General features: G+C 55.5%; 56 protein-coding genes and 1 pseudogene (1 of these 57 running past the window's edge). 29 read left to right on the top strand and 28 right to left on the bottom strand.

What is annotated here, in order from left to right:
• Positions 1-1,484 carry the 3' portion of a DUF4238 domain-containing protein gene (locus JHC09_RS15880; protein ID WP_199532786.1) on the top strand. Its footprint begins 979 nt before the window's first position, so only the last 1,484 of its 2,463 coding nucleotides appear in the window; its start codon lies off the left edge, out of view; it ends in the stop codon at positions 1,482-1,484.
• A gap of 491 nt (positions 1,485-1,975) precedes the next feature.
• On the opposite strand, the gene JHC09_RS15875 is transcribed toward JHC09_RS15880, so the two are convergent.
• A complete protein-coding gene (locus JHC09_RS15875) occupies positions 1,976-2,845 on the bottom strand; it encodes a ferric reductase-like transmembrane domain-containing protein (protein ID WP_199532785.1) in 870 nt (289 codons plus the stop codon).
• 183 nt (positions 2,846-3,028) lie between these two features.
• Between JHC09_RS15875 and JHC09_RS15870 the strand changes: the two genes are divergently transcribed.
• The 3 genes from JHC09_RS15870 to irrA all read left to right on the top strand — a co-directional run bounded on the left by JHC09_RS15870 (position 3,029) and on the right by irrA (position 4,833).
• Entirely contained in the window at positions 3,029-3,712 is a 684-nt protein-coding gene (locus JHC09_RS15870; protein ID WP_199532784.1) for a HupE/UreJ family protein, read from the top strand.
• Positions 3,709-4,302, top strand: a complete 594-nt coding sequence (locus tag JHC09_RS15865; RefSeq protein WP_199532783.1) for a hypothetical protein — start codon at positions 3,709-3,711, stop codon at positions 4,300-4,302. Before JHC09_RS15870 ends, JHC09_RS15865 begins: the two co-directional genes overlap by 4 nt.
• A 78-nt stretch (positions 4,303-4,380) precedes the next feature.
• Positions 4,381-4,833 (top strand): iron response transcriptional regulator IrrA, encoded by a 453-nt coding sequence (gene irrA, locus JHC09_RS15860; protein ID WP_282567704.1) that lies wholly within the window; start codon positions 4,381-4,383, stop codon positions 4,831-4,833.
• Between the two features lie 19 nt (positions 4,834-4,852).
• On the opposite strand, the gene JHC09_RS15855 is transcribed toward irrA, so the two are convergent.
• Complete coding sequence (locus tag JHC09_RS15855) at positions 4,853-6,715, bottom strand: hypothetical protein (RefSeq protein WP_199532782.1); 1,863 nt, start codon at positions 6,713-6,715, stop codon at positions 4,853-4,855.
• A 168-nt stretch (positions 6,716-6,883) separates the two neighbouring features.
• On the opposite strand from JHC09_RS15855, the gene JHC09_RS15850 reads away from it, so the two are divergent.
• From JHC09_RS15850 to JHC09_RS15780, 15 genes are all read left to right on the top strand, one after another.
• Positions 6,884-7,384 carry a hypothetical protein gene (locus tag JHC09_RS15850; RefSeq protein WP_199532781.1) on the top strand — a complete coding sequence of 167 codons (501 nt, stop codon included), beginning with the start codon at positions 6,884-6,886 and terminating at the stop codon, positions 7,382-7,384.
• A 22-nt stretch (positions 7,385-7,406) separates the two neighbouring features.
• Positions 7,407-8,447, top strand: coding sequence for a hypothetical protein (locus JHC09_RS15845; protein WP_199368542.1), 1,041 nt, complete (start codon positions 7,407-7,409; stop codon positions 8,445-8,447).
• Between the two features lie 92 nt (positions 8,448-8,539).
• Positions 8,540-10,003, top strand: a complete 1,464-nt coding sequence (locus JHC09_RS15840; protein WP_199532780.1) for an aldehyde dehydrogenase family protein — start codon at positions 8,540-8,542, stop codon at positions 10,001-10,003.
• Positions 10,004-10,023: 20 nt separating this feature from the next.
• Positions 10,024-11,076, top strand: a complete 1,053-nt coding sequence (locus JHC09_RS15835) for a maleylacetate reductase (protein ID WP_199532779.1) — start codon at positions 10,024-10,026, stop codon at positions 11,074-11,076.
• 9 nt (positions 11,077-11,085) lie between these two features.
• Positions 11,086-11,391 (top strand): YciI family protein, encoded by a 306-nt coding sequence (locus JHC09_RS15830; RefSeq protein ID WP_199532778.1) that lies wholly within the window; start codon positions 11,086-11,088, stop codon positions 11,389-11,391.
• Positions 11,384-11,794: a Rieske 2Fe-2S domain-containing protein gene (locus JHC09_RS15825; RefSeq protein ID WP_199532777.1), complete on the top strand. Its 411-nt coding sequence runs from the start codon at positions 11,384-11,386 to the stop codon at positions 11,792-11,794. Before JHC09_RS15830 ends, JHC09_RS15825 begins: the two co-directional genes overlap by 8 nt.
• The gene (locus JHC09_RS15820; RefSeq protein ID WP_199532776.1) at positions 11,791-12,777 is read left to right on the top strand and encodes an AAA family ATPase; all 987 of its coding nucleotides are present in this window, start codon (positions 11,791-11,793) and stop codon (positions 12,775-12,777) included. The genes JHC09_RS15825 and JHC09_RS15820 overlap by 4 nt, the downstream gene beginning before the upstream one ends.
• Positions 12,778-13,535: 758 nt before the next feature.
• Positions 13,536-14,399 carry an AraC family transcriptional regulator gene (locus JHC09_RS15815; protein ID WP_199532775.1) on the top strand — a complete coding sequence of 288 codons (864 nt, stop codon included), beginning with the start codon at positions 13,536-13,538 and terminating at the stop codon, positions 14,397-14,399.
• A 148-nt stretch (positions 14,400-14,547) separates the two neighbouring features.
• Complete coding sequence (locus JHC09_RS15810) at positions 14,548-15,855, top strand: ABC transporter substrate-binding protein (RefSeq protein ID WP_199532774.1); 1,308 nt, start codon at positions 14,548-14,550, stop codon at positions 15,853-15,855.
• Positions 15,856-15,860: 5 nt separating this feature from the next.
• A complete protein-coding gene (locus JHC09_RS15805) occupies positions 15,861-16,589 on the top strand; it encodes an ABC transporter ATP-binding protein (protein WP_182395264.1) in 729 nt (242 codons plus the stop codon).
• Complete coding sequence (locus tag JHC09_RS15800) at positions 16,586-17,287, top strand: ABC transporter ATP-binding protein (RefSeq protein WP_182395266.1); 702 nt, start codon at positions 16,586-16,588, stop codon at positions 17,285-17,287. Before JHC09_RS15805 ends, JHC09_RS15800 begins: the two co-directional genes overlap by 4 nt.
• A gap of 2 nt (positions 17,288-17,289) precedes the next feature.
• Positions 17,290-18,147 (top strand): branched-chain amino acid ABC transporter permease, encoded by an 858-nt coding sequence (locus JHC09_RS15795; RefSeq protein WP_182395268.1) that lies wholly within the window; start codon positions 17,290-17,292, stop codon positions 18,145-18,147.
• 94 nt (positions 18,148-18,241) lie between these two features.
• Entirely contained in the window at positions 18,242-19,252 is a 1,011-nt protein-coding gene (locus tag JHC09_RS15790; RefSeq protein ID WP_199532788.1) for a branched-chain amino acid ABC transporter permease, read from the top strand.
• Positions 19,249-20,109 carry an intradiol ring-cleavage dioxygenase gene (locus tag JHC09_RS15785; protein WP_199532773.1) on the top strand — a complete coding sequence of 287 codons (861 nt, stop codon included), beginning with the start codon at positions 19,249-19,251 and terminating at the stop codon, positions 20,107-20,109. The genes JHC09_RS15790 and JHC09_RS15785 overlap by 4 nt, the downstream gene beginning before the upstream one ends.
• A gap of 7 nt (positions 20,110-20,116) precedes the next feature.
• Complete coding sequence (locus JHC09_RS15780) at positions 20,117-20,881, top strand: SDR family oxidoreductase (RefSeq protein ID WP_349236566.1); 765 nt, start codon at positions 20,117-20,119, stop codon at positions 20,879-20,881.
• Between the two features lie 234 nt (positions 20,882-21,115).
• Here JHC09_RS15780 and JHC09_RS15775 read toward each other — a convergent pair whose 3' ends face one another.
• From JHC09_RS15775 to JHC09_RS15705, 16 genes are all read right to left on the bottom strand, one after another.
• Entirely contained in the window at positions 21,116-22,879 is a 1,764-nt protein-coding gene (locus JHC09_RS15775; RefSeq protein ID WP_248309049.1) for a cation-translocating P-type ATPase, read from the bottom strand.
• A gap of 104 nt (positions 22,880-22,983) precedes the next feature.
• Positions 22,984-23,244, bottom strand: a complete 261-nt coding sequence (locus JHC09_RS17005) for a hypothetical protein (protein ID WP_248309048.1) — start codon at positions 23,242-23,244, stop codon at positions 22,984-22,986.
• A gap of 121 nt (positions 23,245-23,365) precedes the next feature.
• Positions 23,366-23,845, bottom strand: coding sequence for a cytochrome c (locus tag JHC09_RS15770; protein ID WP_199532770.1), 480 nt, complete (start codon positions 23,843-23,845; stop codon positions 23,366-23,368).
• Between the two features lie 94 nt (positions 23,846-23,939).
• On the bottom strand, positions 23,940-24,431 hold the full coding sequence (locus tag JHC09_RS15765) for an Rrf2 family transcriptional regulator (RefSeq protein WP_199532769.1): 492 nt from the start codon (positions 24,429-24,431) through the stop codon (positions 23,940-23,942).
• Positions 24,432-24,454: 23 nt separating this feature from the next.
• Entirely contained in the window at positions 24,455-25,090 is a 636-nt protein-coding gene (locus tag JHC09_RS15760; protein WP_199532768.1) for a HupE/UreJ family protein, read from the bottom strand.
• Between the two features lie 100 nt (positions 25,091-25,190).
• Complete coding sequence (locus JHC09_RS15755; protein WP_199532767.1) at positions 25,191-26,069, bottom strand: energy transducer TonB; 879 nt, start codon at positions 26,067-26,069, stop codon at positions 25,191-25,193.
• Positions 26,066-26,503 carry a TonB system transport protein ExbD gene (gene exbD / locus JHC09_RS15750; protein WP_199532766.1) on the bottom strand — a complete coding sequence of 146 codons (438 nt, stop codon included), beginning with the start codon at positions 26,501-26,503 and terminating at the stop codon, positions 26,066-26,068. Before exbD ends, JHC09_RS15755 begins: the two co-directional genes overlap by 4 nt.
• On the bottom strand, positions 26,504-27,277 hold the full coding sequence (exbB, locus tag JHC09_RS15745; protein ID WP_199532765.1) for a tonB-system energizer ExbB: 774 nt from the start codon (positions 27,275-27,277) through the stop codon (positions 26,504-26,506).
• Between the two features lie 36 nt (positions 27,278-27,313).
• The gene (locus tag JHC09_RS15740) at positions 27,314-29,227 is read right to left on the bottom strand and encodes a TonB-dependent receptor (protein WP_199532764.1); all 1,914 of its coding nucleotides are present in this window, start codon (positions 29,225-29,227) and stop codon (positions 27,314-27,316) included.
• A gap of 11 nt (positions 29,228-29,238) precedes the next feature.
• Positions 29,239-30,066, bottom strand: a complete 828-nt coding sequence (locus JHC09_RS15735) for a (2Fe-2S)-binding protein (RefSeq protein ID WP_199532763.1) — start codon at positions 30,064-30,066, stop codon at positions 29,239-29,241.
• Positions 30,066-30,659, bottom strand: coding sequence for a hypothetical protein (locus tag JHC09_RS15730; protein ID WP_199532762.1), 594 nt, complete (start codon positions 30,657-30,659; stop codon positions 30,066-30,068). Before JHC09_RS15730 ends, JHC09_RS15735 begins: the two co-directional genes overlap by 1 nt.
• 2 nt (positions 30,660-30,661) lie before the next feature.
• Positions 30,662-31,639 (bottom strand): hypothetical protein, encoded by a 978-nt coding sequence (locus tag JHC09_RS15725; protein WP_199532761.1) that lies wholly within the window; start codon positions 31,637-31,639, stop codon positions 30,662-30,664.
• Positions 31,636-32,838, bottom strand: a complete 1,203-nt coding sequence (locus tag JHC09_RS15720; RefSeq protein WP_199532760.1) for an ABC transporter substrate-binding protein — start codon at positions 32,836-32,838, stop codon at positions 31,636-31,638. The genes JHC09_RS15725 and JHC09_RS15720 overlap by 4 nt, the downstream gene beginning before the upstream one ends.
• The gene (locus JHC09_RS15715; RefSeq protein ID WP_199532759.1) at positions 32,835-33,890 is read right to left on the bottom strand and encodes an ABC transporter ATP-binding protein; all 1,056 of its coding nucleotides are present in this window, start codon (positions 33,888-33,890) and stop codon (positions 32,835-32,837) included. The genes JHC09_RS15720 and JHC09_RS15715 overlap by 4 nt, the downstream gene beginning before the upstream one ends.
• Positions 33,890-34,987, bottom strand: coding sequence for an iron ABC transporter permease (locus JHC09_RS15710; RefSeq protein WP_199532758.1), 1,098 nt, complete (start codon positions 34,985-34,987; stop codon positions 33,890-33,892). The genes JHC09_RS15715 and JHC09_RS15710 overlap by 1 nt, the downstream gene beginning before the upstream one ends.
• 269 nt (positions 34,988-35,256) lie before the next feature.
• Positions 35,257-36,813 carry a carboxylesterase family protein gene (locus tag JHC09_RS15705; RefSeq protein ID WP_199532757.1) on the bottom strand — a complete coding sequence of 519 codons (1,557 nt, stop codon included), beginning with the start codon at positions 36,811-36,813 and terminating at the stop codon, positions 35,257-35,259.
• Positions 36,814-37,025: 212 nt separating this feature from the next.
• Here JHC09_RS15705 and JHC09_RS15700 point away from each other — a divergent pair, with 212 nt between their 5' ends.
• From JHC09_RS15700 to JHC09_RS15660, 9 genes are all read left to right on the top strand, one after another.
• Positions 37,026-37,961, top strand: a complete 936-nt coding sequence (locus JHC09_RS15700; protein WP_199532756.1) for a hypothetical protein — start codon at positions 37,026-37,028, stop codon at positions 37,959-37,961.
• A gap of 42 nt (positions 37,962-38,003) precedes the next feature.
• On the top strand, positions 38,004-38,408 hold the full coding sequence (locus JHC09_RS15695) for a DUF6152 family protein (protein WP_199532755.1): 405 nt from the start codon (positions 38,004-38,006) through the stop codon (positions 38,406-38,408).
• A 56-nt stretch (positions 38,409-38,464) separates the two neighbouring features.
• A complete protein-coding gene (locus tag JHC09_RS15690) occupies positions 38,465-38,947 on the top strand; it encodes a DUF6644 family protein (protein WP_182395296.1) in 483 nt (160 codons plus the stop codon).
• 14 nt (positions 38,948-38,961) lie between these two features.
• Positions 38,962-39,471 carry a DUF6644 family protein gene (locus JHC09_RS15685; protein WP_182395298.1) on the top strand — a complete coding sequence of 170 codons (510 nt, stop codon included), beginning with the start codon at positions 38,962-38,964 and terminating at the stop codon, positions 39,469-39,471.
• Positions 39,472-39,594: 123 nt separating this feature from the next.
• A complete protein-coding gene (locus JHC09_RS15680) occupies positions 39,595-40,392 on the top strand; it encodes an AraC family transcriptional regulator (protein WP_199532754.1) in 798 nt (265 codons plus the stop codon).
• Positions 40,393-40,757: 365 nt separating this feature from the next.
• Positions 40,758-41,789, top strand: a complete 1,032-nt coding sequence (locus tag JHC09_RS15675; RefSeq protein ID WP_182395302.1) for a hypothetical protein — start codon at positions 40,758-40,760, stop codon at positions 41,787-41,789.
• A gap of 18 nt (positions 41,790-41,807) precedes the next feature.
• Positions 41,808-42,287 (top strand): DUF6152 family protein, encoded by a 480-nt coding sequence (locus JHC09_RS15670; protein WP_182395304.1) that lies wholly within the window; start codon positions 41,808-41,810, stop codon positions 42,285-42,287.
• A gap of 65 nt (positions 42,288-42,352) precedes the next feature.
• On the top strand, positions 42,353-42,856 hold the full coding sequence (locus JHC09_RS15665) for a DUF6644 family protein (RefSeq protein WP_199532753.1): 504 nt from the start codon (positions 42,353-42,355) through the stop codon (positions 42,854-42,856).
• 11 nt (positions 42,857-42,867) lie between these two features.
• Positions 42,868-43,389 (top strand): DUF6644 family protein, encoded by a 522-nt coding sequence (locus JHC09_RS15660; RefSeq protein WP_199532752.1) that lies wholly within the window; start codon positions 42,868-42,870, stop codon positions 43,387-43,389.
• A gap of 192 nt (positions 43,390-43,581) precedes the next feature.
• Here the strand turns inward: JHC09_RS15660 and JHC09_RS15655 are convergent, their stop codons facing one another.
• Genes JHC09_RS15655 through JHC09_RS15645 form a run of 3 tightly spaced genes read right to left on the bottom strand, consistent with a single transcriptional unit; the run spans position 43,582 to position 46,157 of the window.
• Positions 43,582-43,971: a cytochrome c gene (locus tag JHC09_RS15655; RefSeq protein WP_199532751.1), complete on the bottom strand. Its 390-nt coding sequence runs from the start codon at positions 43,969-43,971 to the stop codon at positions 43,582-43,584.
• Between the two features lie 2 nt (positions 43,972-43,973).
• Entirely contained in the window at positions 43,974-45,581 is a 1,608-nt protein-coding gene (locus JHC09_RS15650) for an FAD-binding oxidoreductase (protein ID WP_182395310.1), read from the bottom strand.
• Positions 45,582-45,602: 21 nt separating this feature from the next.
• Complete coding sequence (locus JHC09_RS15645) at positions 45,603-46,157, bottom strand: hypothetical protein (RefSeq protein WP_182395311.1); 555 nt, start codon at positions 46,155-46,157, stop codon at positions 45,603-45,605.
• Positions 46,158-46,582: 425 nt separating this feature from the next.
• On the opposite strand from JHC09_RS15645, the pseudogene JHC09_RS15640 reads away from it, so the two are divergent.
• Positions 46,583-47,836, top strand: a pseudogene (locus JHC09_RS15640) (IS3 family transposase); the annotation flags it as partial.
• Between the two features lie 355 nt (positions 47,837-48,191).
• Here JHC09_RS15640 and JHC09_RS15635 read toward each other — a convergent pair.
• From JHC09_RS15635 to JHC09_RS15605, 7 genes are all read right to left on the bottom strand, one after another.
• The gene (locus JHC09_RS15635) at positions 48,192-49,121 is read right to left on the bottom strand and encodes a recombinase zinc beta ribbon domain-containing protein (protein ID WP_199532750.1); all 930 of its coding nucleotides are present in this window, start codon (positions 49,119-49,121) and stop codon (positions 48,192-48,194) included.
• Positions 49,122-49,218: 97 nt separating this feature from the next.
• On the bottom strand, positions 49,219-49,695 hold the full coding sequence (locus JHC09_RS15630) for a recombinase family protein (protein WP_199532749.1): 477 nt from the start codon (positions 49,693-49,695) through the stop codon (positions 49,219-49,221).
• 85 nt (positions 49,696-49,780) lie between these two features.
• A complete protein-coding gene (locus tag JHC09_RS15625) occupies positions 49,781-50,068 on the bottom strand; it encodes a hypothetical protein (RefSeq protein ID WP_199532748.1) in 288 nt (95 codons plus the stop codon).
• 815 nt (positions 50,069-50,883) lie between these two features.
• Complete coding sequence (locus tag JHC09_RS15620) at positions 50,884-53,475, bottom strand: DEAD/DEAH box helicase family protein (RefSeq protein ID WP_199532747.1); 2,592 nt, start codon at positions 53,473-53,475, stop codon at positions 50,884-50,886.
• 3 nt (positions 53,476-53,478) lie between these two features.
• Positions 53,479-55,620, bottom strand: a complete 2,142-nt coding sequence (locus tag JHC09_RS15615; protein ID WP_199532746.1) for a DNA methyltransferase — start codon at positions 55,618-55,620, stop codon at positions 53,479-53,481.
• 531 nt (positions 55,621-56,151) lie between these two features.
• Positions 56,152-56,970: a TraM recognition domain-containing protein gene (locus JHC09_RS17220; RefSeq protein ID WP_349236565.1), complete on the bottom strand. Its 819-nt coding sequence runs from the start codon at positions 56,968-56,970 to the stop codon at positions 56,152-56,154.
• A 2-nt stretch (positions 56,971-56,972) separates the two neighbouring features.
• Positions 56,973-57,212, bottom strand: a 240-nt coding sequence (locus tag JHC09_RS15605; RefSeq protein WP_199532744.1) for an IS3 family transposase, incomplete at its 5' end; no start/stop codon positions are given.

The following is a 57,212-nucleotide window of genomic DNA, read 5'->3' as shown; positions in this document are numbered from 1 at the left end:
GTGGCGAAATGTATGTCGGCTATGAAGATGGCCGAGTGCAATATCAAGATGAGTTCGGGCGCCAAGAGGGACCACGGCCGTGGCTCATCAACGTTGCTCCAAGGCTCCCTCCGAAGAACAGGGATATGTGCCCGTGCGGAAGCGGCTCCCATTACTCTGACTGTTGCAAGTCAAAGCCGCAACCTCTCAGGCCAAGTTGGTCCGAAAAAGGCATTCGTGAACGGAACATCATGCTCATGAACGGCATTGAGAACCTGCTCGAACTGGAGGGCAAGGAATGGGACGACGTTCGGTTGGAGATGACCGACGAAAGAATCTCTACCCTCTACAGAATTTACGAGTCGCTGTGGCCGCGCGAGACAGACCTTCTCTCACTACTGCCTAAACCGGACGGCACTTTCCGGTCCGTTTATACGGGGTCATTGCATCCAAACCTAATCAATGAGTTCGCCTTAGGCGCATCGCTGTATTTCGGCGAGATCATTATTCAGCACCCCTTCACCAACCCAATGTCACTGCGCAAGGAAATGAGACCGACGCAGGACCCACGTGCATACCGGGGCGAGGTGCTGAAGGCCTTAATGACTTTCGTAAGTATTTTTCCTCTTGTCCAAGCAGGTTTGATGCACTTGATACCCGACCCATGGGACTTCGACCTACACCTGCGAGACCAAACGATCAGTATGGCCGAGGCTCGACGATCAGGGATTCGATTTGACCGCCGCGACGATCCGCGAATGGATGCTATCATTGAAGAAGACATGCGGCGCATGATGTTGGGGTTGCCGGACGAGGCCCTGCTCGCTCAACTTGCCGAAATTCCTGAAGCAGACCAGCCAGCTAGCCAGGAGAAAATGCGAGAATACTTCAGGGAGATGCGGCTGCGTGATCCCCTTGCTGTTCTTCAGGAGAACACGGTTGGCGCCGGCGGCCAGTTTGACCTAATGAAGATGGCGCCGAACTTCGAGATGACCATGTATCTCGCTCAGGCCACGGGTGCGCAAATCTTAACGGACAGCCCATTCAGATGGCAAGAACTACAGGCAGCGATGAACCGTCGATATCTCGGTACCGCTCCTGCGCTAGATGGGTTGCGAGCAGCCGTAAGTTGCAGCCCAATGCTATTTCCGATCGGTTTCGGTCCGCTCATTCAACTCAGGAGCGACGGCGCGTTTGATGCACTATCGTCTGTGTTTGGAAGCGCATGCCGATATGTACTTAACTGCAAACCAGACCAAGGCAAGCCAAACTTTGAATCGCAACTCGCTGCTCGCTTCAAGCGAGACAAGCTTTCGGCAGATGCGGCGATCAACAATGCCAAAGTTCCTCATGCGCTGGGCAAGGTTTCTACCATCTTCCGGTTTGGCGGCATTCAGGACAATACCGTGAACCGCCTTCTCCTGATGTCTAGTTCGGAACTCCACACTCAGTCTGTGCCAATGGCCACATATATCAGCCGTTGGCCACAGGCTGGGCAGATATGATCAGGCGCGCGTCTGATAAACGCGTTGGCTAGCCAGAACCCGACAGTCCGCTTCCCACCCCAACGTTGCCGTTAACGCTCCTTCTCAACATGTCCGCTTTCAGGATGACGCTGATGCCGTTTGAACGTCTGAAATGGGGGCGTAACTGGCAGGTTGGGTGACCAGGATAGAGCAGCTTTTCCAATTTCTCCGCAGCCATGAAACTACGATCTGATTTCTGAAGCAGCGTGAAGCACCTGTTCTGGGTCTTTCGTAACTCAAAGAGAGCCAAAATTCTCCCTAGGTCGAAAATTTTGTTGTCCGACAGGAGTACCGGGTCGCACAAACACTGTCACATCCTGATGATAAAGGTATATGATGCATCGCTTTTTGGTGCCACGAATGATCGTATCTCTTCGGCTGTCAGGAGTGCGTGAAGGTCGCTCACGAAGGCCACTAAAGGTCTGGCCGCACTGCTGATACTAGGTCTTTCTTTCGTGACCTCGTTACCTTCATGTCATCCGCTTCTGCCTGAACGCGGCGCACAGGCTGGCCAGTCCACCCAAAATCAATACCACAAGCACTGGTGGAAAGCCCAAGTACTCCCATGTGTCTGGTGACAGCGCGAAAAATGTTGTGCTCCACGGTTCTACCGGTTGTGGTGCGGTTTGGAACGCACTGAGCCAGAGCAATTGCAGTAGGACAGTGATCACTGCGGTGGTGATTGTGAGCACGAGCAAGAGGAAGGGGCATGTCCCTCGGTCGCGCTTGTCCAGCCAACGCCAAACCATCAGCCAAAGGAATATCCCCGGCAGTAAAAACGGCGTGCCAACGATCGAGCCGGGGGAGAGCAGGAAATGGATGAGGCCGGCGATCGTCGCCGTATAGGTGAGGCGGTGAAGGCGCCGCCAATTCTCGCCGCCCATGCGCTGAACGGCGCAGTCGAGCGAGGTGATAGTGAGGGCCGTGAAGATGAAAAGGGAGATAGTGGCGAGCCAAAGTGAGGGGCGGGACAGGCCTTCGATCAGCAGTGTCTCCACATTGTAGTACCGCAACCCAATCCAAGCGTAGAGATGCACGACGAGGTAGAAGTAGCTGGCCACGCCGATCATGCGCCGAATTTGGAGGAGCTTACTCCAGCGCAAAATCTTGCGTAGGGGCGTGATGGCCAGCGCTGCCAAAAGCAGGTATGCGGTCCAAAGTCCGGAATGGTAGATGAGCGGAATATAGGGTGAGGGGAAGTCCCATTCGCCCGATGTAAAGCCGTGAGCCAGCCACAGAGCAGGCAAGGCCAGAAGCACTAGCGTCAATGACTTTAGAGCTGAGAAGCGCCCCTGTGGGTCGAACAACGGCAGCAGTTGTAGAATAGATCCAGTACGCATGTGAGGTCGAGGGCTCCCCATCGAGAGCGTCATCCTATTGCGCGTAGGAGGAAGAGTTCTGCCTGAAATAAATCTCCTTTGTGCAGCTTCATTCTGTTCATGCTGTTTGTCTGCGCGTTTAGGCAGGCACTTGCGACCCCTGGGTAGCACTATTCGGCTTTAGTGAAATGGTGTGGGGTGGTGATGAAGGTACCAGCGCTTTTTATGCTGCTGTTTAGCTTCGCCTTTGTGGGGCCGGCTTGGGCTCACGGCGTTGCAGGCGGAGACGCGGCATTTTTGGAGGCGTCGCGGGGCGTGGACATCGGTCCATACCTCTATCTCGGCGCCAAGCACATGTTCACCGGCTATGATCATTTGCTGTTTTTGCTTGGGGTGCTTTTCTACGTTTTCCGGATGAAAGACGTGGTGATTTACATCACCCTGTTTTCGCTCGGGCATTCGGCAACCCTGTTGCTCGGCGTACTGACTGGCCTGCACCTGGACGCGTATCTTGTAGACGCGGTGATCGGTCTTTCGGTCGTTTATAAGGCGTTGGACAATCTTGGCGGCGTGCAAAAACTGCTCGGCTTTGTGCCGAACCAGCGCGCGATTGTGCTCGCCTTTGGTTTGGTTCACGGTTTTGGCTTGGCGACCAAATTGCAAGATATCAACCTGTCTCCCGATGGGCTGATAGCCAACATGGTCGCGTTCAACGTTGGCGTTGAGCTTGGCCAGTTTTCTGCGCTGGCGTTCATCTTGACGGCGTTGGCTCTTTGGAGAGCGCAGCCAAGCTTCTCCCGTCAGGCCGCTTTCATCAATGTTCTGATTATGGCTGCAGGCTTTGCGCTGACGGCTATCCAACTCATCGGCTTTTGGAGGCAAGTATGAGCGATAATAATGCGAAAACACAGACAGCAGCGTCGTGGGGAGGCTTGGCGCGCCAAGTGGGTGCCGCGGCCGTTTTGGGAGCGGCGCTCACTGTGTTGGTGGCAATGCCGGCGGAGTTCGGTGTGGACCCTACTGGCTTTGGAAAGCTGACAGGCATTCTAAAGTTATCGCAGCCGCAAGAAATTGTGGTCGAGACGAAGTTCTCAGCGCCGCCTGATATTTCCAAGGCCGAGCCTATTCCGTTCCGTCAGGACGAGATCGAAATTCCACTTGGCGCGCTTGGTGCAGGGCTTGGCGCGACCGAATATAAGGTGACGATGGAAGAAGGGCAGACGCTTGTTTATTCGTGGACTGCGTCGACACCGGTAGTCGTTGAGTTCCACGGTCACACCGTCACCAGCGATGGCAGTCCAGAAATCGTGATGGATTATATCAAGGGGGAAATGCAAGAAGGCCATGGCGCATTGACGGCACCATTGACCGGAATTCACGGCTGGTATTTTGCGAATCCAACTTTCGAAGACGCAACGATCACGCTCAAACTCTCAGGCTATTATCTTCTTGAGCCGGGTTTAATCGGCATCCACTGACAAGTGTGTGCAGGCCTGTGCATTGTTTTTGCAGGCACAGGCCTATCTGCCTTGGCAAGGTATGGCTCGGAGGTCGCTATGTCGATGAATATCAAGACGGATATGTGTGTTGACGATGAGCCATCTCGGCGCGGCTGTATCAAAACGCTGCTGCGGATGTCTGGCCTTAGACCAACGCGGCAGCGCGTTGAACTCGCTGATCGTATATTTGGACGCGGGCGGCACTTGACCGCTGAGGATTTGCACAGTGAGGTTCACGCTGCGGGGCAGGAGATGTCCCTGGCAACGGTTTACAACACGCTGCATCAGTTCCAAAGCTCAGGCCTTATTCGCGAACTCTCGTTCAAGGGGACGCGTGCGGTTTTCGATACCGATACCTCAGGTCACCACCACTTCTATATCTTGGATGATGACAAGATTATCGACATGGAGCCGGGGGCGGTGAGCGTGACTGACGTTAAATCGGTCCCTGAGGGCTACGAAGTGGCCAAGATTGAGATCGTTGTCAGTTTGCGAAAAGTAGAAATTTGAAAGGGGCCGAATGGCCCCTTTATCGTCTGAGCATCTGGTCGAGCATTCCGATGAGCGCGGGTCCTAAATCGTCGATGGCATCGATGCGCTTGGCATGGCGATAGTATTGGTCGACCTCGTGACGAATGCCTAGGGCCGCAAGCTCGATCTGACCCGTACGTTCGATCTCGGCAACCACTTCTTTGAGATGACGGTCGAGGATGGCTTTTTCTTCGTTTGCCTCGATGGTCGCTTGATCAACAGGAGCGCCATCGGAAATGACAAGCAAAATCCGGCGTTGCTCTGGTCGGCCAACGAGACGACGCGCCGCCCAAAGCAGTGCTTCGCCGTCGATGTTCTCTTTGAGCAGGTCGTTGGACATCATTGCGCACAGGTTGAGCTTTGCCCGGCGATACGGTTCGTCAGCGCTTTTGTAGATGATGTGGAGGAGACCGTTTAGGCGGCCAGGATTGGCCGGGCGACCAGCACGCATCCAATCTTGGGCTGCGGCACCGCCCTTCCATCCTTGAGTGGTGAAACCCAAAACTTCCGTCGACACCGAGCAATTCTCCAGCGCCGCGCAGATCAGGTCAGATGCCATGCAGGCGAGTTCAATGGTCTTGCCGCGCATAGAGCCGGAGTTGTCGATGAGGAGTGTAACGCAAGTATCCCGGAACTGAGACTCTTCTTCCTGCTTGTAGGCGTCAGCGAAGCCCGGATTGACAATGACGCGGTCAAGGCGAGAGGCGTCGATGAGCCCGTCTTCGAGGTCAAACGCCCAAGACCGCGTTTGTTTAGCCATGAGCCGGCGCTGCAATTGGGTAACAAGACGGGCCATAGCCCGCTTATTGGCGGAGCGCTTTTGTTCCAGCGAATCTTGCGCTTGCCGCATAATTTGTTGCGGCACGAGTTCGTCTGCGCGGGCGATGCGATCGTGAGAGTCTGTATAGGGCCTGTATGCAGGAGGTCGGGGCGGCGGGATGAAATCGATGATCGGTAACGCATCCAGCTTCTCGTCGGAAACCAAAGCCTCCGGGCCAGGCTCAAAGCTGTTGTCTTCATCGGTCTGGGTGCCGCCGTGTTCGAGCTCTTCCTCCTCATCGCCGCCACCACTGCGGTTACTGATCTCGCGGCGGGTTGGGCCGTCGCCGCGACCCTGCAGAGCCTCGTAAAGCGTCTGTAAGAACCACTTGGCTGCAAAGGTGTAGTCCTGCTGATCGCCCATCGTCTCGCGCAACTTGGCGAGTTGGGCGGGCAAACGCTGGTGCATCCAACGGTGCCACATCCAGAAGCCAGAGGTGGGAATTGACGCTTCGTTGCGGCCATTCAGGACGTCGCCAACCACCATCCGGATCGCCTCTTCGAGCGGAACCAAAGCTGCTAAGTGGGCGCCCATGATGTCGAGACGAGAGAGGCGATCAATGTGGTTAGCAACAATGTTCTCAGCAACACCTGGCAGACGCTCTGCGCCAAAGGACTCGCAACGTACGAGCTCCAGTAGGTCGAACAAACGACGCTCGTTTGGATCGGGAGGAGCGAGGGCGGCATGAATTTGCGCGTCATGGTGCGCTATAAATAGCGCTACTGAATCGACGCGGCCGCGAAGCGCGGGCATGTTTTCGTCGGTCAGCTCACCCAAGCTTGCCTTCAGACCTGTATACACGCCGTCGTCGCCAACGACTTGAATGTCGAGATCGTCACGTCCTGAAAGCGAGCGCGCCGAGGCGGCCAATTGTTGCGCCAAATCGAGACGATGCCGGTCGTGCGCCTTGGCGTCGGATTTTTCAGCGCGGCTCATCATGGAGGATGGGTCGGACCATAAGGCGAGCCATTCGGCGCCGTTTCGCACTGCGCCCTTGTCGTCGCGCTTCAGGATCGTGGATCTGATTTCGCCGTCTGTCATCGCTTCCTCCAACCGCTTCAATTGTAACAGTTTTGTCAGCGTGAAGGGGCGGCATTTGGCTCGGAATGCGCAGAAGCTTGGCAGCTTTGTGCAGGCTCAAAAGGTGTACTCGAAATACAACTCGTAGATGGAAGGTTAACACCTGATACAAACAGAGGAGAGTGTGGCGTGGCACAGTACACCACAGAGTTCGGCTCGATCCACTCGTACAAAAAAGGCGGGATCACCGCCATTGATGATGATCCGAAGCGCTACGTATTTTCGAACATGTTTGAAGTTGCTGCGAAATCAGCGCCTTATGAGCGTGTAGCTGTCGCAAAGAATTTTGAATACGTCATTGAATCTGCCAAGGCCGAAGGCGAATCTCCTTGGTACTCTGCCGCGCATGATGAGTTCGTCATTGCTATGGACGGCAAGGTTCGTGTCGATTTCATCAAGCTCACTGATCCGGATGCTGTTGTCGATCCTGAGAGCGAAGGTGCTGTGATTGTGCAGGGCCAGCCTATCGGTGAAGCGATGGGTTATGTGGTGCTGAGCCGTGGTCACATGGCCATGCTGCCCGTTGGCTGCGCCTATAAATTGTCAGCAGCTGAAACCTGCACCATCATCATTCAGACCATCGACGGCGCCGTGACCCAGCATAAGTGGGCGCAGTTCTGCCAGAAGTAAGGCCGGAAGAGGAGATCCTAAAATGGCTATGAAAGAAGGCTTTGATAGCAGCGAAGGCGAGATCAGCAATCCGCGCGGTCTTCCCATCACTGGTGGTTATGCCGTCAATCCGGCTGACAACGTTACTGGTTATAAATCTTTCCAGGCTGGCTCGTTCAAATTCCATCGTGACGAGTACTTCTGCTACGTGAACACTCCGAATGGCGTGCACACGATGCCAGCAGACGCCTTCCTGCGCGCGCTGATGCGTGACGTGGCTTGGGGCTTCTTCTATGGCACTGTAAACTTTGACCAGGTCTTCGGCACCACCAATTATTATGGTGAAGTCGATATGTTCCTGGGCTCCACCAACGAGGCCTACACCTCAGCTGGTCGTGATTTTGTCGAGCGTTTTAAGGCCGACAAGCTTATGGACATCTTCAAGCAGATGGTCTCGGACTGGACCAATGAGGGGTACGATCCGTTTGCGGCGCCAATGGAAACCGGTGTTCCATGGGGTATCAAGAACGGTGACAACGACGAAGCTGTTAGCCGCGAGCGCGTGACTGCACGCCGTATGGTTGGCCTACCGGGTGATACTCCGGTTCGTACCGACGGCAATGGCTACCCAGTCAATCGCATGTTTGCTGACGTACCGCAGGATCAGCCAGAAGTTCACGCTGCACCTGGCTTCGAGCACGAAGTTTCGGCTTACAATCTGTTTGGTTATCTGTCGCGCTCTGACGTGACCTGGAACCCATCTGTTTGTTCGGTGGTAAAGGACAGCTTGTTCTGCCCAACTTCGGAAGAATACATCCTTCCCGTTGAGCACGGTAACGACCGTTGCGAATGGTTCATTCAGTTGACCGACGACATCACTTGGAACGTAAAGGACGGCGCAACCGGTCGTCCACGCGCGGTGATCAACATGAAGCCAGGCGATTGCTGCTGTATGCCAGCTGACATTCGTCACCAGGGCTTCTCGGCCAAGCGCTCGATGCTCTTGGTGTGGGAAAACGGTTCGCCCAAGATTCCTGAGCTCATCCGTCAGGGCATGGCCCCTGATGTGGCTGTTGAGTTCTAACGAACGGGTGGTTGCTCCCACTTCCGCCCTGCGGCCGCCTCAGTACTGGGGCGGCCGTTTTTCCAACACGCTCAGAAACATCGGTGCGACCAGTGCAAACCAAGCTCTTCATTAACGGTGAATTCGTCGACGGCATCGCCAAAGGCACGATCCCTGTTTTCAACCCGTTCTCCGGCGAAGTCATTTGCGAAATCGCAGAGGCACGTGCGGAAGACGTTGATGTTGCCGTCGCAGCCGCCAAACAAGCTCAAAAGGCCTGGGGCCGTGCCGATGCCGCTGAACGCGGGCACCTCCTGCTCAAGTTGGCCGACGCGATTGAGGCCAATGCGGAAGAGCTAATCCAACTTGAAGCGCTTGATACCGGCCATCCTGTGCGCGATGCGCGCAAGCTGGATGTGCCGCGCACATCGCGCTGCTTCCGCTATTTCGGCGGCATGGCTGACAAGCTGGAAGGTTTCGTCCCGCCAGTCTATCCGGGCTTCCTTAATTACGTTCAGCGCGAAGCAATCGGTGTGGTCGGTCAGATCGTGCCATGGAACTTCCCGCTCATGTTCACCAGCTGGAAGATGGCACCCGCTCTTGCCGCTGGTAATGCCATTGTTATTAAACCAAGTGAACTGACGCCGCTGAGCACGTTGCGTATCGCCGAGTTGATGCGCGATGTTGGCTTCCCAGCAGGTGTCGTCAACGTTGTTCCCGGCTATGGCCACACCGCTGGTCAGCGTCTGGCTGAGCATCCTCATGTTGGCAAGATCGCTTTCACCGGCTCAACGGCTACTGGCCGCCGCATCGTCCAGTCTTCGGCTGGTAACCTCAAGAAGGTCCAGCTCGAGCTGGGCGGCAAGGGCCCAAATATTGTCTTTGGTGATGCCAATGTTCGGGCTGCCATCGGCGGTTCTGCCTTCGCAATTTTCCATAACCAGGGCCAGGCCTGCATCGCGGGTTCGCGCCTCATCCTGCACAAATCGGTAGCTGACGAGTTCCTCGACGGTTTCACCAAGCTGGCGAAATCCATTCGCCTTGGCGATCCGCTGGATCCCCAGACCGAAATGGGCCCTCTGACGTCCAAGATGCACCAAGAACGCGTGCTACAGTTCTGTCAGGTTGCCAAGGACGAGGGTGGTGAAATCATCACCGGCGGCAAGCAGCCTGATCGTGAAGACCTAGCAAACGGCTACTTCGTTGAGCCCACAATCGTGCGCGCGAAGCCCACCGATCGCGTGAGCCAAGAGGAAGTGTTTGGTCCGTTTGTGACGGTCACCACTTTTGAAGACGACGAAGAAGCATTGGCGATCGCTAATGGCGTTCAATACGGTTTGGGTTCCGGTCTTTGGACGCAGAACCTCACCCGTGCTCATAAGCTTGCCCAAGACATTCACGCCGGCATGGTTTGGGTCAATTGCTACAAGATCGTCCACCCTGGTTCGCCATTCGGCGGGGTTGGCGAAAGTGGCTATGGTCGCGAAATGGGCTTTGAAGTCATGCGCGAATACACGCAGCCAAAATCGGTTTGGGTCAATTATGACTCGAAAATGCCTCCCCACTACGAGCGTTGATCGCACCACAGGAGAGCACTATGGACTTTGTATATAACGCCAATCCTTCGCGTGTCATTTTCGGGGCCGGGGCGCGGGCGCGCGTTGGCGAAGAACTAGAACGTCTGGGCATCAAGCGCGCCATCGTGCTGTCCACACCCGATCAATCTCAGCTTGCCGCTGAGATCGCCAAAACCATCGGTGGCCGCGCTGGGATTATGTATCCCGGCGCCGTCATGCACACGCCAACTGAAGTGACAGAGTCGGCCTTGCAGGCGGTCAGTTCGGTGCGCGCAGATGGTTGCTTGGCAATTGGCGGCGGCTCGACGACAGGCCTATCTAAAGCCATCGCCTATCGCACAGACCTGCCGCAGCTGATCGTGCCGACCACGTTTGCCGGCTCGGAGATGACGCCTATTTTGGGTCAGACCGAAATGGGTCGAAAAACGACGCTGTCTAGCCCGAAAGTCCTGCCCGAAACGGTAATTTATGATCCCGAGCTGACGGTCACGATGCCGAGGTTCATTTCGGGACCGTCAGGCCTCAACGCAATCGCCCACTCGATGGAAGGGCTTTATGCCCGTGATCGCAACCCGATTATCTCCATGATGGCCGAAGAATCCATTCGGGCTTTGGGCGTTGCTCTACCGAAGCTTATGGACGATCCGAGCAATCTGGAGGCGCACGGTGATGCGCTTTACGGCGCTTGGTTTGCTGGCATCTGCCTTGGTTCGGTGGGCATGGCTATTCACCACAAGATCTGCCACTCGCTGGGCGGCACTCTGAACCTCAACCATGCAGATGTGCATGCGTTGATGCTGCCCTATACCGCTGCCTACAATCGTGAAGCTGCGCCTGAAGCTATGGCCGCCATTGCGCGCGCTCTGAAGGCCGATGATGGTCCTAGAGGCCTTTATGCCCTTATGAAAGTTTGCGCAAGCAAGCGCTCGTTTAAGGAAATGGGCGTGAGCGAGGCAGACCTCGAAAAGGTCGCTGATATTGCAATGGAAAACCCGTACTTCAATCCTCGTCCGGTAATGCGTGAAGGTATCCGTGAGATGCTTCAGGCTGCCTATGAAGGTCGGGAGCCGTAAGGTCTGACAATGGCATATTTTTGCTTTCACGCCTTTGATAAACCGGGTGTCCTCGACACACGCTTGGCGCTTCGCGATACTCATCGGGCCTTCCTACGCAATCACGGCCACCCATTGACGGTGCATGTCGGTGGGCCGCTGTTGAACGCTGATGGACAGATGCATGGCTCAATGCTGGTCATTGAAGCGGAGACCAAAGCTGTTGTCGAAGCCTTCTTGGCCCAAGACGAATATATGAAGGCAGGTATCTTCGCCTCCTACACTCTTGAGCAGTTTAATTGGGGCTTGGGCCAGCCAGAGGCCCGCAATGGCTGACGCACTTTCGCAGCCCGATCCAAACCTATGGCGCACACGGCCGCGAGCGCCCATGCCCGGAACGGTTTTAGGCCGCCTCGAAGACGTCGGGAACGGCAAGGCAAAGGAATATGTCTTTGGCCGCGGAACGACCGTGTTCTCCATGTTTGTTGTTCGGCGGGACGAGCACGTCTACGGCTATCTCAACATTTGTCCGCACTATTCATCGCCGCTGAACCACCGTGCAGGCCATTTTTTGAACGAAGATGGCAGCCGAATTCGCTGCACCATGCATTTCGCCGAATTCCGGATTGAAGACGGATTTGGTGTAGCAGGTGCCGCTCAGAATTGCTGGCTCGACCCGGTTCCGGTTCATATCGAAGATGGCAATATCGTCATCTCTAAGTTGCAGCCGAGTTCATGAGCGAAGACAATTTCACTTTGGCAAAGCCAGACACAGAAGTGTCCATTCGCCATACGTTTGGGATTGATGTCGATGGGACGGTTCCTGCCTTTTCGACAGGTAACGAGCACGTGCCGACCGTTGATCCGGGCTATCAGTTCGATCCGTCGACGACGATGGCCATCCTGGCTGGTTTCCGGGACAATTTGCGTGTTCTGCTGCAGGGGCGTCATGGCACGGGAAAATCGAGCCATATCGAACAGGTGGCTGCACGTCTTAATTGGCCCTGTGTTCGCCTCAACCTCGATAGTCACGTGTCGCGTATCGACTTGATAGGGAAGGATGCCATCGTTCTCCGGGACGGGAAGCAGGTCACAGATTACCGCGAAGGGCTGTTGCCTTGGTGCTATCAGCGGCCGGTTGTGCTGATCCTCGATGAGTATGATGCTGGCCGTCCAGACGTCATGTTTGTGATCCAGCGCATTTTGGAAGCTGACGGCAAGCTGACCATTATGGATCAGAACAAGGTCATTCCGCCCAACCCTTACTTCCGTCTGTTCGCCACGGCCAACACCGTTGGTCTGGGGGATGTGACAGGGCTCTATCACGGCACCCAGCAGCTTAACCAAGCCCAGCTTGACCGCTGGAACGTTGTGGCCCGTCTCGATTACCTCTCGGAAGAAGCGGAGCTTAACGTAGTACTAAGTAAGCAAAATTGGATGGCAGACGAACCGCACCGCTCGGTCTTGTTGCAGATGGTGCGCATGGCAAATCTTACGCGCAGCGGTTTTACGCAGGGCGATGTATCCGTGGTGATGTCGCCGCGAACGGTCATCTCTTGGGCGCAGAACCTGCGCGTATTTGGCGATCTGGACTTCGCATTTCACACCTCATTCCTCAACCGCTGTGATGAGGTGGAGCGCGCAACGTATGGCGAGTATTACCAACGTTGCTTTGGTCGCTTGCCAGGTGACGCCGCACCAGAGCTGTGGACGCGGTTATGAAATCGGCTCTGGTGACGCCCGTTGCACGTGTCGTTATGACCTAAAGCGCGACTCAGCTCGAACCGTCCACCACAGGTTTTTACAGTGTGAAGCTGGTATGCGACTAAAGTCGCGTACCGGTCGCGCCCTGTTTTTCATGATTTTGTTCTGTTTTGCACAGCGATACTAACCGAAAACACCCTGAAATATGAGAGCGTTAGTCATGATAGCTTTGTGCATAACCGCTTTTGATGCATGCCCGTTTACAACGATTGCGTGATTATTTCGAGCGGTAGAAAAATAGTTGTTTTGTGCCGTTTTTTGACCAATTGATGCCCAGATCCGCGCTCGTCAACGCCGCATCTTGTGCGTTATGTCAACAAAACTCGCATATCGCTCAGATCATCTTGCGGCAGCCTCTGGCGAATGCATTAATTACATCATCGGTTCCGCCACCTAAGGCGTCTAACGATCTGTCGCTGATGTAACCTTGGAGGAGGGGCAGCGTAGCAGTACGCGGTCTCGTCGACATGCGTCAGCCAGCATTTAAAGCAGTCCATAGCCACTTCGTCCAGTGCGTTAGAGCGCTCGGTTGAGCGTTCAAAAAGGGATCGAGTGGTGGGCTGGAAAATGCTGATCGGGTCTCGCTTAAGGTGCGGCGCCGAGAGTGCCTTGGCTCAAGGCCCTGAAGGGCAAGAAGACGAAAAGTCCGACCTTCAGAAGTGGGAGAGACTAATATGTATTTGACTAGGCCTTTCGGCATTGAGGAAACGCATGGGATGTTATCCCTTCCTGGTGTGAACTTTCGTTCCACCAGCAATGGGAAAGACTGGACATCAGTCTTTGCGTCCGTGCAATGCGAGCGTCCTTTTGAAGGCGTTTTTGGCCCAGCGCGCGATCAGCTGTTGGTCCTACATCGCAATGGTCCGGTCGAGATCGAGAATATCTTAGACCGGAAGATCGGGGCGCGAACGGTTCCTGCGGGATCCATTCACTTGATTTCGTCGGGTGAAGAGTTTGGCATCAATTTGAAAGAGAGTGTCGAAACCGCACACGTCTATGTCCGTCGTGCTGTTATCGAAGAAGTCGCTGCGGACATCGCAGAGAACGACCCCAGCAAGGTGATTATCAATTCTGATGTCATTCAGAACCCAACCTTGCGCTCGTTGATTGAGGCGACTGCATTTGCGCTCGAAGACGACAGTACAGCTTCCGGCATGTTCGCAGACTACCTGTCGCGTGCTATCGCCGCGCAACTGATACGCAATCACTCGAATGCTAAGCTTAAGCCAAGCAACGGCATTTTGAACGTTTCTCGCGTAACGCCAGCTCTCTCAGAGGCGATCGACTATATGTCGAACAACATGGACTCAACGATCAATCTGAGTGACGTTGCGGAAGCGACCAATCGTAGCCCAAGCCATATTGCGCGAATGTTCCGGTCCGAATTGGGAATGCCCCCTCATCAGTTTTTGATCAAGTTGCGCATAGATCGTGCAAGAAACTTGCTCGAAAAGTCAACCATGTCGATTGCTGAAATAGCCTACGAATGTGGCTTTTCACATCAGGAGCACCTGACTCGACTGTTCCGCCGTCATCTGGACACGACACCAGCAGCATATCGCCGTTCGAAACGGAACTAGTCTGCGCGTTTCGTGCAAAAATCTGCGTCTCTACTGGCAGGATGAACAGTTGAGACGCGTTTAGCATTCCCCCCGACAGCACCGAAAATAACAGCCTGAGCATGCTCGGGAATAAGGCTTGCTGTGAGGTCATCCTGGAGGAACTTCAATGTCCAAACTCGTGCATACGGCGTCCATTCGCCGCCGCTTTTTCTTGGGAGCCACGTCGCTTGTCGCAGTCGCAGCGATGGCTCCGGGTGTGTTTGCGCAAGAGCAGACCGTCAAGATCGGCTATGTAACGCCGCAGACTGGTCCGCTTGCTGCCTTCGCTGAGGCAGACGAATACGTTATCGCCCAGGTTAACGAGCTCCTCGCAGGCGGCATTGAAACCGCATCTGGCAAGGTGAACGTCGAGATTATCGTTCGTGACAGCCAGTCGAGCCCGAACCGTGCGTCGGAAGTTGCACGCGAACTGATCGTGGATGACGAAGTTCAGCTTATCGTTGTTGCCTCGACCCCAGAAACAGCCAACCCCGTATCCGCCCAGTGCGAAATCGAAGGCATTCCGTGCATTTCCACAATTGCACCGTGGCAGCCGTGGTTCATTGAACGCCAGGCGAACCCGGGTGATCCGGCTGCGTGGGAATCCTTCGATTACACCTACCACTTCTTCTGGGGTCTCGAAGACATCATCACCACATTCCAGGCGATGTGGAATCAGGTCGACACCAACAAGAGTGTTGGGGGGCTGTTCCCGAACGACGCAGACGGCAATGCTTGGGGTGATGCGGTTAACGGCCTGCCGCCAGCCATGGCCGCTGCAGGTTACCCAATCACCGACCCAGGTCGTTTCCAGAACCTGTCTGACGATTTTACCGCGCAGATCGGTGCCTTTAAGGCAGCCAACGCAGAGATCGTAACCGGCGTTGTCATTCCGCCAGATTTTACCACGTTCTGGACGCAAGCAAATCAGCAGGGCTACAAGCCAAAGGTCGTTACCACCGCAAAGGCAACCCTGTTCCCGGTTGCAGTCGATGCACTTGGCGATCTTGGTCACAATCTGTCGACCGAAGTGTGGTGGTCGCCAAACCATCCATTCTCGTCGTCGCTAACCGGTGAAAGCTCCAAGGAGCTGGCAGATGGTTATGTCGGTGAAACCGGTCGTCCTTGGACCCAGCCAACAGGCTTCATTCACGCTCTGTTTGAAGTCGGTGTTGATGCGATCAAGCGTGCTGAAGATCCTTTTGATCCAGACGCCCTTGCTGCAGCTGTCGCTGAAACCGAACTCGATACCGTCGTTGGTAAGGTCGACTTCGGCGCTGAAGGTCTGCCGCCAGCTGTTGCCAAGAACGTCTCCAAGACCCCGCTGGTCGGTGGTCAGTGGCGTCTGAAGGATGGCGCATATGATCTCGTCATCGTTGAAAACTCCGCGCATCCGGAAATTCCGGCAGCAGGCGTAATGGAAATTATCGAGTAAATAGAATGATCTTACGACTTGCCGGCGTTACTAAGCGCTTTGGTGCAGTCGTTGTGGCCGACAATATCGACCTCAATGTTGCACGTGGTGAAGCTCTCGGCATTATCGGCGCCAATGGTGCTGGCAAGTCGAGCTTGTTCAACTTGATAACGGGGGTGGTGACCGCTGATGCGGGCACCATCACTATCGGCGATAAGGACGTGACCAAGGTGTCAGTCCCCGATCGTTGTGTGGCCGGGGTAGGGCGCTCGTTCCAAATTCCCCGCCCATTTGAAACTCTGACTGTTTTCGAAAATCTTTTGGTTGCCGCGGAGTACGGTCGCGCGTCGCGTGCGCTGAGTTCGGAAGCTCTGTGTGCTTCCATACTGGAACAGACTGGTCTTGCCGCCCATGCCAATACTTTGGCCGGTAAGTTGACCCTGCTCAACCGCAAGCGCCTTGAGTTGGCGCGTGCTCTGGCAACAGAACCTGATCTTATTCTGCTCGACGAAATAGCGGGAGGTCTGACTGAAGCAGAATGTCACGAGCTGGTGGCGTTCATTCAGCAGCTGCATCAAACCGGCGTCACGATCATCTGGATCGAACACGTCGTACATGCGCTGCTCTCGGTTGTAGATCGCCTGATCGTTCTCGAGTTTGGCCGCAAAATTGCTGACGGAAAGCCTGACGCCGTAATGTCTGATCCGGTCGTCCGCCGCTCGTACCTCGGTATTGATGATGAGGCAGCAGCATGACTGCAGTACTAGAGACAAAGAACCTGGAAGTTTTCTATGGCGACTTCCAGGCCGTATTCGGCGTCGATTTTCATATCAATGAAGGTGAAACGGTTGCCATCATCGGCGCAAATGGCGCTGGCAAATCTTCATTTCTAAAGGCACTTTCTGGTCTGATCCCGGCAAAGGGACAGATCATGTTGGATGGCCAGTCTGTTTCGGGCAAGCCAGCCTATGACATGGTCAAGCAAGGAATTGCGCTGGTTCCAGAAGGGCGTCGCCTTTTCCCAACGCTCTCCGTTTCGGACAACCTCCGTATGGGCGAGAACGGCAAGAGTGGCGAACGTGGCTGGAGCTACGAGACCATTTGCGAATTGTTTCCGCTGTTAGCCGAGCGCGCTGATCAGCTGGCGCCGACCCTTTCCGGTGGCCAGCAGCAGATGGTTGCCATCGGCCGCGCACTGATCACCAACCCTCGCGTCCTGCTCTGCGACGAAATCAGTCTCGGGCTTTCCCCTGCAGCTGTCAAAGACGTCTACGCAGCGATCAGTGAGATCAAGAAGCGCGGGACCACAATCGTCATTGTTGAGCAGGATCTGAACGCCGCTCTGTCGGCCGCTGATCGCATTTATTGTTTCCTCGAGGGGAAGGTCAGCCTTGCTGGCCGTGCTGACGAGTTTGATCGTTCGCAAATTCTCGCGGCCTATTTCGGGAACTAAGCATGGATTACGTCAACACAATCGTGCAGGGCATTTTGCTCGGGGGGCTATACGCTCTCTATGCAGCCGGCCTCTCGTTGATTTTCGGCGTGATGCGCCTGATCAATCTCGCCCACGGCGATCTGATCGTTCTGGCCGCATTCGTGCTTTTGGCAATGGTGACGGCTCTTGGCCTACCACTGCCTGTTGCGCTTCTGATCCTGCTGCCGTTCGCTTTCGCGCTCGGTTGGGCTTTGCAGCGCTTTCTTCTGAACCGGACCCTTGGCGACGATATTCTTCTGCCATTGCTCGTCACGTTCGGTCTGCAAATCTTGGTTCAGAACGGCCTTCTCGTCGCGTTCAGTGCGGATAGTCGCAAGCTGTCTTTGGGTGCTATCGAGACGCAGTCCGTCAACATTTTGGGCTTGAACCTCGGTGTCATCCCACTTCTGACATTTGCTGTTGCCGTCGCGGTTTTGGGTGTTTTGAGCTACATTTTCTACGGCACGGCGCTGGGCCGTCGTCTGCGTGCGACATCTGACTCCACCGAAGTCGTCCAGCTGATGGGCGTGAACCCGCGTGTCGTCTTCGCAGTGGCAATGGGTATCTCCTTTGTTGTTCTCACCATCGCGGCGTTCTTTATGGGCATACGCTCGAACTTCGATCCAAGCGTTGGTCCTGCTCGTCTCCTGTTTGCCTTCGAAGCTGTTGTTATCGGTGGCTTGGGCAGTCTTTGGGGGACATTGGCTGGTGGCGTGATCCTAGGTGTCTCGCAGGCTATTGGCGCCCGTATCAACCCCGAATGGCAGATCTTGGCGGGCCACCTCGTGTTCCTCGTCTTCATCATTCTGCGTCCCCGTGGCCTGTTCCCGAAGCAGTAAGATCATGACCGATATTCAATCTAATGCGTCACGCCCCGCGATCGACGCTTCGCGCTACACTGTTAACGTCGCGACTAAGACCTCGCGTATCTTCATGATCGTTGCCTTGATCGCATTGGTCGCGCTGATCTTTGCTCCGGCAATCGTCTCGCGCTCTATGCTGCAGGATATGATCCTTGTGTTCCTACTTGCCGCACTGGCGCTGTGCTGGAACCTTATGGCAGGCTACGCAGGCCTGATTTCCGTGGGTCAGCAGGCTTTTGTGGGTTTGGGTGGTTATGCGCTTTTCGCGCTTATAATCATCGGTGGCGTTGATCCCTTGCTGGCAATTCCCACGGCCGCGCTCGTTGTTGCGCTTTTGTCGGTTCCGGTCGGCACGCTCGTCTTCCGCATGCAAGGTGCTTACTTTGCTGTTGTCACCTGGGTCGTCGCCGAAGTGTTCCGCCTTGTACTGGCGCAATGGCGCGAGCTGGGGGGCGGTACGGGTACGTCGCTGCCACGCTCGGCCACAGGCAACATGTTCGGTATGGATTTTGTGGCTGAACTCTTTGGTGTTCGTTCCGCCGCAGCACGCGAAATCATCATCTATTGGGCCGCACTGTTCACCATCGCCCTTGTGGTCGCTGGGAGCTATTACTTGCTGCGCTCGCGCATCGGTCTAGCTCTACGCGCCATCAAAGACGGTGAAGTGGCAGCGCAGAGCGTTGGTGTGACGACCACGCGCATCAAATTTGCAGTTTACGTTTTTGCGGCGTTCGGTGCGGGCCTCGTTGGGGCGATTTACTTCCTGCAGGCCTCGCGTATTTCGCCTGATGCTGCCTTCTCGCTGCTCGATTGGACGGCCTACATCATCTTCATCGTGGTGATTGGTGGTCTCGCCACCATTGAAGGGCCGATCATCGGAGCCATTCTTTTCGTCCTTTTGCGCAATGCAATGTCTGGGTTCGGCCCGTGGTATCTCTTGGTTCTGGGCGCACTCGGTATCGCCGTTATGCTGCTCGCTCCAAAGGGGATCTGGGGTAATTTCTCCCTACGCACGGGTATTCACCTGTTTCCAACCCGCAGGACGCTCTTCATTGCCGATAAGGAGGGTCGGTCCAAATGATCTCATCTAATCCCGTACTTGCAGCGATCACCGAACAGGTGATCGCCAGCTTCACCGAAACAGAAAATCCTCGTCTCCGTGAAGTTTTGGAGTCTCTCGTCAAGCACTTGCATGCGTTTGCTGAGGACACGCAACTGAGCTTTGACGAATGGATGATCGGCATCCAGTTTCTGAGCCGCGTTGGTCAGATGTGTGACGACAAGCGGCAGGAATTCATTCTGCTCTCGGATACGCTCGGCCTGTCGATGTTCGTGGACGCCGTGAACCACCCAGATGCAGATGGGGCTACAGAGACCACCGTTCTTGGGCCATTCTACGTGCCGCCACTAGCGGAGTCCGCACACGGTTCAGATATCGCCAAGGGTACCCCAGGCGTTCCAATGTATGCCGAGTGCCAAGTCCTTGCTGATGGTCTGCCACTATCCGATGCTTGGGTCGACGTTTGGCAGTCGGATGATGACGGCTACTACGATGTGCAGAAGCCCGGTCAGATTGAAAATCTGCGGGCCCGCTTCCGCACCGATGCTGACGGTCGCTTTACGTTCTGGTCGATTGTGCCGACGTTCTACCCAATTCCAGATGATGGTCCAGTTGGCGATATGCTCAAGGCGACCTCGCGTCACCCATACCGACCAGCGCACATCCACTTCATGATTGGGAAGGACGGTTTCGAAACGCTCGTCACGCACCTTTTTATCGACGGTGACAAGTATCTCACCAGCGACGCTGTGTTTGGCGTGAAGAAATCGCTGATCATCAGCCTCGCCGATGGCGAACCAGGGACCCGTGGGAGCGGGGATCATGTTCCTGCTCACAAGCGCCTCGTGCATAGTTTCGGTTTGAGAAAAGTTGACTAATTCCTCAATGATGAATGAAAACGGCACCGGATCTTCCGGTGCCGTTTTTGTATTGGGCGCTAGTCGTGGAATTGGATTTGCCACTGGGGTCCAATCGGCGCGGCAAGGGCACTCCACTGTTTTTGGATGCCGAAACCCTAAGGCCGTCGAGGGAGTTGTCACAGAGCTCACTTTGGCGGGGCATTGCGCGCTCGCTGTGCAGGTGGATGCGGAAGAGCCTGCCAGTATTCACGAGGCCTACCGGCAAACAGTTGGATTTGCAGGGAGCATTCGGACGCTCATTTACAACGCCGGGACTATCGAACCACTCGCGCTGTTCTCGGACATCTCCGAGTATGATTGGGAGAGGATCATACACGCCAATCTGCTCGGTGCTGCACGCGCCGTTAGGCACGCTTTACCGCTTTTGTCGCCAGATCCGCGGATAATTTTGCTTTCAAGCGGCGCTGCTCGCCATGCAGTGGAGGGCTGGAGTGCATATTGCGTGAGCAAGGCCGGGCTCTCCATGTTGACGAAAGCGCTGGCGCTAGAACTTGGGAAAAAGGCCTTTATTGCCGCTCTTAGCCCCGGCATGGTCGATACCGATATGCAGGCGGAAATTCGCGCATCCGGTCGGGGCGCAATTAGCGCCGTTGCGCGCGACACGCTCACTCCAGCTCCCTTGGTGGCTGAGACGCTGGTCGCCCTCGCTGATCAGGCGCCAAGAGCGTTGCATGGGTGTGACGTGACGCTGGAGGAGGCCCGCCGGATGCTGAACATGGACCAAATTTAAACCTGCCAATTCCGTCAGGTTTATGCCAGAAAACCTGCTCATTTATGCAGGTTTAAATTCCAAGTCTGGGCCAATGTGGTTGCAATACACCACGAGCTTCTCCTCGGCGCTTCTTGGTGATCACTTTGGCTGACAGGCTTGTCCTGTCGGCCTTTTTCTTTTGGACGGACGCGAGAAAAAGTAACGCCCGCCACTGGTGTTGCGGCGGGCGTTGGAGCGTCGGGGAGGGGGAGTTTAGTGCTGGCGTGCTGGGAGCCAGGTGGCGATGCCCGTCTTGGCCGTCTCGATGCCCTTGAGCATCGTTTGGCGCGGAACGAGGCGCGCGGAGTTGAGGATGAATGCAAGCTCAGAGCCTGTGTGGATGAGCGAAGCTTCTACGGGGCCGATCCAGCCCAGCATGGCGGCGGCAATGCCCAAAATGTCGACCAGCACAGTGCCGGCGAAGTTGAACCAGATGATGCGGCGCGTGCGGCGGGCAACATGAACGGTTTCGGCAAAGCGCATCAGGTCATTGCCAAGCAGAACGATGTCCGCTTTTTCGCGAGCCACCTCTGTGCCTGAACCCATTGCGATGCCAACGGAAGCGGTCGCAAGGGCAGGGGCGTCATTTACGCCGTCACCAACCATGGCTACGACGCGACCTGACTGCTTGATAGCTTGAATACGCTTGAGCTTATCGCTCGGCAGGAGGCCTGCTTCCACAGCGTCGATACCGAGTTCGGACGCAACCTGACGAGCGACTGGTGCAGTGTCGCCAGTCAGGAGTTGAACATCGATGTTCATCGAGCGCAGCTTGTCGATTGCCCGACGCGCTTCTGGGCGCATTTGGTCTTCGACTAGGATTTGCCCGATGAGGGTGTTTTCGCGTGCAATGTAAATGCGGGAGGCGACGTACTCGTCCTCCGCAATGTCGAGGGCGATATTGTTGGCGGCAAGCCATTTGGCATTGCCCACCAGAATTAGGCCTTGGGCGTCGCGTGCCGAAATGCCGAGGCCTGGTTCATAACGGAACTTACTTGCATCTCCCGGCACAATTTTGCGTTCGGCCGAGTAGCTGATGATGGCCTTGCCAAGCGGGTGCTCGGAAAGTGCTTCAGCTGTGCTGGCGGCGCGCAGTATGTCTTCAAGGTTGGCGCCATTGTGTGGGAGGACCTTGGTAACTTCGGGTTTGCCGAACGTCAGGGTTCCAGTCTTGTCGAGGACGACCGTATCGACCTTACCCAATGTTTCGAGGTGGATACCGCCCTTAATGATCGCTCCATTCTGCGCGGCGCGACCAATGCCACCGAGGATGGCGAGTGGTGTGCCTGCTGCAACGCCACAGGCACCAGCAACCACGATGACCGAGATGGTTGCGCTGATATTGCCCTGGGTAATCCAGTACTCAAAAGCTGCAAAGCCAAGGGCCACGTAGACGATATAGCCTGCGAGTTTATCGGCGAGGCGCTGTACGGGCGCACGCGAGCGTTCGGCCTCCTCTACGGTCTCAAGAATTTGGCCGTAGCTGGTGGCGCGACCGATGCGTTCAGCGCGAACTTCTAGAGCGCCTGATTGGTTGATTGTGCCGGCATAGACGAAGTGGCCCGGCATTTTCTCGACCGGCATGGACTCGCCGGTGATGCGGGATTCATCAATGAAGGAATTGCCCGAGATGACCGGTCCATCGACAGGAACGCGGGCTCCAGGGGCCACCACAACAACCGATCCGGTTTCGATGTCGTCGATCGAGGCGGTTACAACTTGGCCGTCGCGACGCAGTTGCACTTCGCTTGGCAGCAAGGCCATGAGGTCACGGATGGCCTTGCGGCCGCGTTCCAGTGTCATGCCTTCGAGTACTTCTGCGATGAGCACGAAGAAAGTGATCATCAGCGCGACAAGGAAGTAGCCGGTATATGCGGCCGCCACCACAGCGATGCACATGGACAGTTCCATGGTCATGCGGCGACGTTTGAGGCTTGCCCAAGCTTCTTCGAAGAGCGGGCGCCCGCCGATAGCCAAACCGATCAGACCGTACCAAGAGAACGACAGGAATATCTGGCCGCCGATATCGAGATAGACGTGGTCAGGCAGTTGAAGCCAAACTGCCAGTGCGCATAGGCCTGTTAGTCCGATGCGAAAGAGCTCGGTCGGACCAAAGGCGTGGGAGTGATAATGACCGTCGTGATCGTGATCGTGGTCATGATCATGGTCGTGACTGTGACTGTGACTGTGACTATGGCTATGGCTATGGCTATGGCTATGGCTATGGCCGTGACTGTGGCTATGGCCGTGATGATCATGCCCATGATGGTCATGCCCATGGTCATGAGCGCCGTGATGATGTTGATGACCATGATCGTGGTCATCATGGTCCGAATGGGCATGCTTCCCCATAGGCCTCTCTCCCAGATGCTGTTCGCATTCTTTGAGAGAAACACTGGCCAGAGTGCATTGCTAAATCCTGCACGTTTTCTGCAGGTTTTCGGCAGTTATGCCGTTTTGCCCTCAGAATGCAGCGAAAGGATCATAGAAAACAAAGGCTTCGTGACAGGATGCGCAAGTTGCTTCAACAGACTCCCAAGCCTTGGAGAAGGCCGCGACATCGGAGCTTACTGCAGCGGCTCGGGCCTTTTGGGCGCTGTCTTGCACAAGCGCACGAAAGGCTTCGATGTCGTCCCAAACTGCGGCCGCAGCGGTTGTCGTCACTCCGTCGATAGGTGCTGCACCACCCAGCAGGTTAGTATTTTCCTGGAACATGACCTCGAACGCTTCTAGCGACTGCGCCGTTGCCATGCCCATTTCATAGAGTTCGGTGATTTTACTTTCGTCGTCCAGATCAGCAGTTGAACGGGCAAGGGCGGACAGAAAGGCGGTTTGTTGCATCAGGCCTTGGCGTATTGAAATGATGCGCGCGGGGTCTTCAGCATAGGCGGCTGACGCCAAGCTGGTGGATGCAATTATTGCCAGAATGATGGACCGCATCATTTCGCCCTCACGTTAGGATTTCTATATTGGTAGGCGTGTGAGGGCCTTGGTTCCTGCATGTTTGAAAACCCTGTTGCCCGAAACATGCAGCGTTTCACGTACGCGCAGCTAAATTATCTGTTGTCCAAGTCACGCGGTCTTGCTTGCTGGGCTCCGTTAAGCCGAGCGTTTTGACGACAGCGTCTCGGTCGGCGACCAGATCTGCGATTGTGTAGCTTTCAAGAACCTTGGTGAAGGCGCGAAGAGCATCACTGAGCGCTGTTTCATAGCGGCAATGGGTGGTGAGAGGACAGTGCGCGCAGCGTTCTCGTACGCATTCGCTGAGGTCAAAATCTTCCTCAGTTACGCGAAGAACGTCCATTACCGTGATTTGATCAGCAGCAGCGCCCAAGCGCACACCGCCATTGCGCCCGCGTACAGTGGTAAGCAGTCCACTGCGGCCGATGGGGACAAGGATCTTGAATAAGAACATTTCGGAGACGCCGAAGGCATCGCCGATGTCTCGAATTCGGCTCAAACCATTGGGGTTTGCGGCGCAGTAGATCAGCGCTCGGATCGCATAATTGCTTTGTTTGCTCAGTCGCAAAGCGCCACCTCTCCGGTATGCGCCTAGGCAGTCGCAAACAGCATAGAGATCTGGGTCTGGTAAAGCGCCGTGACGCCGATCCCGGTCAATACACCACCAACAACGCGTGCGTTCGCGTAGAGCCGGTCTCCATGCCAGAACCAATAGGCTGCGAACATTGCGCCGACGGCTATGAGCGTTTGCGTGATGCCGAAGCCCATAAGGTAGCCGACGAGAGAGTTGTTTTCGCTACCGATGATTGACTGCGAATAGGCAAGTCCGTGCAAAAGGCCTGAGACGAGGAAGACGACATGGTGCCAGCGGCCGTTGTCGCCTTTGCCCGAGGCCATGAATAAGCCGAGCACCAGTGCGCTCATAGGGACGAGCCAAGTTGCCGAGGAAACCTCAAGGCCGACGGCATTGAGGAGACAGGCCGCGATTGTGCCGGCAACAAACCAGATCGGGAGCAAAAGTGTGCCTTGCGCAACAGCGGTCAAAATGCCGACCGCGATGACGAAAGCGAAGTGGCTCATCTCAATGACAGGATGTGCAAGGCCCGAAATAAATCCCTCAGCAAATCCAAGGGGCAGTTCACCGCCGAGGGCATGATGCGCAAAGGCTGGTACAGACAGGCCTGCAAAGGCAGCAATCGCTATTCCGCCGCGTAAAATCGTTCGCATTGTCCCCTCCTGGCCGCACTTCCGAGCAACCGAGGCACTTTGGCAGGTGGTGATCGAGCTCTCCTGCACGTTTCGTGCAAGCAAGGCGGTCTTTCTGTGCCTAACGAAGTCCATAGGTAATGGGCACGCGCAGAGCCATCTTATCAGCGCTAAGACCTTCTGGTGGGGCAGGGTAGGGTGAGGCCTTCTGAACGAGGGCAACGGCTGCCTCATCTAACGCTGCAAAGCCTGAGCTTTGAGCGATGGTCGCGTTGACCAATCTGCCGTTTGCGTCAATCGTGAAGCGCATAACTACAGTACCTTCCTGACGCGACCTTTGAGCCTCACGAGGATAAGTCTTTTTCCGATTGAGATGTGTGACCAGTCGCCCCTGCCAGTTTGCTTCCTGCGTGGCTGTTGGCATTGCAGCGACAGGAGCACGGGCGGGCGCGACCGTAGAAGACGGACTTGGCGCTGTGGTTTGCGCAGCACTTTTCGGCACGTCCCGTTCCGGGCGCGGCGGTTTGGGTGCCACCAAATCTGGCGGGCGCATGACGGGCATAGGGACGTCCACCAGTTTTGGCTCTGGAATAGGCTCAGCGACAGGCTCAGATGTGATGGGATCTTCAGGCGGAAGATCTTCTTCTTCAGGCACATCAGCACTTGCAGATAGGGGCTCCAATTGCTCTGGCTCTGGCTCTGGCTCTGGCTCTGGCTCTGGCTCTGGCTCTGGCTCTGGCTCTGGCTCTGGCTCTGGCTCTGGCTCTGGCTCAAGAGCGGGTTCGATAATCGGCGAAGTGAGCTCGGCTGTTTCAAACACAACTTCGATGCTGGAGATTTCTTCGGCGATGATGCCAGGGTTTGAGCTTGGCATGCGCTCCACAGCAACAAACCCCGCAGCGCCTCCTCCGATTACCAATAGACCCGCAGCGACCCAACGCAGAAGGTCTGCCGCGTCAAACTGTGCGGTCGGATCAATGGTGTGTGGCGAGCGTTTCATGGCGCCGTGCTGGCTCCATCCAGACCGACGAGTGCGACGCGATTGTAACCGCTTGCGCGCAGATGGTTCATGACCACGATCACATCGCCATAGGGGATTGAGCGGTCCGCACGGATTAGAATGCGTTTTTCGGTGTCGTTTTCCGTCGCCAGATCGAGCGCCGCTTTCAACGTTGTCTTGTCGACAGGCTGTTCGCCAACAAGCAGGGTCTTGTCGAGTTGAAGCGAGACATAAACTGGTTTGTCGGTCGTCGGTTGGCTCTGGCTGTTGAGTTTAGGAAGGTCGACGGGTGCATTCACCGTTGCCATTGGGGCAGCCACCATGAAGATAATGAGCAGGACCAACATGACGTCGATAAACGGCGTCACGTTGATCTCTCCGACTTCTTCGATGCCGTCGTTATCGTCAAAACTGTCGCGAAGACCCCCGGCCACTTATGAATGCCCCTCGCGTGTGAGCGCTTCTGACAGCTTCATGTCGCGATCGCGCGACACGAGGCGCTCGATGAATGCGGCGGTGTCCGCGAGGTTTTGCTTATAGTTGGCGATGCTACGCGAGAGACCGTTGTAAAACACAACAGCGGGGATTGCGGCGACGAGGCCGAGTGCAGTGGCCAGAAGTGCCTCCGCAATACCTGGCGCTACGACAGCAAGGTTGGTGGTTTGTGTTTCGGCAATGCCGATGAAGGCATTCATAATGCCCCACACGGTACCGAAAAGGCCGATGAAGGGCGCCGTAGAACCAATTGTCGCCAGAAGCCCGACGCTGCGTTGCAGCTTGCGACCAATGCCGCTCTGCAAGCGGGCAAGGCGCGAATGCACCCGCTCCTTGAGCCCTTCACTGCCTATTGCGAGCGCATGCATGTCGGAGAGGCGAACTTCCTGCTCGCCCGCCGCGAGCAGTAGGGCGATATGGGTCTTGCTGCCGGTTTCGAGAGCCGCGGCTTCGGTGAGCGACGAAACATTGCTGAGTGCTTTTCGGCTTATTTTGAGCGCGCGGCGGCAAGCGATCAGTTCGAACCATTTGGCAAGCCAAATGACCCAGGCGACAATTGCGAAGGCGAGCAGCAAGAGCATAACGGATTTGACCACCAAATCGGCTTGCTCAAACATGCCCATGACGGAGAGGTCATGAGGCAGTGGCGTGGGTAAGGTGCCTTGGTCTTGCGCCTGAACCGTGTTCCCAGCAAGAAAGCTTACTGGGAACACGCACCACTTTATAAGGTGAGCTTTGAGCGCCATGGCTTAGAAGCTTGCCTTTGCGCCGACGTAGAATGTGCGCCCGGCGTTATTGTAGCCGAGTACATTCTGGTACGAGACATTGAGGAGGTTCTGTACGCGCGCGTACACTTCCACGTTCTCGCTCACTTCATAGTTGATGCCCGCGTTGAGCAGCGCGTAGCCAGGGAGCTTTATATTCGTGCTGGTCGCAAAATCGGTGTCGTCGGCCTCGCCGACCAGCATGAGGTCTGTATTCAAACGCAGCGGGATTTCTTCGAAATCATAGGCGAGATTGATAACGCCCGAATGCTTTGGGCGGCGGATTTCGGTAACGCCAGAGCCATCGCGCGAGTCGGTATAAGTATAGGAGCCTGACGCCGTGAAGCCGTTGGAGAAGTCTAGAGCCGCCGTCAGCTCGATACCTTGGCGCGTGCTGAGCCCAGTATCATTCTCGACTGTCGCTGGCGACCAGCCAATCGACTTAATCTCGTTTTCGAGGTTCTGGTTGAAGTAAGTTGCGTCTAGGGTGATCAGACCATCAAGCAGTGACTGGCTCACACCGATGTCCCAGCCAATACTTGTTTCTGGCTTGAGGTTAGCGTTCCCGACGAATGAACTCGGATTGTAGCCAAACTGCTCAACAAAGGTCGGGTTGGTCGAGCCGGTGCCGAGCGATGCGTGCAGCGTCGTGTCTGAATTCGGAATTTCCCAAGAGCCGGAGAGGCTGTAGGTCGTCACGTTGGCAAACTGGTCGTTGATATCGTGCCGTACAGCTGCGGTCAGATTCAATTGATCTGCAAAGCGACCTCGGTATTCACCCACGATGGATTGGGTATTGCGTTTCTGCTCATCGAGAGCGTTTGGCGGTAAGCGCTTAAAAGTCTCGGCGACAAGGTCGTAGCCGAGAGTAAGGGTGTGTTCTGCGTCAGAAAAGTCCGGGGTATTGAACTTGTGGCCGAGTTGGAACGAGCTCTTATACCGGCTACCGGTATGAGCCCCGTTTTTCACGCCATTGGTGTCAAAAGTCTCGCGATCTACCTTGGTTCCGCTAAAGCGCCCGCCGTGGAAAAACGCGCCATCATCGCTTTCCCAGTTATAGCCCAGAGCTGCAAGAAACTCTTCGGTGCGGGTTGTGTCGTATGTATCAATCAGCTTGCCATAGGTTGCGCTGCCGGAAGTCCAATCCTCACTATCGAGGTCCGCGTGAACACTGCCATATCGTAAGTTACCGTCGACCCGCAGGTTTTGGCTCACATTGGCATTGAAGCGGATGTTGGCATCGATGTGGCTGGCGCCGTCCAGTTCATTGCCAAAAGACGACACGTTAAAGCCATCGGTATGGCGTGCGCTTAGCGCGCTGGTGATATCAAAATTATCCTGGCCGAACGTCACTTGAGCGTTACCCATTTTGGTGCCGTCAGTGCCAAATTCAGTCGCAAGAGTGGTGCGAATGCCATCTCTGCTGCCCGCCTTGGTGATGATGTTGATGACACCAGCCATGGCATTCGAGCCCCAGAACGCGCTTTGTGGGCCGCGCAAAATTTCGACGCTTTCAATGTTTGAAACTTGCAGGCGACCGAAGTCAAACTCGCCGGTGGATGTTTCACTGACCGGCACGCCGTCTATCAGCACCAAGACGTGGTTGCCTTCAGCGCCACGCATACGCACTTGGGTGTTTGCGCCAGCCGAGCCTGACGTCGAAACAGAAAGCCCTGGCACCTGTTTGAGGAGGTCCGCAACATAAGGGACCTTGGCGCGATTGATCGTGTCGGAATTGATCAGCGTATAAGATCGACCGACCTCGTTGGCGGCAACGGGGGTGAGGCCTGCAGATACCACGACAGGTCCAAGCAAGGTTTCTTGCGCATTCGCCGTGCCGAAAGTGAGCAGCGAGGCTATTGCTGTAGCCGAAAGCAGCGTCATATTGAGCTTAAACATAGGACTTCTCATCAAATAGCGCGCTGGGAGACCCAGTCGGCATTGCGCTGGAGGCGTTCGAGTTCTGGGACCAGCGGGCAGCTGGCGCAGAAATTGTTCTTTTCGGATTTGTAGTAGAGGCAGCACGCCGCACGGCGCTGGCACACCCGGTTTTGGCCGTCTGTTTTGACTGAATAGAGTTTTGGCCGTGCACTGGTCGGAATGCCTGTGAGGCGAATAATTTCGTCCGCTTCCTGTTGCGCGCGCTCTTCCTGGCCCAGCGCTTCGCACATTCCATAAATTTGCGCGGCCCAAGACGACGAGACCATCGACCAGAGAGCCTTGTAGGAATAGTTCGACCAGCGGTGGAGCGCTTCAACCGTGTCAGCGCTCATCATGAGCAATTGTTTAGCAACTGCTGCGCGACGCGCTTCCACTTCCCCTGAAAGGCTGTCGTCGACTTTGAGCCCTTCAACACCTACTGATTGCAGTAATGTGCTGGATGAGAATTTGAGCGCAAACCGATGGTAGGAAATCGTCGACTGGCTCAGAAGGTGGGCGGCGACGGGAAGGCCTGCCGCCCAGCCCGTGCGCAGCAGAAGCGAGGCAGCGGCTCCCTTGCGACTGCGCCCAAATCCTTTGTGTTGCAGCTCCTCAAGCATGGTCGGCAATGGGCCGTCGTTGGCGTCGCTCAGCTGTTGTTGAGTGATCCAACCATCCAAATTGGACCAAGTCGCGCCGATGTCGCGGACAACAAGGCTAGGCTGAAGATAAAACTCCTCAGCCTTTTCCAAGAAACGCTCTGTGGTCGAAGCTTTTAGTCCCCGAGAGCCATTGAGGATGGTCTGCGTCGTCTCCATCACGATGCATCCATCATCATGTCTTGGTAGCCCTCTCCGGTTTCATCGAATGCTTCCGGATCGCGGCCGAGGTAACGCTGAGCAATGTCGCGCCACATGGCAAGATTTTCCCAGCGCGCTGGTTTGAGCAGCTTGTCGCCTAAGTCAGCGTGCGGGGTGGCGAAGTGGATGGTCAGCATCGGCGTGCCAGCACTGTTGATGAGATCAAAGCCCCAAGTGAGCGGCGCGCCTTTCATATCTAGGCGACGGAAAATGACGGCTTTCCCGGGCAACCGGGCTGGGCGCGTGTCGCCGACGGGCCAGCCGCCTGTGCCCACACAAATATGGAAGTGCTGTGTGCCGCAGGCGATGGTCAAAAAACCATTTGATAGATCGAAATAGGTCGGGGCCGTCGCACACGTCATCTCATAGGACGCACCTTCGATCAGTGGACCGAAGTTGACCTGATCCCAGTAGGTTTTGAAGACGTATTGGATGAACTCAGCGAGGTAGTTCTCATCCAAAGGCAGAGCCCATTCCTGTACGGCGCTGGTAAAGCCGTCGTTGGAGGGAATGATCTGCGGTTCGCTCGATACGGGAATTGGGTTGGTCATGGTTATTCCGCCAGCAGTTCTGCGTCTTGATCGGCAGGGATGTTGTCGAATTGGCTTGCCCAGGCAGCGACATTGGCATCGCGCTTTTGGGTCAGGCGGCGCAGCGCAACGCGAGCGGTGGTCCGACCGCGGCGGGTGTCCGGCCACACATCGGGCCGCGGGGCCGTGCCTGCCGTGACTGTTTCGCGGACGGTCTTGGCGATGGCGTGCTCGTCGGGCAGGGCGTACTGGTTCCAGAGCGCGAGGAACGCTGCGTCCTTTTCGTCCGAGAAGGGCTGTTCATGTCCCAGTACGTCACGCCAGGGGGAGCCCGGGTGCAGCGTGAGAATGGGCTGGTAGCCTTCTGGTATCGGATCTGTCGCAGCATGCGTGCGGCCTGAAGCGATCGACTTGGCGATCAAGTGTGTATGCGGACCTTCCGGGCTTTTGCCGTTGGGGTGCGGGATCTCTTGGTAAACCTCAAGACGCCCGAGTGGGCTCAGCATGACGCGGTGCGGTTGTGCACGCAAAGTGTCGGCGTGAAGGTGCCGTGCCTGCTCGGAGAAAATGGACAAGCCTTCAAGCGAGCGCATAATTTTGATGTGATCTGGATCGTGCGTGCGGGCGCACATGTGAACGTGGCCGATGCCGACACCGAGATCAAACAAGATCGCGTCGCGTTGGTCCTCACGCAGTGCATCGCGGTCTGGGCCAAGCTCGCGGACAACATGAGGCTTGTCAGCCTCGGCAGTGCGCTTCATGCAAAACGCAACATCGTTGTGCCAGCTCTTGCCATCAGCGGCGAGAGTTTCAAAGGCGATGATTTTGATATCATCGGCTGGTGTGATGCGAATGGCTGCGCGCTTGGTCACGCGGCTCAACGCGTCGGTATGCAGGGTCTCCTCACCGGCATCCCAGCGGAATTCACCAATTGCACCAAATGTGCCAATGCTCCACGTGTTGCGCGGATCAAGCAAGGCCTGTCGGACGACTTCTTTCACGTGTTCCCCCCAGTGGTCTTCGTGTCATTCGTGATGGATCGGTAAAAGACGCGCTCGTGATCACCCGCCAGATCAGGGTGAAGGATCGAGATCAGGTCTTTGATGACGAGGTCTGGGCGCAATGTGCCCATCTCATAAATCTGGACGCCCCCGTTGGGGCCTTTGAGTGCGTCTGGCATCCACACCTGACCCGCTTGTGCGGCGGGAAGGGCTGCAAGGCGTGGGTCATCAGCGGCGATGTCTGCAAGGCTCAGATAGTCGTTCGACGCATGGATCCAGAATTGTGCATCCAGAGCGGACACGATAAGCCGTTCAAAATCGTGGATTTGAAAGCTGCCCGCGTTGGTGTCAGTTTCGAAGACGTAACGCCCGCCTGCATCGACGATGGACGCGGCAACAAAGCTGGCGCCGCCTGCGGCAAAGAACGTGCCTTCAAAAGCGCTGCCACTGAGAACCCACGGCTTCTGCTCGTCGGTTAGATGGGCAACGCTGGCGACGGCTGTCGCGTACCCAGCGGTGATTTCGTCGTAAACCGCGTTGGCTTTGGCTTCTTCGTTATAAAGCGCGGCAACGAACTTGATCCATTCGGCCCGACCCAGTGGCGTTGTTTCTTGCCAATCAGAGTGATTGACCACCGAGATGCCGAGATTGCGCACTTGCGCCATTTCAGCCGAGCCGCTACCGGCGGCCAGCACCAGGTCTGGCTGAGCCGATGCAATACGCTCGACATCAACGGCTCCGCTTGACTCGAACTCGGTCACATCAGGCTTTGAGATCTGTGCGAGCACTTCGGGCAGGGAGACAAAGTCCTTGCGCGCTATGCCTGTGATCGTCTCCACCTGCCCAAGCGCCAGAAGGGAAGGATTTTGTGTGGTGCTGCCTGCGAAAACACTGCGGATTGGCACTTGGATGACAGCGTCGATCTGCTGCTCAAGCTTTGGAAGCGGAGCTCCGCAAAGATTGAGTAGATAGGTCTCAGGTTGTCCGCCCGGGAAAGGTTTTTTGACGGTGAGAAGCTTATAGCTATCGTGGTAACTGAGCGAAAAGTTCTTGGCGTTTGTGATCTTAGCCTTATGGGCGAAATAGTCCTCACCGGCGCTGTAAGACGTTAGGCAGCCATCACCATCGAACGGCGCGGCTAAGGCGCTCGTGCACGCACAGACGGAAACAGCGGTAAGGATCGAGACGCGAGAGATCATGAGCCGGTGCGCTCCAAAATCTGAGCGACGCGTGCAGGCTGTTCAGTGAGGTTGAGGCCGCGAGCGCAGCATGCGAGCTCGCCAAAGCTTTGACCAAAATGGGCTTCGTCGTCGTAGCGCAGCGACCAACCGTGCGCGGTCACATTCACAATAATGAGGTTGGATGCATCGACGGGGGCAGGCGGGGGCAATAGGCCTTCCCGCTCCAGTACGGCTGCCGCCAACCCCACATTGTCTCCATCACCCGTCACGGTCGCATAGCCACGCAGGGTAGGGCGCACTGTGAAGCTGCGCTCTGCGGCGCAAAAGCTCATCGTTGGACCAGAAAAACAGCTCTCAAGATGGCCCGAGGCGATCAGATCTTCTGGCGCGCCATTGTGCAGCTGACCGTCCTTCTCAACCAGCCAAACGGTATCAGCGGTGCGAAGAGCAAGTTCGAGATCATGGCTGGAAAGGATAATCGCCACATTGGATGCGCGAGCGAGCGCACGGAGCATGCCGACCAGTTCAATGCGAGCCGTTACGTCAAGGAATGCTGTGGGCTCGTCGAGCAGCAGAAGGTCCGGTTGCTGCGCCAAAGCGCGCGCAATCATCACGCGCTGGCGCTCGCCGTCTGACATCTCCGAAACATCTCGGTCAGCGAGATGGCTGCCACCGACCGAAGCTAAGGCGTTGCGGGCTATAGCGCGGTCGTTGGCGCTCAACAGGCCTGCCCAGCCAGTGTATGGATACCGGCCAAGTTCGACGAGTTTTTCGGCGGTGATTGAACCAATGGACAAGCGATCGGTCAGTACCAAACCCAAATGTTTCGCCAAATCCATTTGCGACAGATGAGCGATATCGCGTCCGGCAATGTCTACTGAACCACCCGTGGGTTTCTGAGCCCGGGCCAACGTGCGCAGCAGTGTGGACTTGCCAGCCCCGTTCGTTCCCAGAAGGAAAACCAGTTCGCCGGGCATAATGGTGAGATTCAGATTGGCGAGAACGGTACGGGCACGTTTGCCAGTGACATAGCCAACGCTCAGGTCATGGGTCTGTAATGTCGGACGCATTAGCTCAGTACTCCACGGCGTGATTTCAGGATGACGAACAGAACGACTGGCGCCCCCACGAGGGCGGTCACAGCGTTGAGGGGGAGCGAGCCGAACTGTCCGGGGAAGAGCGAAACGATTTGTGCAAAAAGAGCGATCTGGGCGCCCAAGAGCACTGAAACGGGAACGAGAACCGCATGGTCAGACGTGCCGGTCAGGGCTCGCGCGAGATGCGGGACAGCGATCCCCAGAAATCCAATCGGGCCGCAGAATGCCGTCACTGCTCCGGCGAGCATTGAGGCTGATCCCATGGTGATGAGACGGGTGAAGCGGGTGTTGACGCCCATCGATCGCGCATAATTGTCGCCCAAGAGCATGGCGTTGAGCTGCTTGATCGAGATTAGCGCAACAGCGATGCCCAAAAGGATGACAGGTGCGAATACTGGCAAGTCAGACCAGGTGACAGCGCTGAACGAGCCAAACCCCCATGCGGTCCAGCGCTGCAGTTGTTCGGGCGATGCACCAGCAACAAGCACGGTGACGAAAGCAGAGACGCCATAGCCGGTCATCAGACCAAAAATGAGAACGGTCGAAGGATTGGAAAGGCGAGCAGCAATGATAAGCGTTGGAATGAGTATCGCGAGCGCCCCGAGCGTTGCCGCAGTCACCAAGACCAGACCGCCACCGATGCCAAATCCGCCAGTCAGCAGACCCGCCATAGCGCTGCCGGAAGCCAAAACCACGAGGGCAACACCCAAGCTTGCGCCTGAGGTGATCCCCAAGACGAAAGGGTCGGCCAGTGGGTTGCGCAGTAGGGTCTGCATCTGAAGACCGGCTACGCCCAAAGCCGCTCCAGCGAGCAACGCAGTTAGGGCGCGGGGCAGGCGGATGGAGGTGATAACGCCAGCCGTGCTTGGCTTCTCTGTTGGCAAACCAAGAAGCGCTGCGGCGACGTCGGACAAGGCGATCGCAGTCGAGCCAATCGCAACCGCCACGCACAGCATGACGAGTAAGCTTAGGCTCAATGCGGCCAAGATCAGGCTATGACGATGGCGCGCAACAAATGCGCCCCAGGCGTTGCCTGATGGCCATCTGCTATCCGCAGATGTCTGGAACATTCCCTCTCCCTCCTGACACCATGTTCAGGATCTCCAGCGCTCGCGTCGGGCTTTGCCTCTTAAGCGTGTGGCGCTTGGTGATGGGATTACCGTGCACTGTCTGGCGCGTTCCGTGCCTGCACGTTTTGGATTTAAACTTGCCGATTTTTGCAGGTTTGTTTTGTGTAAATTCAACGCGCTAGGGGATACGAGTTTTTGCGGTGCGCTTGGGCATTAGAAAAGGAGGCGCAGGAGCCAACCCGCGCCTCCTAATTATGCTTTCAACTGGATTATGGTTTGAGCGCTTCGCCGAGAACCGCAAGGCGGGCCGCAAACGGATCTGCAACCGACCCAGTACTAGCCCCAAAGAGCATGCCGTTCTTGCCGTCATTCCAGGTCTTCCACTCGGGAACCCCTTCGCCGTTTGGATTGCCGGTACGTGCAAAATTAGCCCAAGCAGTGCTCATCACAGTAGCAAGCGCGCGATCATCGGCATCTGGTTCACCTACGGTCGCCTTGGCTAGGTCAAGGTTGTCGAAAACATAAGCGATCTCTGCAGTGTGTGGCACGTTGAGTTCGCCATCACGGCCGCCTTGGCGCTGAGTGAAGTGGTAGACGTAGGTTTCGGCGTCTTGCCCGGAGCGAAGGTCTGCTACACGTGACACCAGCTGAGTCATCCATATGTCGGAAGCAATGATCTGGAACACTTCATGGTCCGGCGTGCCAGGCAGAAGGGCGCGGTAGCCATCCATTAGAGCGTCGATACGCTCGGCTGGAATGCGACCGGTGAAGTTGCCCTTAGCAAATGCTTCCTTCAAGCCATCAGCATCAACAGGCTTTGTTGGTGTGTTGTTGAAGAATGTCGACTCGGTAAAATTCGACCCGATAATGAGTGGTATCGACTTGCCTGCTGGATCGGCATCCGGCGCAAATGGACCGCGGGGGAGAGTCGAACCCTGTACTGGTCCCCAGTTTCCGCCTGCGACCAGCTTGGTCACATCCGCCGACTGCAATGATGCCAAATCAGTTACGCCGGCGGCTTCCAGAACGGTCGCTGTCGATGCTTGCGCAGCCTCAACTGTAATTGGTGCGGTAGCGATACCGCTTTGGGCGATAACCTTGGAGAAGAGGCCTTGGGCTGAAGGCATCGACATCAGCGTCGTTACCTTGCTGCCACCACCGGATTCGCCAAAGACTGTCACGTTGGACGGGTCGCCGCCGAGTTCTTCAATGTTGTCGCGCACCCATCTGAGCGCTTGTACGATATCGAGCATACCGGCGTTGCCGGAGTCTTTGTATGCGTCGCCAGCTACAGCAGATACGTCCATAAAACCGAGTGATGCCAGACGGTGGTTGAGCGTTACGACAACCACGTCTTGGTTGTCGACGAAGCGTGATGCCTCGTAGCGAATAGTGCCGCCCGAACCGCCGGTGAAACCGCCACCGTGCATCCACACCATGACGGGGCGCTTGCCGGAGTCGACACCTGGAGTCCAAACGTTCAAGAAGAGACAATCTTCGCTAGGTGCGTTGGGGTCGAGGTCAACGCCTTCCTCAGGCATCAAAATTGGTGCATACGGCAGCCCGTAGCACGTCGCGCCATAGTTTGAGGTGTCATAAATGCCGTCGATTGCTGGAACTGGCTGTGGTGGTAGAAAGCGGTTTGCGCCCCCGGCATCAGCCGCGTAGCGAATGCCCTTAAACACGGAGACGCCGTCAACATAGGTGCTGGCCTGACCGGCGATCTTGCCATTGCTGGTCTCTACGACGATTTGTTGAGCCAGTGTAGGAACGGCCAGCATTGCCAGCATGCTGCCGCCAAGCAGCAGCGAATTCAGTAAACGCATATTCTCCTCCAATGCGCATCGGTTCCATGAGGAACTTCCCGGCAAGCTTGTCCGGACTGCATCGATTTCACCTGCACGAAATTCGCAAAATGTCGGGATGTTTGTGTCTTGTTGGTGATCGCTAAAAATCCCAGCATGACCCTGGCGATCTATAAAAGAACCTACAAAAGTTGATCGTCACACATGAGAAGCAAACTTTGAGGAGAGCTTGCATGAAGGTGCTGCCTATTCTTGTGGCGACTACATCTTTAGTCGTATCTTCAATAAATTTTAATGTTTACGCGCAGGAGTTTGTTGAATTCCTGCCGTCGGCGGGTGAATCTGCAAATTGGACTGAAAGCAAAGCTAAGCTGCAGGCGTTTGGCGAGGAGTTTGATACTTCCGAGACGCTGTTTGCATTCCTGAAGGCCAAAGCCAACGGCGGCGTGCAGCTGACATGGGAAGATATGAAGAAGCCAGAATACGACTGGTCAGGTATCTTTACTCGCACCAAGGGCGGGTTGTCGTTCGATCCTGAGCTCCCTGCCAATGAAATTAGTGCCACACTTACGGACGAAGGTGCCGCAGCTCGTCAGGCTAAAATCGACCTGATGAACACCATTCACGGCGAATATGATCCAATCTCCGATTGTCGTGCGCCAGGGTTCCCGCGGTGGATCACCGAACCATTTCTGCACGAGTTCATCGTGACACCAGACACAACTTGGCTGGTCAACGAGATGGTCAACGACACTCGCCGCGTCTACACAGACGGTCGTGATCATACGGCTGAAGAAGACGCATACCCAACTTGGAACGGCGATACGATCGGCTTCTGGGATGACGATACGCTCGTGACCCACACGAAGTATCTGATGGAGGGTCAGTACCAGCGCGGTACGCAGCCAAACTATTCGGATCAAGTGCAGGTTGTAGAGCGCTGGCGGAAGGTCGATGGTGTCACCTTGCAGTCCGACGTCTGGGTGTTTGATCCGGTGAACCTTGCAGAGCCATGGTACACCCGTCAAAGCTGGACGGAACTCGCCAATGACGACCATCTGCTGCGTATTCGTTATTGGGACTGTCGCGAAAATCCAAACAACGTCGTCATCGAAACTGAAGACGGCAATAGCGACTTCCTCGCCTTCGACTTCATGAAGAGCGAATAGTTCCTAGCCTTTCGCTTATCGATTAACGTACGGAAATTCAAAATGAAAAAGCTTATTTTCGCGGGCGCTGCCTTGGCAGTGGCCTCTCTCATTGCGCCTGCTTACGCGCACCACTCTGCTGCCATGTTCGACCACGAGCAACTAGTCGAGCTCAAAGGCGTAGTGAAGGAATTTCAATACACCAACCCACACTCATGGCTGATCGTTGATGTCACCAATGACGACGGCACCGTTACTACATGGGGATTCGAGGCTGAGGGGCCCAGTACTTTGATGCGGGCTGGTATCCGCAAGAGCACGCTACAGCCCGGCACAGAATTGACTATACGTGGCAATCCAATGCGCGACGGCCGTCCGGGAGCCGCTTGGGTCGATGCTCAAATGACCAACGGTGAGAAAATCAATCCGCGGAACGGCTTTGCGGTCATTCCGGCCGGCAAAGAATAGGTTTTGGACTAGCCCCTCGCTTTGGTGAGGGGCTTTTTAGGCCAGAAGGACAGCAAGTGCTTCAGTTCGCAACATGGCTGAGCGAAACAGCGATCAGCCGCTATATTCAACGCGAGTTTTGGGTCATTCCCACGATCCAATCTCTTCATATTCTGGCCATTGCGAGTTTGGTGTCCTCGCAATTGTTTATCAATTTGCGTTTGCTTGGCCGTGCCGGCGTCGATGCGCCCCTGAGTGCCATTGCGGATCGTTACTTGCCGTGGTTCTGGGGTGCCGCGCTTGTTCTGGCGCTGAGCGGCACATTGCTGATTGTTGGCGAACCAAAGCGTGAACTGCTTAGTGCGCCCTTCTGGATCAAGATGGCGCTGATCCCCCTCGGCCTTCTGGCCACTGTTTGGTTCGGGAAAGCGCTATTGCATCCTGATCTATCATCGCCAGCCAGCACGCTCAAAACGCGCTCCATTATTTATAGTTTGGCCACCACCGTCATCTGGATCTCCGTGATGACCGCTGGGCGGTTGATCGCCTACGTTTATTAGTCGGAGTGAGTTCGGTGGATATATCTGAGTTTCTCCTGTGGGTTGAAATGACCGCATTGGGCGAGTTCATGCAGACCTCAGCCTGGGCCTTTCCGGCCGCAGAAGTCGTTCATGTGATCGCGGTGGTTCTGGTTTATGGCGTCATAGCCGTTGTGGACCTGCGTCTGTTAGGCCTCGCCGGGACGTCGCGGCAATACACCAAGATTGCTCACGAGAGCCTGCATCTGGTGTGGATAGCGTTTGGATGTGCGGTACTGACAGGCCTGATGATGTTTGCCACGCAGCCGAGCAATTACTTCGAAAATCCCTGGTTCATCGCCAAGATGAGCGCGATCCTGTTGGCAGGCGTGAACATGCTGGTTCTCGAGTTCGTTTTTGCGCGGTCGGCGAGCGAGTGGCATTTGACGGGTATTCCGCAGCCAGCTCGGATCAGTGGCGGGATATCGCTGACACTCTGGACCATTGTGGTGGTCGCGGGCCGTTGGATAGGTTTTACGATTTTTGGTGGCCCATCGTTTCTGTGATCATGACGCAGCGCCGCTTCGGCGGCCGGAGCCTGACTGAATATGAGATACTCCCCGTCAGACCGAATACACACAAATCCTCGCAGGCCCTATGCAGAACACGCGGTTCACAGCTGGGGTAAGATGAAGCTCAGCTCAAGCATGGGGGCAATCGTTGAGAGTGCGCCGGTACTAGCCAATCCGCTCATCGCACTGTTTGCTCAAGTTGGAGGAGAAGGGCTCTCTCTGGCGTCACCGAATGGTCTGGTCTCGTCGGAAATCGGGGTCTATGGTCCGGGCTCTGATCTACCATCGAGCAATGTTCAGCAGCGCGAAGCGCTTGTTCTCAGTCTCGATGTTGAGACACTCTGCGAGGTTGCCGAAGAGACGGTCGACGGCGGCATGTCCCGTCTCAGATTGCGGACCGGGGCGGGGCAAAGCGATCCGCCATTGGCTCTCCTCATAAGTGCCGTCCAAACCGCCATTTACAACAAAGCAGATGAAAACAGCGCCTTGCCGATGGCGCGGGCTATCGCTGCCCGTTTGATCCAATCTCATTCCACTGATCAGCAGTTGCGCTACACACGGTTTGAGCCCGAAGCATCGGTTTGTGCCGATCTTCGGCCTGCAATTCGGTACTTGCGGGATCACATAGACCGCAACGTAACTCTCGCTGAGTTGTCCGGAGTTGCCAATAAGAGTGTGTCCGCACTCTCGCGCTTGTTTGTGGCCGAAACAGGCAGTGCGCCGCACCAGTATCTTATCCAGCTTCGTCTAGCGAAGGCCAAGGCCCTCTTGCAGACAACCGATCTGCCGCTATTCGACATCGCGGACGCTTGTGGTTTCTCGCATGTTGAGCACTTGGCGCGGATTTTCAGGCGCCACACAGGATTCTCTCCTGGCGTCTATCGCGTCCGCCTACAAACTCGAGGCCTAGACTAAAGACTATGCTTGCGCAGCCAAGGGGTTGCGGTTCCCAAAGGATGTTCATCGAGCACGCTCTTACGCGTTCGTTTCGTGCAAACATTGGGCTAGCTCCGTGCAGGGCTAATCTCGATACTTCTGAGAATTTACCCTCGCAGCACCTCGTGGGCTGAACGGAGGAATATCCGAGCAAAACAGTGTCGGACCAAACTGCTGAACGCTCGTTCAGCCGTGTCGGTACTGTCGTGCCTGAAATCCTCAAATGAATTGTGCGGGTGGGAGACCGTGCGACTGCGGGACTTATGTCGCGCCAAAAAACAGCGGGGGATTGGGCGTGGCTGGCCATCCTTTCGAAATTATCAGGCCGAGGAGAGGATCTACCTATGAAGGTAACTAAAGTCTTGGGAGCCATGGCTCTTGGACTCATGGTTGCAGCAAGCGCTGCTTCCGTAAGTTATGCTCAGTCTACCAATCCACTTGCTGTTGAAGTCGTGAAGCCGCCAAAGGCATTCAAGACCGCAGAAGAGCACTTCAACTTCCTCAAACGTCAGCATGACGGTGGCACCAAGCACACCTATGAATCTGTGCCGAAGTGGGAAGGTCTGTGGGAAGCCAGCTGGAACAGCGTAGCGCTTCGCGGTGGCGTGTCCCCGTTCTTTGAGGGCCCAATCCCGCCAGGTCTAGCTGCTGGTGGCGTCGTCAAGGAAGGCGTTCTGACCCCAGAATACGAAGCTGCATTCAAGCAGCGTCGTGAGGCCATGATCCCGCATAACGAACAGGCCTATGACCGCCTCACCACGTGTGAAGCGATGGGCGTGCCGCGTTGGCTGCTTGAGCCGTACGTTCGCGAATGGGTGAACACCCCAAGCCAGTCTTGGTGGTTGAACGACTTGGCGAACGAAAACCGCCGCGTGTTCATCAATCAGGACCATGCCAACATCGATGGTAGCCACTCTCCAACTGGCGACAGTATCGGTTTCTGGGCTGACGATACTCTCGTCGTCTGGACCAACGACATGTGGCCAGCTGATTACTTCCGCGGTTATCCGGTGTTCTCCAACGAAATGGAAACCATCGAAATCTACCGCATGGTCACCGAAGAAAACGGCATGAAGCGCCTGGTTGCTCAGGTTTCCTTCTATGACCCGGTGAGCTTGGTGGAGCCGCTGCACGGTGCTTACACTTGGGTTCGCGCTAGTGTGCACGAAGATGCAGGTTACCGCATTCGCCACTGGGAGTGTGACCAGGCCATTCAGCGCAAAACCGAAGATAACCTGACCACCATCATTCTTCCTGGCGAAAGCGGCCTAACCTGGCACGAGATGCGTAACCCGGATCTTCCGGCTGACCTGTCAGGTCAGACGAAGACCCCAGGTGAGACCGACTTCACCGACTTCTTCAACGCAGCTGAATAAGAGCTACCGGAGAACATAATGAAAAAGACTATTCTTGCTGTTGCGCTTGCTGCAGTTGCTTCTGTTGGCGCGGTGTCGGCTTCGTTGGCGCACCACAGCTTCTCGATGTTCGATCCTGACCAGGAAATCGTCATCAAGGGTAAGGTTGCGCGCTGGGCATTCACCGCTCCGCACACCTTCATGATGATCGAAGATGAAAACGGCGACGTTTGGGCATTTGAAGGTGCGGCTCCGCCAAACTTCCTTACCCGTAATCCGCCGATGAAGGGCGACACCTTTGTGACCGGCCAGGAACTGACCGTGATCATGTGCCCACTGCGCGACGGTCGTAAGGGCGGCGCTGCAGGCCTGTTCATCGACGCTGAAGGCGTTGTCTACAACCCATCTGACGCTGGTTGCTTTGCAAACCGTCGTACAGCCGAATGGCCGGTTTGGCTTGAAAAGGGCTACAAGAACGCTGCTGAAGCGCTCGCTGCAGAACCAGCTAAGGCTGAATAAGCAGAACTAGTTCGGAGGCCGGGGTGACCCGGCCTTCATCCTGATAGGGCACAGGAGGCAGCCCAATGGTAGATATCCTATTAGAATTCGGTCAGTCGCCGTTTAGTCTGGCCATGGCAACATCCCCTTGGGTCGTGCCGACAATGCAATCGCTGCACATCCTTGCACTTGCTATTATTTTCACCTCGGTGCTGGTCATTGCTGGACGCATTCATGGCTTGGTCTGGGCCGATGTATCGCTCAAGCAGACGGCAGCGCGTTTCTCACCTTGGGCACTGGGCGCGCTGGCTGTTCTGGTCTGCACCGGTATAATCCTTATCTTGGCGGAGCCTGTCCGAGAAATTCTCGCCCTCTCGTTCTGGATCAAGATGGCATTGCTGGCCGGTAGCATCGTGATTGCGATGCGCTTCATCAAGAAGATGAAGTCGGATGACAGTGAGATAACCCCTGCGATGCGCCGTATGGCCATCGTGACCATCGTTCTTCTGGTCGGCATCATCTTCTTGGGGCGTTTCATCGCCTACGACCCGCTGATCTGGGGTCAGCTGTCTCCAATCACCCACATTTAGGCCGGTGCATCATGGATATTACACAATTCCTATATGATTTGCAGAACTCTGGCCTCGCGAACTGGGTGAATACCGGCGGCGCGACATACCCCGTCGTGGAAAGCTTGCACGTTCTGGCAGTAGCTTTGGTTTTCGGTACGATCTTGATTGTTGACGTGCGCCTGTTGGGCTTTGCCTCGACCAATCGGCCTTACACCAAGGTTGCGCATGATCTGTTGCACCTGACTTGGGTCGGCTTTGTCGTTGCTGTCATCACCGGGTTCCTGCTGTTCCTGCCGAACGCGACGGGTATTTTTGCGAACGTCAACTTCCAGATCAAGATGCTGATGATCATGTTGGCCGGCGTGAACATGTTCATTCTCGAGCTGATCAGTGCCCGTGACGTTTCCGTATGGGATACGAACAATCCTCCTCCGTACAAGGCGCGCATTGCAGGTCTGCTCTCGCTTTGCTTCTGGACAGCGGTAATCGTGTTCGGCCGTTTGATCGGCTTTACCGCAGTCGTCGACGATCCGTTCGCGGCGCTTCTCTAAAAACACTCATTCGACGAAAAAGCCCGGCAATAGCCGGGCTTTTTTCGTTGTGAGGAGGACGGGTTACTCTCCTGTCCGAGGAACGCCGCTCGGCCCGTTTGGCCTGCATATACGTTTGCCGCGACGGGTTGGTTGGCCGCAATAAAGAAGGCCCCGGAGAATATCCGGCGCCTTCCGTTAGGTCCTGCGCGCTTATTGCAGGTTGTTCCTAGTGAGATAGTCCACCAGCGCTTCGAGTTGCGTGTCAGAAATGTGCGTCTGCCGGAAATGCGGCATGATGGAAACGCCATTACGTACGAGGTAACGGATATACTCTGGGTCGAGGTCCGTACGCTCCTCCAAAACGGCAGGCAAGCTGTCCCCGTGCAGTGCAGCGAGCGCGGTAGTCCCCGGCTTACCGGGACCTTCACCGTGGCAGTTCCAACAATGGTATTTGTAGATCTGCTCGCCATCCGTCATCGTCAAATGGTCTTGCAGGGGAATGAAGTTGGGTGCTGTGCCAACCCCGCTTTCCTGCGCCAACGATGCAGATGAAGCCGAGCCCAGAAGAGCAACAGCAGCTAAGACCTTAAACATGTTCATGATCATGACTTCCGCAGGTGTTTGGGCCAAATGCCGCCACGACCGGCCGCGATAATACCGTTGGGGTCGATGGCATCCTTGATGGTCTCGTTGAGCCGGAGTAGCGCATTGTCGTTGAAGTTATAGGCGCCAGCGATTTCATCGACAAAGGCTGGCGGCGCACGGTACTCGCCATAGCCATGCTGACGGGCGATCTCGATGATACGAGAGAAGCCTGCACGGTTCTGGCGCGCAACTTCTTCGTTCCCCTTAACCACTGGGAAGCCAGTGATGAAAATGAACGTGTGGTACATCCAGGTTGACGGTGTGCTGAATGGACCGAACATCGGTGGCATACCAGCATCCCGGAATGCCTTGCCCATAACTTCTTGGGCTTCAAGCACACCTTCGCCAGAGCGGGGAATAACAGCGGCAAACCAGAGGTGACCGTCGCGTGGGGAAGGGTTGGTGGCAGTACGAGCGCCGATCGAGAAAATCTCGAGCTGCGGTACGCCGAGTGCAACGCGATGTTCGGCATTATGGATCTGCTCATCCGTCATCGGCATCGTGTAGAACTCACGATCTTCGAAGACGGCACCGGGGATCGCCGCAGCGATCTTTTCCTGAGCATATTCCCAGTTGGCTAGGGTTGTCTTCTCGGGGCCATAGAACTGGAGCAAGACGTTCCAGTACATGTGGCCATTGTCCTGAACCCATGCGTCGATAGCGTCGCCGTTCCAGCCTTCTGGCGCGTTGACTAGAGCAGAGAGGCCTTCATCGCGGACAGCGCTCATCGGGCTACCATAACGTGGCATGCCGATTAGACCCTGGTCTTCGAGGTCGTTGACGATACGGACAAGTGCCTTGATGTCATTACGGCGAGGCACTTTGACCATGCCAGAACGATAGGTTGCTGGGCGAGGCATAAGATGGATACCCATCTTCGTGACAATACCAGCGTTGCCCTGTGCGAATAGGCTATCGACTTGAGGGCCGAAGCCATAATGGAATTCGCCCCAGGTCTTTGCGCCGGGTAAGGCGCCCATGCCGGTACGGAGCAGTTCGCCATTTGGCAGGACTGCCTCTAGGCCGCTGTGGGAGCGGAAGTGATCGCGATAGTGACCCCAAGTATAACCCACACCGTGATCCAGTGCGTTACCTACGATCGAACCCCAGCCTGGATCGGGGCAGTCGATCCATACATCGAGGTCATGCTCGACGATGTAGCGATAGAGATCAAAATAGGAGACTCCCGGCTCAACAATCGCGAAGTGGCGCACATCATCGACTTCGATGATCTTGTTCATGCGCTTTAAGTCGACGACGACTGAGTTGTTGAGAATTGGCGCAGAGCCGCCGTAGCCCAAGTTCATGCCGGTCGAGATAGGATAGATCGGGATCTTAAGCTCGTTCGCGACACGGACGACTTCTTGAACCTCTTCAACCGTCGCCGGGGCTACAGCCGCTGACGCCATCAGCTCACTGTCTTCTCCGTACATCGGTGAATAGGCGTCACGATAGAGGATCACATCTTCCTCTTCAGTGAAAACCCATTCGGCGCCAACTGCTGCTTTGAATTTTTCAATGGCGGCAGCGAATTGGTCTTCTGTCACTCCAACAGGAAGTGCCATTTATTTATCCTTCCTAGGAATTCAGATGTATTGGGCTGCGCCAGCTAAGGGGGCGATGATCCAGGCGTAGACGGGATCTTCCTCGGTTGCCGCTGTCAGGCCGGTGTTTTGGCTAAAGCGCGAGGAGCGAGGAACATTGACGCCCGATACGGAAAGGAATGATGTCGCGACATCTTCCGGCAGTCGGGCCGCATCAGCGCCGACAAGGCCGCAGCTGTCGGACATGCTGGATAATCCTTGAACGCGAATGCCACAGTCCGCACCGCGCTGGATGATTTCAGCCTGATAGACGAGGCGCATGCCATGTCGTTGGGCCAACTGGGTCAACATGAACATGGGTCCATGTTGGGTGACCCCGGCAATTGCCATAGGCTGCTTGCGCCAAACCGGATCGATTTCACGCGACCAGACATTGGTCCAGTTATCGACTACGCCTGAAGACGCTACGCCGTTGCGCGCTAACTCAGTCGAAAACCGACGACCGAAGTCGAGGTTTGCGTCATGAAAATATTTGCCAATTAGGGGGGCGCCGTCGGTCATCTCTAGACCAAACGCCTGCGGGAATAGTGCACTCAAGGCCGCCGCTCCCACAGCGCCTTTTATGACTGATCGTCTTGTTGCCAATTGATATCCTCCTCAACAGCGTTGCGGATCTCGCCGCAACGCTAGAAGTCTTGTTGTCGAGGCTAAATCTCGTCCTGCACGAAACTTGGCTGTGTTCCCACGAAATGACTATTCTGCGGGCTTTCGATGGTTAGGGGGTAAGATCTCTGTGAGAGCAAAGTGGGGGGCGTAACTTCTGGTCTGGGTAACAAGAGGGGCATGTCCGCCATCGGCACTAGTGCCTCAGAAATGTGTTGGCGGTTTAAGGAGAGTTCTCGTCTCGTCTGAGCGACGAAATACCCAGCATGACAATGAAAACTACCAAGACGAAATCTTCCGCAGCGCTGGTGGTGAGGTACACCTGCGGCGCGACACGATGACACTTTTCTGCCAAGTACAGTATCTCGGAGCTGTGCAGGCGCGAAGGCATCGCCCCAGCGCGTGTAATACTCTTGGTGAAAGGAGTTCATGAAAGCGGGTAAATGCGGCCTGGTTGCTGACGCCGCCCGTACCGCCACCTCTGATGAGGTTCGGGATCTGCGCCGCAATGCGAGGGCGCTCAAGGAATGCGTCGGGGATCTGACGCTCGAGAACCGCTTGCTTTAAAAAAGCATGATCGCGGATGGGGAGGATATCGAATGTGGTATCCCGCATCTGAAAAGCTCGAGATTATCCGGCTGGTTGAACAGTCTCATCTCCCAACCAAACAGACGCTGGATCGACTGGGCATCCCACGACGGACCTTTTATCGTTGGTACGATCGTTACTGCGATGGTGGTCCTGAGGCGCTAGAGGATCGATCTTCGGCACCCAGCCGGGTTTGGAACCGTATCCCTGATCAGATCCAGCAGCAAATCGTCGATCTGGCTTTAGAGCAGCCTGATCTGAGCCCGCGCGGACTGGCGGTGCGTTTCACCGATGAGAGAGGCTGTTTCATCTCAGAAGCCAGCGTTTACAGGCTTCTCAAGGCCCATGATCTCATCACCAGCACCGCCTATGTGGTGATCAAGGCGGCCAATGAGTTCCACACCAAGACCCGCCGTCCCAACCAGATGTGGCAGACCGATTTTACATACTTCAAGATTATCGGCTGGGGGTGGATGTATCTCTCCACAGTGCTGGACGACTATTCCCGCTACATCATTGCTTGGAAGCTGTGCACGACCATGCGGGCTCAGGACGTCACCGATACGCTGGACTTGGCACTAACAGCTTCAGAGTGCGCTCAACCGCGTGTGCGGCACCGACCGCGCTTGCTGAGCGACAATGGCCCCAGTTACATCGCCCAGGAGCTTGCCGACTATATCGCAGCCAATGACATGGACCATGTTCGAGGCGCTCCGCTTCATCCCCAGACACAGGGCAAGATCGAGCGCTGGTATCAGACCTTGAAGAACCGCGTTCTACTCGAAAACTACTTCTTGCCCGGTGACCTCGAAAGCCAGATCGAAGCCTTCGTTGAGCACTACAATCATGGGCGCTTTCACGAGAGCCTCGACAAGGTGACGCCCGCAGCTGCCTACTTCGGCAGAGCATCTGCCGTCATCAAAAACCGTGAAAACATCAAGCGCAAAACAATCCAGCATCGACGCATGAAGGCCATGGACTTGTCGCATAACATCAATCGAACGACGAGCAGTGCTCTCCGCTAATCAAAGCGCAAATCTAAGCCAAAGCATCTGACGACTGACACGGAGGATTTCATCGTCCCGGCAATTATCGGCTCATTTTCTTCACTTTGCCCGGACTTTGTGGATGGGCCGTACCTAATAATCGTCAAGTTTCGGGCGTGTAAAGAAATCGACAAATTTGGCAGGCACGGGAGCACTAAAATCCAACCTTTAGGTGCAGCTTGAAGGCGAGTTGGTTGACCTGTACTGTCACAGCAGACCGTCACAGCGACGAGTCTTGGATGGCCTTTTTGTAAGACGGGGCAATGGTTTATGGCGTAAACGGGTTCGAATCCCTTCCTCTCCGCCATTTGCTTTTTTAGCATTTCAGCGCCTCCTAACATATTGAACGGTAAAGATTTTTTGGAGTTCGAAATCCCGTTTCCGGGCAGTATTCCAGATGGGCAGAAAACGCCAATTTTAGAACCAGTTTTTGATACTCCAGCTTCCCAGAACCCCATAGTTTTGAAGGGTTTGACAGGAATGCGAATGCGAGTTCGAACATTTCATCAAATGTCCCTCGTGGAGTGCCCGCATTTTGGATTTTTTCCTTTAGCACCAGCTTCTCACGCTCTAGCTGGCCTATCCTGCGCTCAAACGCAGCCACGACCGTGGACGTCGTGGCATCGACGATGCGGTCGAGCAGCCCTGTAATCTTTTGATCCAGTTCCGACAGCTGGCGCTCATATGACCGAGCGATGGCTTTTGCCTGTGCACTGCGTTGATTCCAGGCATCACAAAATAGCGCCTTAGACAGAGCGAGCAGTTCAGGGCGCGGCGTCATACCCTCTAGAAGCCCGACAAACTCCGTCTCAACCTTTTCGCGCCGAATAGATTTGCGGTAGCGCTCGCACTCCTTTGCGAAGCAAAGATAATACGGGTGCCTTTGTCCTGTCTTGCTCTTCGACCAGCAGGCAGTCATGGGCTTGCCACAGCAGCCGCAAGAGATCGCGCCGCGCAACGGAAAGTCCGCACTAACATCAGGCCTCGCCGGAGCGTATGCGGCCCTGTTCAGACGTTTCTGGATGCGTTCATAGGTCTCATAACTAATCAGACCGTCGTGCTGTGCTTTACGCCGCTCAACGCCCCACTCTGCGCGTTCGAGATATCCGGCGTAGAGAAGGTTCGTCAGTATATCGTGCGCTTGCTGATCTGTGATGCGTTTACGGTTGCCTTTGTTGAAATGTGGCTGAGCGTCCAACCAGCGGGCAAATTCAGCCTGCGTTTGGATGCGACCAGCTGCGAACGCTTCGAGGCCCTCAGCCAAAACAGATGCTTCAGGTTCGATGCGCCCAAGATCTTGCCGCGACCAGGTACACGTTCATTGCGCATCGCCCTTGGCGGGATAAACGGTCAAAAACCATTTAGCAGACGCCCTTCATACGGTTAAGGGTTTGGACTGCATTGTCCTGTCTTTGGTATTGAGCTGCTGACATGAGGATATTCTGAACCAAAGTATCAGAGGGCTTGTTTCCCAATGCCATACGCGTGCAAACAAGCTTTCCGCCTGCCGCTTCAAGTAAATCTCGCAAATCCCAATAGCCACGCACGTCACGCGAAAAGCGATCCATGTGGTCGACGATGACAAACCGGACTTCCCTGCGATGGGCCTTAAGATGCGCTAAGAGAGCGTCGATACCGACGCGGTCTTTGCTCCCACCTGTAATGTTATCCGCAAAAACCGCTTCGACGACATATCCGTTGTGCTTTGCAAAGTCGCGGCACGTTGCCTCTTGCGAGCTAAGCCCCTCGCCTTTTCGCACCTGTGCCAGACTGCTGACCCGACAGTAAATGACTGCCTTCTTATGAGATGGCGAGCCATCTGCAATGTTGCTGCCCATGTAATCCTACCTTTCTACTGCTGCCGACGTGGTGATGGCGGCAGTTTTACTTTGTGATTATTACCCCTTTTGTTTGAAGAATTTATCATGCCGTGAATCCAGGTTCCAGCGACGTTTCTGTTTTCGCGGACTTATCCATAGCCTGCTGAATAGGGCTGATACCCATGCCCAAATCCACAAAGTGGACCATGATTTGCCAGAGTGTCTCCAGCAGTTCCACCTTCTGCGCGTCAGTTAAATCTGCATCAGCGAGGTGGTGTAGGTATGGGGTCGGATCGAATGCTAATGGACGATATGCCGTTGCATTGTCGCGCGTGGAGTAGCCCTCTGAGGGGCCCGTGATACCGTCTTCGTGGTGACTCTCGCTGCGCATTTTGAGTTCCTTTTAGTACAAGGGTTTACTCGCCTCCCCACCTCGCACTGAAGAACATCATCAATATAATGATGTCACATATTGCCCAATTCCCGAAACTTTATTGCGGCAATACAAATGTAGTGCAAAAATTTTAGGTGAAGAGACGGATTCACATCGTGATTTGCGGAGGGGCGTAGTTAACTACCCCTGCAGTTACAATTGAAACTGTGCTCTCGATGTCCCCCGAGACTGGCTTCATATACCCACCAGCCTATCAGAAGCGCCGCGATTATATGCTAGCGCCACAGTCTCATATTCGCCGCGCACTTACTTTACGTCAACTACACAGACGTGGTTCTGAAGCACCACGGGCACAACCGTCTGCGTGACAAGACACTATCGGTGTTTAGGATAACAAAGCCTATCTGGGCCTAGATCCCGTAGGTTACGCAAGACGTGTGCGGTAGTACCGCACAATCTTGGCAAGGGGGCCGCTGCGCGCCCCCGTTGCATCCCCAGCCCGTGGCGCAATTTCAGCATCGTGCTTCATTTTGCCATCCAACCGTTGCGCCGGTTGTCCACGCGCAGGAGACTTCGCTCTCCCTGCACCCATCGCCATAGGGGCGTATCGCCGCCCCTATGTTCCCACTCGCCGGATTTGGAGCCTTCCCGCTCCACCAGCACCAAACCATGGACGAGCGCTTTGGCCGCTCGAGCACCACACGGAGAGCCTCCAGCTCCCCGTGACCCCATGGCCAACCCTACGCGGCTTAAATGCCGCCAGCGTTTTGCCGCTGAACTACGGTCCATTGAGTTCTTGAGAAGACACTACGCTAGACGTAATCGTTTGCGGTGGTGCTTTCGTACACTTCTTTCACAGTCGAAGCCGAAAAGACCGCAGCGCGCGCTGCCCGTTCAGTCAAATCTATGACGCGCGCTTTACCGCCAACCTCGGCGAAAACCTCGATGCGGCGATAGAGCCCGTCATTTTCTTCGGCGTATTTTGCTAATCCCATCAGCTTCGGAAGCGCGTCTCCGAACTGCAGACCATGCGGGTCGATGATGTCGGCGGAAACAGTACCGTCCGGGAGTCTGGCAAAGAAGATGAAGTCGGGGCGAAGAATCTTCACCTCGCTTCCTTCCTCGTAGGTAACGCCGAGGGAGTCCTGGCTAGCGCGAGCAGGATTGCGATACCAGCCAACCGTGCCCTCCCGCTTCAACTCATCGGACACGACCCTGCGTTCCCACGTGTTGAAATCTCCCGGAAACAGCCCGTAGTCATCGCAAAGAAGGTGCTTTTCAAAGCTCGGCAACAGCTCTTCCGTGCCGTTAGCCTTCTTTGCTGTGGTCATCTGGAGCCATGTGTTAGGCCGCGCGAGATCGACAGGCAAGGGATCGGCGCTCATCTCGCGGATTAGCCGATAAACCTCTTGCCGCTCGTCGGACAGGCTTTTGATCGACACACGGTGTTGCGTGAGCCATTGGTTGGCCATCTTCTCGGCAGCGTCGTCCAGATCATCCTTTATGTTCGCTACAAGCCCCATCGTTGCAATGACCGTGTGCGCCTCGATCAGCGCTTCCTCAGAGTCTTCGTCATTCGGAGCCTTGCTCGCTAGGTGTTCGCTATAGGTTGTTGCCAGATCGGGACTAATGACGCGGGCCGCGCGCCTGTACGCGTCTTCGATGACGGCGTAGTCCGCCTTCTCAACGAAGTCGTCGAAGGTCATACCTTTTGTTTCAACATCGGCTTTCACGGTCTTGCCTTCGACGGTCAGGACAGAAGCCCGTGCCTTCTTGATTTCCTCAGCATAGCGGACCTGCGCACCATCAAGTACCTTATGCATTTCCGAATGGGCCATCTTGCCAGCGTCAGCCAGAAGCCCGTCAACCGCCAATTCGTGCGCCAGCGCCGTCAACCGTTTTACTGGGCGGGCCTGTCGCTTCGGTAACGTCTGCGACGGCAAAGAAAGAAGCTTCTGCCATACATCTTCCGGGATGGACGTGTTGGGCTTCATCTCGTGCGGATTAACCAGAATGCGGCGGTCAGGAAGCTCTTCCCCGACCTCGCCGCCCGTCATTAGCGCCGTTACGACCGCTTCCACCGACTTCTTGTCGAAGTATGGAAGCAGGCAGTCCACTGCGTTCAGGCGTTCGTTACCGGGGATGCGCCGCGCCAGCGGCGTGCGGACCATGCGCCCGAGAAGCTGCGTGATGTGGGTTTTGTCCGAAGCCGCCCGGAAGGAAACCATGACTTCCGCCCGCGGGCAGTCCCAGCCGGTACTAATGGCGTCCTTGGCGACAAGTATGCGCACCCAAGTGGATTCCTGCACGCGCTCCGGCGCGATGAAGGGAACTGAATATCTGCCGAAGGTTTCTGTCTTGTGTTCGCCGAAGACGTTCGCGACGCAATCGTGCGGCAACTCGGGCCATTGCTCGAAGACTGTGTCGAGCCATTTACCGATTTCGCTATGATCGGGTGAATTTGGTACCTGTAGGACCATAAGCGGCAGAACAGTATCGGCGTCGTCCTGCTGTTTGGCATACTCCGCCCAAGCGACTGAAATATCGCGCAGCTTGTTCGTTCCACGCCGAAGAAGCACGGTCAGGAAGTTGCCGTCCTCGTCCGGCACGTCGAGATTGATCGTGTCCTTGAGAAGGCCGGATTCCTGCACCTTATTGGCATCGACCACCACGTTCGGCAATGTACTCCGGTTCTGCATCCCGACCACGGCGTCGTTGAACCGCTGCACAGTCGCCGAAATACCCCAAACGATTGGGATACCAGGTGTACCGCCAGAACCATTAATAAGCTGACGCACGATAGTCGGCTTACCATCGCCATTAGGCCGCCCACTTTCCTTCATCCCTCGATGTGCCTCATCGAGAACGAGATAAAGGGTTAGATCAGGGTCTTCGATTGTGTTGCGGATTGTGTCCCAGATCGTATGCGAGCGCATGTCGGGCATAACATGCTGCCCGTCAGCAGTTACTAGTGCGGAATCGTCGGCGTCGTGGCCCCGTACCAGAAGGCTGTTCTTTGAGAGTTTCTGTGTGTTGAGGAAGTAAATTTTGCCAGGCTGGAATTTCTCACTGCCAAAGCTGTTCCCGACCGTCACCAAATCGGAGATTGTGAGTTTGTCGGACGCCTCCTGAAGACGCCAGCGGGATTGCTCGTTCAGTGATGGATCATCGCTGAACCAGATGACCAAAGCACCAGGGTCCGGTTCGAACTCGTGGTCGTCATCGCCGAAGAACAGGGCTTCAAACACGGCCGCAGCCATGACGGTCTTACCTGCGCCGGTTGTCGCAGTCAGTGAGAACGCGTGCTTATCGCTATCCTCATGCCAGCGTTTGCGGGCCTTCTTCAATCGGTCAAGTACGTCTTTGACGGCTTCGTCCTGATAATCCTTTAGCGTGAACCTCATCCCTTACCGCCCCATCGAAAATCTAAAGTTGTTCAGGTACGATTCGTATAGCCGTACCGGCTCGACAGCGTCGGGCAGATGCCGTACCACTGATTGGAAGCGCCGATCATCATCTGTTACGATGTAGACGATCCCAATTGTGCCATTGGACCCAACTGCCTGGCAAAAGGCCGCAGATTTATCCAGGTTGACCAGTAGCCCATAGGTATCAACCACTTCCCAACCTTCATCGGGCAGCGTCTCAATGCGCCTGCCTTTGCTGCCTGCACGCATCCAAAGCAACGGGGCAATGCGCGCGAATGCTCGGTTGTGACTAACGGAGACAGGCGTTTCATAGGTCAGAGTAAAGAATTCTGCGTTCTCTTCAAAGCCGTCGGCTATAGGAAAAGTGTCGGTGAATTTGTAGTCACCATCGATGACCTGATCATCAGGCGTCCTACCAGTGATGGCGGCCGCAATGCGTGGCTTGGTAATGTATTCACAGATTCCGTGCCTCTCCCACTCTTCATCCCCGGGACGAAGATTTTCTGCTTTCAGAGCGTACTGCTCGCTAGATCGCACTTCATTGTTGGTCACGCAGATTGATTGCCGACGACCACCGTCTTGCCGATTAAGACGCATAACCGCGTGCGCTGTGGTGCCCGAACCGCTAAAAAAGTCCAGAACTACAGCATCCGGTTTTCCACGAATGATTATGCGCAGGGCATCCTCAACGGCGTACAGGCTTTTGGGGAATGGAAAAGCTCGCCCATTACCAAGTAGTTTGCCCACTAAATCGGTACCATAAGCACCAGCATCATGGCTGGTCCTGTGCCAGACTGTTCGGACCTTCCTTGTAGCAGCACCTTCGTAAACTACGTCAGCCACACCCGTATTTGGGTCGCGGCCTAATACAACCAGTGTTCCCTCGTCTATTTCTTTGCGTAGCTGCTCAGAGAGATATGAAAGCCCCCACGACTTCCGCTTCTTGTCATATGCTCCTAAGGACACATACCCTTTCTTAACCAGGTCATTAAAGGTATAGACGCCTATGCCCCAACGTCCTAGCGTCAAGTCTTTCCGCACTGGCCAAACGGCGACGTTGCCTTCTTCGTCTTTCACGTTGAAGTCTGGTTCTTCTCCCAATGGAAGGTACTTCCCAGCTTTCAAAATTCTTTTGGTCTTGGGATTGATCCAGATCGGATAGAACATTTGTTCTCGATCTTTTCTTTCTGCCTCATCCCCAGATCGGAGGAGGCCCTTCCAACGTGGACGTGAATAGCCGTCGTCCGATGTGGTCGAATCTTTGGAAGTCAGAAGATCATCATCTCCCGGATATATTTTGCATTCCGGACCAAAGCAGAAGAAGGCATACTCTTCGACACGCGACAGATATCCTTGAGTAACACCCTTGGGGTTGATTACAATGGTAACCTGCTGGATGGTAAATCCCTCTAGGGTTTGCTCCAAGAGTAACCCTAAACGCCTAACCTCGTGCTCGTCGATTGTTACAATTAACGCACCTGACGGCTTTAACAGTTGCCTAGCAACCAGCAAGCGCCTCTCCATGAAGGCGAGCCATTTCGAATGACGATAGAGATCGTCCTCCCCAACGTAGTTGTTGTTGTACTTCCAATCACTTGCCCCTGAATTGTACGGAGGGTCAATGTAAATGGCGTCGATCCTGCCGCGATGAGTGTATGTCAGAGCTTCAAGGGCATAAAAATTTTCGCCGTTTATGACGGTATGGAAGGGTTTGTCGCCGCCGCGCTCAACCTTTCCGGTGCTTACAAGGCCAGGATAGATGTAATCCCGAAACTCTGCGACGACGACTAAATCATCCACCGCAACGGATGCGCTCTCTGGATCAGCTACGCCAATCAGTTCTAAACGTGCCAGCCGCATACCGTTCTCGCTCTCAATGCGGAGAACCTTCCAAAGGCGCTGATCGCCTTTCGTGGTTGATCCACGCGGTGGCAGTACACGCACTTTGTCCCCTTTCCGAAGGGGACGGCCCGGAAGTTCGACGTTTTCAGGGCGGTGGCGCTCGAAGTTAAGTCCGAACGAACGGCGCGCAGACAGCACTTTGAATTCGCGTTCCAACTCGCGTCCAAGCTCCAAATCTCTTTCTTTCGCTTGTGCGATTAAATCAGTCAGGCGCGACAATAGTTTCCCCTTATTGCATGCTTCCGATATAGCGATGAACGCTATTGGGACGGCGATGCATAGTATATTTTTTGTTCATTTTCGATTAGTACAGTTAAGTCTTTAGGTTTCAACCTTCGCGATTTCAATCGCGCCGGTTACGTCTCCAGCCCCTCGACATAGCCTGTAGCTAATCTATCTAATAGGTAAAGAGTTGTAGTATATATGTCAATAGTGTTGACCTATATACTGGCTTTTGTTCGCATTTGATTTTTGACGTGTCGGTTGGGCGATTTGAGCAAATTGGGCTGTCAAACATGGGTTTTTATTAAGCACTCAGTACTGCGGATAGATGAACAATCGCGCTGGCGCCAAACGCTCTTGCTTTGTCGAGAAGCTGCAACTGGCGACAGCAGAGCACTCAAAACCATCAGGCTTCGATATAGAACTGGTAAACTCGCTAAACAAAAGAGCCCGTCGTCATCTAGATGGCGGCAAGCTGGAAGGCCTCACCGCCAAGTTTCACCCTAAAGATAGATGTGGCCTTATCCCTCAGACCTTCGAGGCTGCATATTGGCAAATAACCCAAATTAGTAAAAAGATGAAGCCGATGTGGATTATAGCTTGTGCTAGTCGTTGGCCACGTGTCCGCTTTTTTGCGCAGCCGTAAGGCCCCAGAAGTCGTGGGTGTGACTGTTTAGTCGGTAGCGTTTCGATCTTCTGCCCCTCCTGCTTCTCAGTTTCTCTTGCAGCGAGTGTAGTGGGGGCCGAGTGGTCAGGGTGCGGGTCGAATAGGCCCTGAAAAACAGCGTCGGTGTGGTACATTTTACGCTGAACGGCTGAAGGTTGAGCGCCTGCTGTGAGCACCAGCATCGTTGGAATTTCGCGATTTCCAAAAAGGCGACCCACCTCATCGGGCGTTATCAAATACCGCTTATGGATCGTTTCGTTGACGCCTTCGGTGTCGCTTTCGTTGGTGGCGTCGGAATAGCCTTGAGAACGGCTACGGGTGGAGCCATAGCTTTCGCTAGATGAGTAGCCGAAGCTGGCGCTCATATGTTCGCCGTAGGTGAAATTGCTTGAGTGACCAGACGTAGTGTTGCGCGACGTGCCGATTTGCTGGCCGACGCTCTCAGTGTGGGTTGAGCCGTCGGTGTGGCTGATGGTTCGGGTCCAACGGCGGACTTCTGTTTCACCGATTAGATCGGCGACGTACTTACGTGTCGTGTTGTCGTCGTTGCCGAAGAAGAGTTTGATCCCGGCGTTTGCGACCAACGTTTCCCAATTGTCTTTGTAGGTGTCTTTAAGTTGCGCGAGGGTTTGCGCAACGAACATGAGTTTTATGAGCTGCTGCCGGTTCGGTGGACCCACGGTTAGGCTAACTTAGCTTTTTCTTCGTAGTCTACGGGGCTCAGATAACCCAGTGTAGAGTGCCGGCGCCTCGGGTTATAGAAGCGCTCGATATAGTCGAAGACATCGGCCTTGACATCGTCCCTGGTGCGATAGACCTTACGAGCGGTGCGTTCGGTCTTGAGCGATGAGAAGAAGCTCTCCATCGCCGCGTTGTCCCAGACATTGCCAGACCGGCTCATCGAGCAGGTGATGCCGTGATC

The organism is Devosia sp. MC532 (assembly GCF_016461625.1).
Classification (GTDB): Bacteria; Pseudomonadota; Alphaproteobacteria; order Rhizobiales; family Devosiaceae; genus Devosia.
This window is presented reverse-complemented; position numbering and strand designations above follow the sequence as displayed.

Excerpts from the sequence above, each read along its gene's own strand:
- JHC09_RS15800 (WP_182395266.1), top strand. The coding sequence starts at position 16,586 with ATGACTGCAGTACTAGAGACAAAGAACCTGGAAGTTTTCTATGGCGAC.
- JHC09_RS15660 (WP_199532752.1), top strand. The coding sequence starts at position 42,868 with ATGGATATTACACAATTCCTATATGATTTGCAGAACTCTGGCCTCGCG.
- JHC09_RS15845 (WP_199368542.1), top strand. The coding sequence starts at position 7,407 with ATGGCTATGAAAGAAGGCTTTGATAGCAGCGAAGGCGAGATCAGCAAT.
- JHC09_RS15620 (WP_199532747.1), bottom strand. The coding sequence starts at position 53,475 with ATGAGGTTCACGCTAAAGGATTATCAGGACGAAGCCGTCAAAGACGTA.
- JHC09_RS15820 (WP_199532776.1), top strand. The coding sequence starts at position 11,791 with ATGAGCGAAGACAATTTCACTTTGGCAAAGCCAGACACAGAAGTGTCC.
- JHC09_RS15810 (WP_199532774.1), top strand. The coding sequence starts at position 14,548 with ATGTCCAAACTCGTGCATACGGCGTCCATTCGCCGCCGCTTTTTCTTG.
- JHC09_RS15625 (WP_199532748.1), bottom strand. The coding sequence starts at position 50,068 with ATGCGCAGCGAGAGTCACCACGAAGACGGTATCACGGGCCCCTCAGAG.
- JHC09_RS15780 (WP_349236566.1), top strand. The coding sequence starts at position 20,117 with ATGATGAATGAAAACGGCACCGGATCTTCCGGTGCCGTTTTTGTATTG.
- JHC09_RS15790 (WP_199532788.1), top strand. The coding sequence starts at position 18,242 with ATGATCGTTGCCTTGATCGCATTGGTCGCGCTGATCTTTGCTCCGGCA.
- JHC09_RS15865 (WP_199532783.1), top strand. The coding sequence starts at position 3,709 with ATGAGCGATAATAATGCGAAAACACAGACAGCAGCGTCGTGGGGAGGC.
- JHC09_RS15665 (WP_199532753.1), top strand. The coding sequence starts at position 42,353 with ATGGTAGATATCCTATTAGAATTCGGTCAGTCGCCGTTTAGTCTGGCC.
- JHC09_RS15755 (WP_199532767.1), bottom strand. The coding sequence starts at position 26,069 with ATGAAACGCTCGCCACACACCATTGATCCGACCGCACAGTTTGACGCG.
- JHC09_RS15770 (WP_199532770.1), bottom strand. The coding sequence starts at position 23,845 with ATGATGCGGTCCATCATTCTGGCAATAATTGCATCCACCAGCTTGGCG.
- JHC09_RS15815 (WP_199532775.1), top strand. The coding sequence starts at position 13,536 with ATGTTATCCCTTCCTGGTGTGAACTTTCGTTCCACCAGCAATGGGAAA.
- JHC09_RS15805 (WP_182395264.1), top strand. The coding sequence starts at position 15,861 with ATGATCTTACGACTTGCCGGCGTTACTAAGCGCTTTGGTGCAGTCGTT.
- JHC09_RS15715 (WP_199532759.1), bottom strand. The coding sequence starts at position 33,890 with ATGCGTCCGACATTACAGACCCATGACCTGAGCGTTGGCTATGTCACT.
- JHC09_RS15680 (WP_199532754.1), top strand. The coding sequence starts at position 39,595 with ATGAAGCTCAGCTCAAGCATGGGGGCAATCGTTGAGAGTGCGCCGGTA.
- JHC09_RS15760 (WP_199532768.1), bottom strand. The coding sequence starts at position 25,090 with ATGCGAACGATTTTACGCGGCGGAATAGCGATTGCTGCCTTTGCAGGC.
- JHC09_RS15675 (WP_182395302.1), top strand. The coding sequence starts at position 40,758 with ATGAAGGTAACTAAAGTCTTGGGAGCCATGGCTCTTGGACTCATGGTT.
- JHC09_RS15875 (WP_199532785.1), bottom strand. The coding sequence starts at position 2,845 with ATGCGTACTGGATCTATTCTACAACTGCTGCCGTTGTTCGACCCACAG.
- JHC09_RS17005 (WP_248309048.1), bottom strand. The coding sequence starts at position 23,244 with ATGCCCATTCGGACCATGATGACCACGATCATGGTCATCAACATCATC.
- JHC09_RS15705 (WP_199532757.1), bottom strand. The coding sequence starts at position 36,813 with ATGCGTTTACTGAATTCGCTGCTGCTTGGCGGCAGCATGCTGGCAATG.
- JHC09_RS15720 (WP_199532760.1), bottom strand. The coding sequence starts at position 32,838 with ATGATCTCTCGCGTCTCGATCCTTACCGCTGTTTCCGTCTGTGCGTGC.
- JHC09_RS15740 (WP_199532764.1), bottom strand. The coding sequence starts at position 29,227 with ATGTTTAAGCTCAATATGACGCTGCTTTCGGCTACAGCAATAGCCTCG.
- JHC09_RS15795 (WP_182395268.1), top strand. The coding sequence starts at position 17,290 with ATGGATTACGTCAACACAATCGTGCAGGGCATTTTGCTCGGGGGGCTA.
- JHC09_RS15735 (WP_199532763.1), bottom strand. The coding sequence starts at position 30,066 with ATGGAGACGACGCAGACCATCCTCAATGGCTCTCGGGGACTAAAAGCT.
- JHC09_RS15855 (WP_199532782.1), bottom strand. The coding sequence starts at position 6,715 with ATGACAGACGGCGAAATCAGATCCACGATCCTGAAGCGCGACGACAAG.
- JHC09_RS15650 (WP_182395310.1), bottom strand. The coding sequence starts at position 45,581 with ATGGCACTTCCTGTTGGAGTGACAGAAGACCAATTCGCTGCCGCCATT.
- JHC09_RS15835 (WP_199532779.1), top strand. The coding sequence starts at position 10,024 with ATGGACTTTGTATATAACGCCAATCCTTCGCGTGTCATTTTCGGGGCC.
- JHC09_RS15695 (WP_199532755.1), top strand. The coding sequence starts at position 38,004 with ATGAAAAAGCTTATTTTCGCGGGCGCTGCCTTGGCAGTGGCCTCTCTC.
- JHC09_RS15830 (WP_199532778.1), top strand. The coding sequence starts at position 11,086 with ATGGCATATTTTTGCTTTCACGCCTTTGATAAACCGGGTGTCCTCGAC.
- JHC09_RS15700 (WP_199532756.1), top strand. The coding sequence starts at position 37,026 with ATGAAGGTGCTGCCTATTCTTGTGGCGACTACATCTTTAGTCGTATCT.
- JHC09_RS15655 (WP_199532751.1), bottom strand. The coding sequence starts at position 43,971 with ATGAACATGTTTAAGGTCTTAGCTGCTGTTGCTCTTCTGGGCTCGGCT.
- JHC09_RS15870 (WP_199532784.1), top strand. The coding sequence starts at position 3,029 with ATGAAGGTACCAGCGCTTTTTATGCTGCTGTTTAGCTTCGCCTTTGTG.
- JHC09_RS15730 (WP_199532762.1), bottom strand. The coding sequence starts at position 30,659 with ATGACCAACCCAATTCCCGTATCGAGCGAACCGCAGATCATTCCCTCC.
- JHC09_RS15710 (WP_199532758.1), bottom strand. The coding sequence starts at position 34,987 with ATGTTCCAGACATCTGCGGATAGCAGATGGCCATCAGGCAACGCCTGG.
- JHC09_RS15825 (WP_199532777.1), top strand. The coding sequence starts at position 11,384 with ATGGCTGACGCACTTTCGCAGCCCGATCCAAACCTATGGCGCACACGG.
- JHC09_RS15670 (WP_182395304.1), top strand. The coding sequence starts at position 41,808 with ATGAAAAAGACTATTCTTGCTGTTGCGCTTGCTGCAGTTGCTTCTGTT.
- irrA (WP_282567704.1), top strand. The coding sequence starts at position 4,381 with ATGTCGATGAATATCAAGACGGATATGTGTGTTGACGATGAGCCATCT.
- JHC09_RS15630 (WP_199532749.1), bottom strand. The coding sequence starts at position 49,695 with ATGGGCAGCAACATTGCAGATGGCTCGCCATCTCATAAGAAGGCAGTC.
- JHC09_RS15785 (WP_199532773.1), top strand. The coding sequence starts at position 19,249 with ATGATCTCATCTAATCCCGTACTTGCAGCGATCACCGAACAGGTGATC.